Annotated in this window: 52 protein-coding genes, 1 tRNA gene, 1 other RNA gene, 2 pseudogenes and 1 riboswitch; of the genes and pseudogenes, 26 read left to right on the plus strand and 30 right to left on the minus strand. The window is 72.4% G+C overall.

The genetic code is table 11. The features are described from left to right. The 7 genes and pseudogenes from sucC to lpdA form a co-directional block, all read left to right on the plus strand. Positions 1-425, plus strand: a pseudogene (sucC, locus tag V7Q31_RS03655) (succinate--CoA ligase subunit beta); the annotation flags it as partial. Further along, complete coding sequence (sucD, locus tag V7Q31_RS03660) at positions 425-1,309, plus strand: succinate--CoA ligase subunit alpha (RefSeq protein WP_333832319.1); 885 nt, start codon at positions 425-427, stop codon at positions 1,307-1,309. The pseudogene sucC and the gene sucD, both read left to right, overlap by 1 nt. 16 nt (positions 1,310-1,325) lie before the next feature. Then, positions 1,326-1,802 (plus strand): DUF805 domain-containing protein, encoded by a 477-nt coding sequence (locus V7Q31_RS03665; RefSeq protein ID WP_333832320.1) that lies wholly within the window; start codon positions 1,326-1,328, stop codon positions 1,800-1,802. A gap of 151 nt (positions 1,803-1,953) precedes the next feature. Next, entirely contained in the window at positions 1,954-4,902 is a 2,949-nt protein-coding gene (locus V7Q31_RS03670) for a 2-oxoglutarate dehydrogenase E1 component (protein ID WP_333832321.1), read from the plus strand. 24 nt (positions 4,903-4,926) lie between these two features. Further along, positions 4,927-6,153, plus strand: a complete 1,227-nt coding sequence (gene odhB / locus V7Q31_RS03675; RefSeq protein WP_333832322.1) for a 2-oxoglutarate dehydrogenase complex dihydrolipoyllysine-residue succinyltransferase — start codon at positions 4,927-4,929, stop codon at positions 6,151-6,153. Beyond that, complete coding sequence (locus V7Q31_RS03680) at positions 6,154-6,543, plus strand: MAPEG family protein (protein ID WP_333832323.1); 390 nt, start codon at positions 6,154-6,156, stop codon at positions 6,541-6,543. Between the two features lie 16 nt (positions 6,544-6,559). Continuing rightward, the gene (gene lpdA, locus V7Q31_RS03685) at positions 6,560-7,957 is read left to right on the plus strand and encodes a dihydrolipoyl dehydrogenase (RefSeq protein WP_333832324.1); all 1,398 of its coding nucleotides are present in this window, start codon (positions 6,560-6,562) and stop codon (positions 7,955-7,957) included. Between the two features lie 359 nt (positions 7,958-8,316). Here the strand turns inward: lpdA and rpsI are convergent, their stop codons facing one another. Then, positions 8,317-8,802, minus strand: a complete 486-nt coding sequence (gene rpsI, locus V7Q31_RS03690; RefSeq protein WP_333832325.1) for a 30S ribosomal protein S9 — start codon at positions 8,800-8,802, stop codon at positions 8,317-8,319. Positions 8,803-8,804: 2 nt separating this feature from the next. Next, entirely contained in the window at positions 8,805-9,269 is a 465-nt protein-coding gene (gene rplM / locus V7Q31_RS03695; RefSeq protein WP_333832326.1) for a 50S ribosomal protein L13, read from the minus strand. A gap of 258 nt (positions 9,270-9,527) precedes the next feature. Between rplM and V7Q31_RS03700 the strand changes: the two genes are divergently transcribed. Then, positions 9,528-10,007, plus strand: a complete 480-nt coding sequence (locus V7Q31_RS03700) for a hypothetical protein (RefSeq protein WP_333832327.1) — start codon at positions 9,528-9,530, stop codon at positions 10,005-10,007. Between the two features lie 23 nt (positions 10,008-10,030). Here V7Q31_RS03700 and V7Q31_RS03705 read toward each other — a convergent pair whose 3' ends face one another. After that, the gene (locus V7Q31_RS03705; RefSeq protein WP_333832328.1) at positions 10,031-10,426 is read right to left on the minus strand and encodes a DUF3775 domain-containing protein; all 396 of its coding nucleotides are present in this window, start codon (positions 10,424-10,426) and stop codon (positions 10,031-10,033) included. A 188-nt stretch (positions 10,427-10,614) separates the two neighbouring features. On the opposite strand from V7Q31_RS03705, the gene V7Q31_RS03710 reads away from it, so the two are divergent. Continuing rightward, complete coding sequence (locus V7Q31_RS03710) at positions 10,615-11,436, plus strand: methyltransferase domain-containing protein (protein ID WP_333832329.1); 822 nt, start codon at positions 10,615-10,617, stop codon at positions 11,434-11,436. 4 nt (positions 11,437-11,440) lie between these two features. Here the strand turns inward: V7Q31_RS03710 and ccoS are convergent, their stop codons facing one another. The 11 genes and pseudogenes from ccoS to V7Q31_RS03765 form a co-directional block, all read right to left on the minus strand. Next, positions 11,441-11,599, minus strand: a complete 159-nt coding sequence (ccoS, locus tag V7Q31_RS03715; RefSeq protein ID WP_333832330.1) for a cbb3-type cytochrome oxidase assembly protein CcoS — start codon at positions 11,597-11,599, stop codon at positions 11,441-11,443. After that, positions 11,596-13,890, minus strand: a complete 2,295-nt coding sequence (locus tag V7Q31_RS03720) for a heavy metal translocating P-type ATPase (RefSeq protein ID WP_333832331.1) — start codon at positions 13,888-13,890, stop codon at positions 11,596-11,598. The genes ccoS and V7Q31_RS03720 overlap by 4 nt, the downstream gene beginning before the upstream one ends. A 1-nt stretch (position 13,891) precedes the next feature. After that, positions 13,892-14,398 carry a FixH family protein gene (locus tag V7Q31_RS03725; protein WP_333832332.1) on the minus strand — a complete coding sequence of 169 codons (507 nt, stop codon included), beginning with the start codon at positions 14,396-14,398 and terminating at the stop codon, positions 13,892-13,894. Positions 14,399-14,415: 17 nt separating this feature from the next. Continuing rightward, positions 14,416-15,906, minus strand: a complete 1,491-nt coding sequence (ccoG, locus tag V7Q31_RS03730) for a cytochrome c oxidase accessory protein CcoG (protein WP_333832333.1) — start codon at positions 15,904-15,906, stop codon at positions 14,416-14,418. 170 nt (positions 15,907-16,076) lie between these two features. Next, complete coding sequence (locus V7Q31_RS03735; protein ID WP_333832334.1) at positions 16,077-16,913, minus strand: SDR family NAD(P)-dependent oxidoreductase; 837 nt, start codon at positions 16,911-16,913, stop codon at positions 16,077-16,079. A 78-nt stretch (positions 16,914-16,991) separates the two neighbouring features. Further along, positions 16,992-17,924 (minus strand): alpha/beta hydrolase family protein, encoded by a 933-nt coding sequence (locus V7Q31_RS03740; RefSeq protein ID WP_333832335.1) that lies wholly within the window; start codon positions 17,922-17,924, stop codon positions 16,992-16,994. A gap of 47 nt (positions 17,925-17,971) precedes the next feature. Beyond that, the gene (locus V7Q31_RS03745; protein WP_333832336.1) at positions 17,972-18,118 is read right to left on the minus strand and encodes a hypothetical protein; all 147 of its coding nucleotides are present in this window, start codon (positions 18,116-18,118) and stop codon (positions 17,972-17,974) included. An 18-nt stretch (positions 18,119-18,136) separates the two neighbouring features. Continuing rightward, a pseudogene (locus V7Q31_RS03750) lies at positions 18,137-19,042 on the minus strand (MBOAT family O-acyltransferase); the annotation flags it as partial. 134 nt (positions 19,043-19,176) lie between these two features. Further along, the gene (locus tag V7Q31_RS03755; RefSeq protein ID WP_333832337.1) at positions 19,177-19,395 is read right to left on the minus strand and encodes a hypothetical protein; all 219 of its coding nucleotides are present in this window, start codon (positions 19,393-19,395) and stop codon (positions 19,177-19,179) included. A gap of 172 nt (positions 19,396-19,567) precedes the next feature. Then, positions 19,568-20,020 (minus strand): arsenate-mycothiol transferase ArsC, encoded by a 453-nt coding sequence (locus tag V7Q31_RS03760; protein ID WP_333832338.1) that lies wholly within the window; start codon positions 20,018-20,020, stop codon positions 19,568-19,570. Positions 20,021-20,024: 4 nt separating this feature from the next. Continuing rightward, the gene (locus tag V7Q31_RS03765) at positions 20,025-20,531 is read right to left on the minus strand and encodes a UPF0262 family protein (protein ID WP_333832339.1); all 507 of its coding nucleotides are present in this window, start codon (positions 20,529-20,531) and stop codon (positions 20,025-20,027) included. Positions 20,532-20,669: 138 nt separating this feature from the next. On the opposite strand from V7Q31_RS03765, the gene V7Q31_RS03770 reads away from it, so the two are divergent. After that, complete coding sequence (locus tag V7Q31_RS03770) at positions 20,670-21,698, plus strand: DUF808 domain-containing protein (protein ID WP_333832340.1); 1,029 nt, start codon at positions 20,670-20,672, stop codon at positions 21,696-21,698. Between the two features lie 10 nt (positions 21,699-21,708). Here V7Q31_RS03770 and V7Q31_RS03775 read toward each other — a convergent pair whose 3' ends face one another. Genes V7Q31_RS03775 through thiB form a run of 3 tightly spaced genes read right to left on the minus strand, consistent with a single transcriptional unit; the run spans position 21,709 to position 25,012 of the window. Beyond that, the gene (locus V7Q31_RS03775; RefSeq protein ID WP_333832341.1) at positions 21,709-22,431 is read right to left on the minus strand and encodes a thiamine ABC transporter ATP-binding protein; all 723 of its coding nucleotides are present in this window, start codon (positions 22,429-22,431) and stop codon (positions 21,709-21,711) included. Further along, positions 22,428-24,029, minus strand: a complete 1,602-nt coding sequence (locus V7Q31_RS03780) for a thiamine/thiamine pyrophosphate ABC transporter permease ThiP (RefSeq protein ID WP_333832342.1) — start codon at positions 24,027-24,029, stop codon at positions 22,428-22,430. The genes V7Q31_RS03775 and V7Q31_RS03780 overlap by 4 nt, the downstream gene beginning before the upstream one ends. Then, positions 24,005-25,012 carry a thiamine ABC transporter substrate binding subunit gene (gene thiB / locus V7Q31_RS03785; RefSeq protein ID WP_333832343.1) on the minus strand — a complete coding sequence of 336 codons (1,008 nt, stop codon included), beginning with the start codon at positions 25,010-25,012 and terminating at the stop codon, positions 24,005-24,007. Before thiB ends, V7Q31_RS03780 begins: the two co-directional genes overlap by 25 nt. 47 nt (positions 25,013-25,059) lie before the next feature. Further along, positions 25,060-25,160, minus strand: a riboswitch (TPP riboswitch). A 68-nt stretch (positions 25,161-25,228) separates the two neighbouring features. Here thiB and V7Q31_RS03790 point away from each other — a divergent pair. The 4 genes from V7Q31_RS03790 (at position 25,229) to mutS (ending at position 30,482) form a co-directional block, all read left to right on the plus strand. After that, positions 25,229-25,837, plus strand: coding sequence for an alpha-ketoglutarate-dependent dioxygenase AlkB family protein (locus V7Q31_RS03790; RefSeq protein ID WP_333832344.1), 609 nt, complete (start codon positions 25,229-25,231; stop codon positions 25,835-25,837). Further along, positions 25,838-26,188, plus strand: a transfer-messenger RNA (tmRNA) gene (ssrA, locus tag V7Q31_RS03795). It begins immediately after the preceding gene. 321 nt (positions 26,189-26,509) lie between these two features. After that, positions 26,510-27,706: an ROK family transcriptional regulator gene (locus tag V7Q31_RS03800; protein WP_333832345.1), complete on the plus strand. Its 1,197-nt coding sequence runs from the start codon at positions 26,510-26,512 to the stop codon at positions 27,704-27,706. Between the two features lie 118 nt (positions 27,707-27,824). Continuing rightward, entirely contained in the window at positions 27,825-30,482 is a 2,658-nt protein-coding gene (gene mutS / locus V7Q31_RS03805; RefSeq protein ID WP_333832346.1) for a DNA mismatch repair protein MutS, read from the plus strand. Here the strand turns inward: mutS and V7Q31_RS03810 are convergent. Beyond that, positions 30,457-30,804: a hypothetical protein gene (locus V7Q31_RS03810; RefSeq protein ID WP_333832347.1), complete on the minus strand. Its 348-nt coding sequence runs from the start codon at positions 30,802-30,804 to the stop codon at positions 30,457-30,459. The two genes, mutS and V7Q31_RS03810, sit on opposite strands and share 26 nt — an antisense overlap. 179 nt (positions 30,805-30,983) lie before the next feature. Between V7Q31_RS03810 and mnmA the strand changes: the two genes are divergently transcribed. Beyond that, a complete protein-coding gene (mnmA, locus tag V7Q31_RS03815) occupies positions 30,984-32,123 on the plus strand; it encodes a tRNA 2-thiouridine(34) synthase MnmA (protein ID WP_333832348.1) in 1,140 nt (379 codons plus the stop codon). A 21-nt stretch (positions 32,124-32,144) separates the two neighbouring features. On the opposite strand, the gene V7Q31_RS03820 is transcribed toward mnmA, so the two are convergent. Continuing rightward, positions 32,145-32,218: transfer RNA gene (locus V7Q31_RS03820), tRNA-Gly, on the minus strand. A 139-nt stretch (positions 32,219-32,357) separates the two neighbouring features. Between V7Q31_RS03820 and V7Q31_RS03825 the strand changes: the two genes are divergently transcribed. From V7Q31_RS03825 to V7Q31_RS03840, 4 genes are all read left to right on the plus strand, one after another. After that, complete coding sequence (locus tag V7Q31_RS03825; RefSeq protein WP_333832349.1) at positions 32,358-32,678, plus strand: 2Fe-2S iron-sulfur cluster-binding protein; 321 nt, start codon at positions 32,358-32,360, stop codon at positions 32,676-32,678. Further along, the gene (locus V7Q31_RS03830) at positions 32,675-33,397 is read left to right on the plus strand and encodes an FG-GAP repeat domain-containing protein (protein WP_333832350.1); all 723 of its coding nucleotides are present in this window, start codon (positions 32,675-32,677) and stop codon (positions 33,395-33,397) included. The genes V7Q31_RS03825 and V7Q31_RS03830 overlap by 4 nt, the downstream gene beginning before the upstream one ends. 7 nt (positions 33,398-33,404) lie before the next feature. Beyond that, complete coding sequence (locus tag V7Q31_RS03835; protein WP_333832351.1) at positions 33,405-34,175, plus strand: gamma-glutamyl-gamma-aminobutyrate hydrolase family protein; 771 nt, start codon at positions 33,405-33,407, stop codon at positions 34,173-34,175. A 115-nt stretch (positions 34,176-34,290) separates the two neighbouring features. After that, positions 34,291-35,067: an SGNH/GDSL hydrolase family protein gene (locus V7Q31_RS03840; protein ID WP_333832352.1), complete on the plus strand. Its 777-nt coding sequence runs from the start codon at positions 34,291-34,293 to the stop codon at positions 35,065-35,067. A 33-nt stretch (positions 35,068-35,100) separates the two neighbouring features. Here V7Q31_RS03840 and purD read toward each other — a convergent pair whose 3' ends face one another. Continuing rightward, positions 35,101-36,360 (minus strand): phosphoribosylamine--glycine ligase, encoded by a 1,260-nt coding sequence (gene purD, locus V7Q31_RS03845; protein WP_333832353.1) that lies wholly within the window; start codon positions 36,358-36,360, stop codon positions 35,101-35,103. 115 nt (positions 36,361-36,475) lie between these two features. On the opposite strand from purD, the gene xseA reads away from it, so the two are divergent. Beyond that, the gene (gene xseA / locus V7Q31_RS03850) at positions 36,476-38,065 is read left to right on the plus strand and encodes an exodeoxyribonuclease VII large subunit (RefSeq protein WP_333832354.1); all 1,590 of its coding nucleotides are present in this window, start codon (positions 36,476-36,478) and stop codon (positions 38,063-38,065) included. Positions 38,066-38,071: 6 nt separating this feature from the next. On the opposite strand, the gene V7Q31_RS03855 is transcribed toward xseA, so the two are convergent. Then, positions 38,072-38,458: a hypothetical protein gene (locus V7Q31_RS03855; RefSeq protein ID WP_333832355.1), complete on the minus strand. Its 387-nt coding sequence runs from the start codon at positions 38,456-38,458 to the stop codon at positions 38,072-38,074. A 168-nt stretch (positions 38,459-38,626) separates the two neighbouring features. On the opposite strand from V7Q31_RS03855, the gene V7Q31_RS03860 reads away from it, so the two are divergent. Continuing rightward, positions 38,627-39,490: a DUF2189 domain-containing protein gene (locus tag V7Q31_RS03860; protein ID WP_333832356.1), complete on the plus strand. Its 864-nt coding sequence runs from the start codon at positions 38,627-38,629 to the stop codon at positions 39,488-39,490. Here the strand turns inward: V7Q31_RS03860 and V7Q31_RS03865 are convergent. The 3 genes from V7Q31_RS03865 to V7Q31_RS03875 form a co-directional block, all read right to left on the minus strand. After that, the gene (locus V7Q31_RS03865; RefSeq protein ID WP_333832357.1) at positions 39,482-39,892 is read right to left on the minus strand and encodes a hypothetical protein; all 411 of its coding nucleotides are present in this window, start codon (positions 39,890-39,892) and stop codon (positions 39,482-39,484) included. The two genes, V7Q31_RS03860 and V7Q31_RS03865, sit on opposite strands and share 9 nt — an antisense overlap. A 133-nt stretch (positions 39,893-40,025) precedes the next feature. Next, on the minus strand, positions 40,026-43,511 hold the full coding sequence (locus V7Q31_RS03870) for an AAA family ATPase (protein WP_333832358.1): 3,486 nt from the start codon (positions 43,509-43,511) through the stop codon (positions 40,026-40,028). Then, positions 43,508-44,740 (minus strand): metallophosphoesterase family protein, encoded by a 1,233-nt coding sequence (locus V7Q31_RS03875; RefSeq protein ID WP_333832359.1) that lies wholly within the window; start codon positions 44,738-44,740, stop codon positions 43,508-43,510. Before V7Q31_RS03875 ends, V7Q31_RS03870 begins: the two co-directional genes overlap by 4 nt. Positions 44,741-45,028: 288 nt before the next feature. Between V7Q31_RS03875 and V7Q31_RS03880 the strand changes: the two genes are divergently transcribed. Further along, positions 45,029-45,913, plus strand: a complete 885-nt coding sequence (locus tag V7Q31_RS03880) for a WYL domain-containing protein (RefSeq protein WP_333832360.1) — start codon at positions 45,029-45,031, stop codon at positions 45,911-45,913. A 12-nt stretch (positions 45,914-45,925) separates the two neighbouring features. Here the strand turns inward: V7Q31_RS03880 and V7Q31_RS03885 are convergent, their stop codons facing one another. Further along, positions 45,926-46,276 carry an MliC family protein gene (locus tag V7Q31_RS03885; RefSeq protein WP_333832361.1) on the minus strand — a complete coding sequence of 117 codons (351 nt, stop codon included), beginning with the start codon at positions 46,274-46,276 and terminating at the stop codon, positions 45,926-45,928. An 81-nt stretch (positions 46,277-46,357) separates the two neighbouring features. Then, positions 46,358-46,627 carry a BolA family protein gene (locus V7Q31_RS03890; protein ID WP_333832362.1) on the minus strand — a complete coding sequence of 90 codons (270 nt, stop codon included), beginning with the start codon at positions 46,625-46,627 and terminating at the stop codon, positions 46,358-46,360. A gap of 101 nt (positions 46,628-46,728) precedes the next feature. Between V7Q31_RS03890 and V7Q31_RS03895 the strand changes: the two genes are divergently transcribed. The 4 genes from V7Q31_RS03895 (at position 46,729) to V7Q31_RS03910 (ending at position 50,875) form a co-directional block, all read left to right on the plus strand. After that, entirely contained in the window at positions 46,729-47,382 is a 654-nt protein-coding gene (locus tag V7Q31_RS03895) for a J domain-containing protein (protein WP_333832363.1), read from the plus strand. Positions 47,383-47,462: 80 nt separating this feature from the next. After that, entirely contained in the window at positions 47,463-48,059 is a 597-nt protein-coding gene (locus V7Q31_RS03900; RefSeq protein WP_333832364.1) for a hypothetical protein, read from the plus strand. A 150-nt stretch (positions 48,060-48,209) separates the two neighbouring features. Continuing rightward, entirely contained in the window at positions 48,210-49,820 is a 1,611-nt protein-coding gene (locus V7Q31_RS03905) for a thiamine pyrophosphate-binding protein (RefSeq protein WP_333832365.1), read from the plus strand. 83 nt (positions 49,821-49,903) lie between these two features. Continuing rightward, a complete protein-coding gene (locus V7Q31_RS03910) occupies positions 49,904-50,875 on the plus strand; it encodes a DMT family transporter (protein ID WP_333832366.1) in 972 nt (323 codons plus the stop codon). Here the strand turns inward: V7Q31_RS03910 and V7Q31_RS03915 are convergent. From V7Q31_RS03915 to V7Q31_RS03930, 4 genes are all read right to left on the minus strand, one after another. Continuing rightward, positions 50,842-51,501, minus strand: coding sequence for a thiamine diphosphokinase (locus V7Q31_RS03915; RefSeq protein WP_333832367.1), 660 nt, complete (start codon positions 51,499-51,501; stop codon positions 50,842-50,844). The genes V7Q31_RS03910 and V7Q31_RS03915 overlap by 34 nt on opposite strands. After that, positions 51,498-51,725, minus strand: a complete 228-nt coding sequence (locus tag V7Q31_RS03920; protein ID WP_333832368.1) for a DUF2842 domain-containing protein — start codon at positions 51,723-51,725, stop codon at positions 51,498-51,500. The genes V7Q31_RS03915 and V7Q31_RS03920 overlap by 4 nt, the downstream gene beginning before the upstream one ends. A gap of 39 nt (positions 51,726-51,764) precedes the next feature. Then, positions 51,765-53,057 carry an adenylosuccinate synthase gene (locus V7Q31_RS03925; RefSeq protein ID WP_333832369.1) on the minus strand — a complete coding sequence of 431 codons (1,293 nt, stop codon included), beginning with the start codon at positions 53,055-53,057 and terminating at the stop codon, positions 51,765-51,767. Between the two features lie 70 nt (positions 53,058-53,127). After that, positions 53,128-54,048: a hydrogen peroxide-inducible genes activator gene (locus V7Q31_RS03930; RefSeq protein ID WP_333832370.1), complete on the minus strand. Its 921-nt coding sequence runs from the start codon at positions 54,046-54,048 to the stop codon at positions 53,128-53,130. Positions 54,049-54,150 lie beyond the last annotated feature (102 nt).

The raw sequence follows: 54,150 nt of genomic DNA on the forward strand, positions 1-54,150 counted from the left end.
ACCTGAACTACATCGCGCTCGACGGCGAGATCGGCTGCATGGTCAACGGTGCGGGGCTGGCCATGGCGACGATGGACATCATCAAGCTCTACGGGTCGAGCCCGGCCAATTTCCTCGACGTGGGCGGCGGCGCGACCAAGGAGAAGGTGACGGAGGCCTTCAAGATCATCACCGCCGATCCGAAGGTGAAGGGCATCCTCGTCAACATCTTCGGCGGCATCATGCGCTGCGACGTGATCGCCGAGGGCGTGAACGCCGCGGTGAAGGAAGTCGGTCTGCAGGTGCCGCTGGTCGTGCGCCTCGAAGGCACGAATGTCGAACTCGGCAAGAAGATCCTCAACGAGAGCGGGCTGGCCGTGCTGGCGGCCGACAATCTGGCCGATGCGGCCGAGAAAATCGTCAAAGCCGTGAAGGAAGCCGTGTGATGGCCGTTCTCGTCAACGAAAACACCAAGGTGATCTGCCAGGGCCTGACCGGGGCGCAGGGCACTTTCCACACCGAGCAGGCGATCGCCTATGGCACGAAGATGGTCGGCGGCGTGACCCCTGGAAAGGGCGGCTCGACCCATATCGGCCTGCCGGTCTTCGATACGGTCGCTGACGCGAAGAAGGCCACCGGCTGTCACGCCACGGCGATCTACGTCCCGCCCCCCTTCGCCGCCGACGCGATTCTCGAGGCGATCGACGCCGAGCTCGACCTGATCGTGTGCATCACCGAGGGCATCCCGGTGCTTGACATGATGAAGGTGAAGCGCGCGCTGAGCGGATCGAGCTCGATCCTGATCGGGCCGAACTGCCCCGGCGTGATCACGCCCGACGCGTGCAAGATCGGCATCATGCCGGGCCACATCCACCGGCGCGGCAAGGTGGGGGTGATCTCGCGCTCGGGCACGCTGACCTATGAGGCGGTGAAGCAGACGACCGATGCGGGGCTCGGCCAGTCGACCTGCATCGGCATCGGCGGCGACCCGATCAAGGGGACCGAGCACATCGACGCGCTGGGCTGGCTGCTGGCCGATCCGGAGACCGAGTCGATCATCATGATCGGCGAGATCGGCGGCGACGCTGAGGAGCAGGCGGCGGAGTTCATCGCCTCGGAGCGCAAGGCGGGCCGCGGCAAGCCGGTGGCCGGCTTCATCGCCGGCCGCACGGCCCCTCCGGGCCGGCGCATGGGCCATGCGGGCGCGATCATCTCCGGCGGCAAGGGCGGCGCCGAGGACAAGATCGAGGCGATGCGCTCGGCGGGGATCGTCGTCGCGGAAAGCCCGGCGGGGCTCGGCGAGGCGTTGCTGAAGGCGATGGCGGGCTGAGCGGCGGGGGCGGGGAATGGGCTTCGTCGACGCCGTCCGCACCTGCTTCGCCAAGTATGTCACCTTTTCGGGCCGCGCACGGCGGCCCGAATTCTGGTGGTTCGTCCTGTTCACAGTTCTCGCCGCGGTCGTGGCGGCGCTGCTCGACATGGCGCTCGGATTCGGCGCCGGCGACAGCGGTCCGGTCAGTCTGATCGTCTCGCTCGCGCTGACCTTGCCGGGGATCGCGGCCGCCTGGCGGCGGCTGCACGATGTCGGGCGCCCGGGGTGGTTCGCGCTCGCGCCGAACGTGGCGGGCGCGGCGACGGGGGTCCTCGTGTTCGCGATGGCGGCCTCGATCGACCCGCAGACGGGGGCGCCGCCGCTCGTCTTCCAGACGCTAGCCGCGCTGGGGGGGCTTGCGACGCTGGGGTTGTTCGTCCTGCTCGTCGTCTGGCTGGCCTCGAAGTCGCAGCCCGGCGAGAACAGGTTCGGCCCGGAGCCTGCGGCGTGACCGCGCGGCAGCGGCGATTTCACGCCTCGACATTTTCCGCCGACGCCGCGAAGCGATAACCGGAAGTCCAGCGAAGATTTCACACCGCGCGGGCCGCGCGCGGATCAGCAGCACAGGGAGCGCGGGCGGCGATAACCGCCCCGGGGCGACGATGACCGATCAGAGCCGCAACAAGGCCTTCCACGACACCTCGTTCCTGCAGGGCGGCAACGCGCTCTATGTCGAGCGCATGCAGGCCCGCTACGCCGCCAACCCCAATTCGGTGGATGCGAGCTGGCGGGCCTTTTTCGACGCTCTCGGCGACGAGAACGCCGCGATCCGCGAGGAGGCGCAGGGCGCGCCCTGGGCGCGCGCCGACTGGCCGCCGCAGCAGACGGGCGACTTGCTGGCGGCGCTCGACGGGCAGTGGCCCGAAGCGCCGGTCGCGCAGAAGGCCGCCGAGGCGATCCGGGCGAAGGCCGCCGAGGGCGGCGTGCAGATCACCGAGGCGCAGGTTCGCGCCGCGGCGATCGACTCGATCCGCGCGATCATGTTCATCCGCAGCTTCCGCTCGCGCGGGCATCTCGGCGCCGATCTCGACCCGCTGAAGCTGACCCCGCCCGAGCCGCACCCCGAATTCGACCCGCGCTTCTTCGGCTTCTCCGAGGCCGATCTCGACCGGCCGATCTACATCGACAACGTGCTGGGCCTCGAGACCGCCACGATGCGCGAGATTCACGCGCTGCTGAAGCGGACCTATCAGGGCACATTCGCGCTGCAGTTCATGCATCTGCAGGACCCCGAGCCGAAATCCTGGCTGCAGAGCCGCATCGAGGGCTACGGCAAGGAGATCAGCTTCACCCAGATTGGCCGCCGCGCGATCCTCAACAAGCTGATCGAGGCCGAGGGCTTCGAGAAGTTCCTGCATGTGAAATACAGCGGCACCAAGCGCTTCGGGCTCGACGGCGGCGAGGCGCTGATCCCCGCGCTCGAGCAGATCATCAAGCGCGGCGGCGCGCTCGGGGCGCATGAGATCGTCTTCGGAATGCCGCATCGCGGGCGACTCTCGGTGCTCGCCACGGTGATGCAGAAGCCCTATCGCGCGATCTTCAACGAGTTCCAGGGCGGCAGCTTCAAGCCGGAGCATGTGGACGGCTCGGGCGACGTGAAATACCACCTCGGCGCGTCGTCGGACCGCGAGTTCGACGGCAACAAGGTGCACATCTCGCTGACCGCCAACCCCTCGCATCTGGAAGCGGTGAACCCCGTGGTGCTGGGCAAGGTGCGCGCCAAGCAGGAGCAGGCGGGGCGCGACCGCGCTGCGGTGATCCCCGTGCTGCTGCACGGCGACGCGGCCTTCGCAGGCCAGGGCGTGGTGGCCGAGTGCTTCGGCCTGTCGGGGCTGCGCGGCCACAAGACGGGCGGCACGATCCATGTCGTGGTGAACAACCAGATCGGCTTCACCACCGCGCCGCATTTCTCGCGCTCTTCGCCCTATCCGACCGACATCTCCAAGATCGTGGACGCGCCGATCTTCCATGTGAACGGCGACGACCCCGAGGCGGTGGTGCACGCCGCCAAGGTCGCCACCGAGTTCCGCCAGAAGTTCCAGCGCGACGTGGTCATCGACATCTTCTGCTATCGCCGCTTCGGTCACAACGAAGGCGACGAGCCGATGTTCACGCAGCCGCTGATGTATAAGGCGATCAAGAAGCAGAAGACGACGCTGCAACTCTATGCGGAGCGGCTGGTCGAGGACGGGCTGCTGTCGATGGCGGAGGTCGCCGAGGAGCGCACGCGCTTTCAGGAGTTGATGAACGCCGAGTTCGAGGCGGGCAAGGAGTATCGTCCGAACAAGGCCGACTGGCTCGACGGGCGCTGGTCGCATCTCGCGACCGCCGAGGGCGATTATCAGCCCGGCCAGACAGGCGCGCCGCTGGAGACGCTGAAGGAGGTCGGGCGCGCGATCTCGACGGTTCCCGAGGGGTTCACGGCGCACAAGACCATCGAGCGCCTGATGCAGACCAAGCGCGAGATGATCGACAGCGGCGAAGGGCTCGACTGGGCGACGGCGGAGGCGCTCGCCTTCGGGACGCTGCTGGTCGAGGGCTATCCGGTGCGGCTGTCGGGGCAGGACTGCACGCGCGGCACGTTCAGCCAGCGCCATTCCGGCATCGTCGATCAGGAGACCGAGGAGCGGCTCTATCCGCTCAACCACATCCGCGACGGGCAGGCGCATTTCGAGGTCATCGACTCGATGCTCTCCGAATACGCCGTGCTCGGATACGAATACGGCTATTCGCTGTCGGAACCGAACGCGCTGACCATGTGGGAGGCGCAGTTCGGCGACTTCGCCAACGGCGCGCAGATCATGATCGACCAGTTCATCTGCTCGGGCGAGCGGAAGTGGCTGCGAATGTCGGGGCTCGTGCTGTTGCTGCCGCACGGCTTCGAAGGGCAGGGGCCGGAGCACAGCTCGGCCCGGCTTGAGCGATTCCTCCAGCTGTCCGCGGAGGACAACTGGATCGTCGCCAACTGCACCACGCCGGCCAACTACTTCCACATCCTGCGCCGCCAGCTGCACCGCAGCTTCCGCAAGCCGCTGATCCTGATGACGCCGAAATCGCTGCTGCGCCACAAGCGCTGCGTCAGCAAGCTGTCGGAACTGGCGGAAGGCACGATGTTCCACCGCGTGCTCTGGGACGACGCGGAGACGGGGACGTCGAGCACCGTCCTGAAGCCCGACGCCGAGATCAAGCGGGTCGTGATCTGCTCGGGCAAGGTGTATTTCGACCTGCTGGACGCGCGCGAGGCGCAGGGGATCGACGACGTCTATCTGCTGCGGCTCGAACAGTTCTACCCGTTCCCGGCGATGGCGCTGACCAAGGAGCTCAGCCGCTTCAAGCAGGCCGAGATCGTCTGGTGCCAGGAGGAGCCCAAGAACCAGGGCGGCTGGACTTTCGTCGAGCCCAATCTGGAATGGGTGCTCGGTCGGATCGGGGCGGAGCATGGACGTCCGCGCTATGCGGGCCGCCCGGCCTCGGCCTCGCCGGCGACGGGGCTTGCGGCGAAACACAGGCAGGAACAGAACGATCTCGTCGCGCAGGCGCTGGCCGGCTGACGCGACGCGCAGGGGAGCAGGAAGATGTCGATTGAAGTGCGGGTCCCGACGCTGGGCGAGTCGGTCACCGAGGCCACGGTTGCGACCTGGTTCAAGAAGCCCGGCGAGTCGGTCGCCGCCGACGAGATGCTGTGCGAGCTCGAAACCGACAAGGTGACGGTGGAAGTGCCGGCGCCCGCCGCCGGCACGCTCGGCGCGCTGGTCGCCGGGGAAGGCGACACGGTGGGGGTGAACGCGCTGCTCGCCACGATCGAGGCCGGCGAGGGCGCCGCGCCTGCGCCGAAAGCCGAGGCGAAGCCCGAAGCCGCGAAGGCCGAAGCGCCCAAACCCGCGCCTGCGCCGGAAAAGCCCGCCCGCGCCGATGTCGAGGACGCGCCGTCGGCCAAGAAGGCGATGGCCGAGGCGGGGCTTGCGCGCGAGCAGGTCTCGGGCACGGGCCGAGACGGGCGGGTGATGAAGGAGGACGTGCTGAAGGCCGTTTCCGAAATCGGGACCCCCGCCGAGGCCCCCGCAGCCCCGGTCGCCCGCGCGCCGGTCGCGGTCGAGGACGCGGCGCGCGAGAAGCGCGTGCGCATGACCCGCCTGCGCCAGACCATCGCGCGCCGTCTGAAGGACGCGCAGAACACCGCCGCCATGCTGACCACCTATAACGAGGTGGACATGACCGGCGTGATGGGCCTGCGCAACGAATACAAGGACCTGTTCGAGAAGAAGCACAAGGTGAAGCTCGGCTTCATGGGCTTCTTCGTGAAGGCCTGCACCCATGCGCTGAAGGAGATCCCGGCGGTGAACGCCGAGATCGACGGGACCGACATCGTCTACAAGCACTACTGCCATGTGGGCGTCGCGGTCGGCACGCCGAACGGGCTGGTGGTGCCGGTGATCCGCGACGCCGACGCCATGGGCTTCGCCGCGATCGAGAAGACCATCGCCGACTTCGGCCTGCGCGCCCGCGACGGCAAGCTGACCATGGACGAGATGCAGGGCGGCACCTTCACCATCTCGAATGGCGGCGTCTACGGCTCGCTGATGTCCTCGCCGATCCTGAACCCCCCGCAGTCCGGCATTCTGGGGATGCACAAGATCCAGGACCGGCCGATGGTCGTCGGCGGCCAGATCGTGGCGCGCCCGATGATGTATCTGGCGCTGAGCTACGACCACCGCATCGTGGACGGCAAGGAGGCGGTGACTTTCCTCGTGCGCGTGAAGGAGAGCCTCGAAGACCCGCGCCGGCTGCTGATGGACCTCTGAATGGGCTTTGAACTCACCGTTCTCGGCCTCTCGGCGCTGCTCAGCGTCGCGCAGCTGATCGCGCTCGCCGTCGCCGCCAACCTCCAGCTCGGCTCCGACTATCTGGCGGGGCCGCGCGACGAGGAGCGGCCAATCGCGGGCGTCGCCGGGCGGCTGCGGCGGGCCTTCAACAACCAGATGGAGGGGCTCGTCCTCTATGGAGTTGCGGCGCTGCTCGTGGTGGAGAGCGGGTCCGTCTCGGGCTTCACCCATATCTGCGCCGCCGCTTATCTGGGCGCGCGCATCCTCTACGTGCCCGCCTACGCTTATGGCTGGAACCCCGGCCGCTCGCTGATCTGGGGCGTGGGCTTTCTGGCGACTGTGGCGATGCTGGTCGCCGCGCTGATCTGACCAAACGGAGACCGAGATGGCCGAATACGACGTGATCTTCATCGGCGGCGGCCCCGGCGGCTATGTCGGCGCGATCCGGGCGGCGCAGCTGGGCCTCAAGACCGCCTGCGTCGAAGGGCGCGGCGCGCTCGGGGGCACCTGCCTGAATGTCGGCTGCATCCCGTCCAAGGCGCTGCTGCACGCGTCGGAACTGGTGCATGAGGCGGAGGGCAATTTCGCCGAGATGGGGATCGTGGCGAAGTCGGTCTCGGTCGATCTGGCGAAGATGCACGCCTACAAGGGCGGGGTGATCAATTCGAACGTCACGGGCATCGAGTTTCTCTTCAAGAAGAACAAGGTGGACTGGCTCAAAGGCTGGGGCCGGATCGCCGGGCCTGGCGAGGTGGTCGTGCAGGGCGAGACCGAGGGCGCGCACAAGGCGAAGGCAATCGTGATCGCGACGGGCTCGGAGCCGGCCAGCCTGCCCGGCGTCGAAGTGGACGAGGAACGCGTCGTCACCTCCACCGGTGCGCTCGACCTCGCGAAAGTCCCGAAGAAGCTGGTCGTGATCGGCGCCGGCGTGATCGGGCTGGAGCTCGGCTCGGTGTGGAAGCGGCTCGGCGCCGAGGTGACCGTGGTCGAGTATCTCGACCAGATCACGCCGGGAATGGACCTCGAGATCTGCAAGAAGTTCCAGCAGATCCTGAAGAAGCAGGGTCTCGACTTCGTGATGGGCGCCGCCGTCCAGTCGGTGGAGAAGCTCAAGACCAAGCTCAAGGTGCATTACAAGCTGCGCAAGGACGACAGCGCGCATGAGATCGACGCCGACGTGGTGCTGGTGGCGACGGGGCGGCGGCCCTTCACGGCGGGGCTGGGGCTCGAGGGGGCGGGCGTCGCGCTCGACGAGAAGGGGCGGGTCAAGACCGACGCGCACTGGCGGACCAATATGGACGGCGTCTACGCCATTGGCGACGTGATCGCGGGGCCGATGCTCGCCCACAAGGCCGAGGACGAGGGTTACGCCGTCGCCGAAGTGATCGCGGGCAAGCACGGCCATGTGAATTATGGGGTGATCCCGGGCGTGATCTACACGAGCCCGGAAGTCGCCACGGTCGGGTTGACCGAAGAACAGCTCAAGGAGCAGGGGCGCAAATACAAGGTCGGCAAGTTCCCCTTCATGGCGAACGGTCGCGCCAAGGCGCATTTCGCGACTGAAGGCTTTGCGAAAGTGCTCGCGGATGCGGAGACCGACCGGGTGCTCGGCGTGCATGTCATCGGCCCGATGGCGGGCGACCTGATCCACGAATACTGCGTCGCGATGGAGTTCGGCGCCTCGGCCGAGGACGTGGCCCGCACTTGCCACGCGCACCCGACCTTCTCGGAGGCGATGCGCGAGGCGGCGCTAGCCTGCGGCGACGGGGCGATCCACGCGTGACCCGCGAAACTTGATGCGCGAGCCGGACCTCGCGAGCACGGACCTCAATTGAGTTTCCGATTGGCTCGCGGGGGAAGGGTCGCCTCCGCAGCTTCGGGGTCGCCATTGCGATCCTGCCGGCGCCAGCGTCCCCGTGGCGGTCCCGAGATCCGTCTCGGTTGGCTCGCCAATGGCGCTGCGCGCGCCCTTCGCCGCCGCGTCCGAGGCCGAAGCTGCGCCGATTCTCGAAATCGCCGTGGCCTCGCCTCCGCGCGCGGGCTGCACACCGTACTCGCAACGCAAAACGGGCGCCCGGCATTCCGGGCGCCCGTAGGAAACACGGCCAGCCTCGCGACGTCTCGTCGCGAAGAATGTGACGGTCAGCGCTTGGAGAACTGGAAGCTCCGCCGCGCCTTGCGCTTGCCGTACTTCTTGCGCTCGACGACGCGGGGGTCGCGCGTGAGGAAGCCCGCGGCCTTGAGCGCGGGGCGCAGCTCGGGGTCCCAAAGCGTCAGCGCCTTGGAGATGCCGTGCTTGACCGCGCCGGCCTGGCCCGAGAGCCCGCCGCCCTTCACCGTGCACATCACGTCGAACTGGCCGTCGACATTGGCCACCTTGAAGGCCTGGCCGATCACCATCTGCAAAACGGGACGCGCGAAATAGGCGCTCATCGGCTTGCCGTTGACCGTCACGGCGCCCTTGCCGGGCTTCACCCAGACGCGGGCGACCGCGTCCTTGCGCTTGCCGGTGGCGTAGGAGCGGTTGAGCGCGTCGCGCACCGGGGTCCGGGGAGCGGCGACCGCTTCGGCCTCGGGCAGGCCGGCGGCGTCCTTCAGGTCGTCGAGAGTCTTGATCTGGTCGGCCATGCTCAGGCGCTCCGGGTGTTCTTGGGGTTCATGGCGCGCACGTCGAGGGTCTCTGGCTGCTGCGCCTCGTGCGGATGGGCGCCGCCGGCGTAGATCCGCAGATGGGTGAGCTGCTGGCGGGTGAGGGGGCCGCCGGGCATCATCCGCTGCACCGCCTTCATCAGAACGCGCTCGGGGAACTTGCCTTCGAGCAGCTTGCCCGCGGTGACCGACTTGATGCCGCCCGGATAGCCGGTATGGCGGTAGTAGATCTTGTCCGCGCGCTTGGCGCCGGTGAGCTGGACCTTCTCGGCGTTCACGACGATCACGTTGTCGCCCATGTCCATGTGCGGCGTGAAGGTCGCCTTGTGCTTGCCGCGAAGCCGCATGGCGATGATCGAGGCGAGCCGACCGAGAACGACGCCCTCGGCGTCGATGACGACCCACTTCTTCTCGATCTCGCCGGCCTTGATGCTGAAGGTTTTCATGACCACGCCATTCCTGCGCGACAAGCGCGCCCATCCATCCCGCTGGCGGCCCGAAAACCGCCGGTCGCGCGGCTTCTACACGGCTGGGCGGGCGCGTCAAGAGCGCGAAGGGTCGAAAAACCCCTGTCGCGCCAGACTCCTGCGAAAGAGGTGCTGGAATACCCCAAATTCTCCGCCATCGGCGCGGTGCGTTTGCGCCTTGATTTCGCCGTGGAGCCGTCGCATCAGGTTGGCCCATTCCTCGTTGGAGTTTCCGCGATGCCCCGTCCGCTCGCCGCCCGCGCCCTGCTCGTCATCTGCATGGGTCTGTCCGTCGCCGCCTGCCAGCGCCAGATCAGCGGCGACGTCGTGCAGGGCCGCACCATGGGCTCGGCCGTGCGGACGGAGCGGGGCGTCGTCGAGAGCGCGCGTTACGTCACGGTTCAGGAAAACGACACGCTGCAGGGCAACACAGCGGGCGGGTTGATCGGCGCGTTGGCGGGCGGCGCCGCAGGGTCGCTTATAGGCGGCGGGACGGGGCGCGCCATCGCCATCGGGGCGGGCGCCATCGCCGGCGCCGCCGTTGGCGCGCTCGGCCAGCAGCAGCTCAGCAACCAGAACGCCATCGAATATGTCGTCCGGCTGAACAACGGGCAGCTTTATTCGGTGGTTCAGGGGCTGGACAACCCGGTCGAAGTCGGCACGCCGGTCTTCATCCAGCTCGACGGGCGCGGGCGGGCGCGGCTGTTCCGCGCCTGATCGCCGCCGCTGTCGGGCGCGCCTCAGCGCAGGCCCGACAGCACTTCCGACGTGTCGTGCCCCAGCGCTTCGAGCGCCTCTTCGAGATAGTCGGGCAGCAGCGGCTCGCCGAGCAGATATTTCGACGTCTTGCCGACGCGCGCGCTGCGGGCCTGGGCCACCAGTTCCTCGAAATCCGAGGCGTCGCCGTCGCCGCGGCCCAGCCAGAACAGCGCCACCAGCTCGGCCTGTTCGGTGTCCGTCAGGTCCTCGATCCAGCTGATCAGCTCGTCCTCGGTCGCGTCGTCGTCGCGGTCCTGCAACACGCCCATCGGATCTGAATCGTCGCCGACGCCGTCGGCGGAGTCCTCCTCCTTCACTTCGAATTCGCGCGCCTTGACGATGATCCAGCCGACCGTGTCGAGCGGTATGGTGAGCATCTGTTCCCTCCTTGTCCCGGCCCTTCCGGCTCGCTCTTGTGTTCGGCCAATTCGCCGCCGCGCATCAGGCGGCAAGATGTAGCGGCGCCGCTGTGGTCATGCTGGCGCGCGAGAACCCCAAGCCGCCTTGACCCCGCGCAATTTCGCCGCTCTGGCGCCGATCCCGCGCGCGCGGTAAGCAGCGGCGCATGACCACGCCCGACCTTGAGCCGCTCGCAGCCCTCGAAGCCGCCTATGAGCGCGGCCTCGCCGCCGAGCGCGCCGGCGACCGCGAGACCGCCGCCGCGGCGTTCCGCGAGGTGTTGAGTCTCGACCCCGAGGATCGCGGCGGGGCCTCGGTGCGGCTCGCCTCGCTCGGCTGCGGCCCCGCGCCCGACCGCGCGCCGCCGGCCTATGTCGCGACGCTGTTCGATCAGAACGCCGAGCTGTTCGACCTGATGCTGGTCGAGCGGCTCGGCTATCACGCGCCCTTGCAGCTGCGCGAGATGCTGGAGGCGCGCGGGCGGACCAGGCTCGGCCGGCTGCTCGATCTGGGCTGCGGCACCGGGCTCGCCGGCGAGTCGCTCGAAGACATGGCCGAGCATCTCACGGGGGTCGATCTCTCCGAGGGCATGATAGCGGTGGCGCATGAGAAGGAGGTCTATCACGACCTCTATGTCGGCGACGCGGAGGGGTTTCTGGAGGGCGCGGAGGGCGAGCGCTGGGACGCGATCGTGGCGACCGACGTGCTGCCCTATCTCGGGGAGGTCGCGCCGCTCTTCGCGCTGGCGGGGCGGCGTCTCAACCCCGGCGGGCTGTTCGCCTTCTCGACCGAATCCGCGCCCGAAGCGGCGTTCGGGGATCGAGGCTGGGTCGTCGGCCCGCATCAGCGCTTCGCCCATGCGCCCGGGCCGTTGCAGGCGGCGCTCGAAGCGGCGGGCTTCGGCGGGGTTGAAATGCTCCCCATCGTCGTTCGACATGAGCAAGGCGCGCCGGTTCCCGGGCTGATGGTGCTCGCCGACCGCATCTGAGCGCTCAGCGCTGCTCATCCTCGGCGTCGTCTTCGTGAAGGATGCGTTCGGCGGCGCCGTCGAGGTCCTCGTACTGCCCGCTGCGCAGGCTCCACAGGAACGCCGCAAGCCCGAGCCCGCCCAGAAACAGCGCGATGGGGATGAGGAACAGCAGCCCGGTCATGCGGGCTGCTCCGGCGCAGTCTGGCCGGCGAGGCGCGCCTCCGCGGCGGCGCGGCGGGCGGCGGGCGAGGCGCCGGCCTGCAAGCGCAGCGCATTCGCCACGACGACGATGGAGCTGCTCGACATGGCGATGGCGGCGACCAGCGGGCTGGCGTGCCCCGTCACTGCGATGGGGATGGCGACGCAGTTGTAGCAGGCGGCGATCGCGAAGTTCTGCAGGATCACCGCGCGGGTCCGGCGGGCGAGGCGTCGCGCCTCCGCCACGGCGCGCAGATCGGCCCCGAAGAACACCATGTCCGCCGCCGCCCGCCCGATGTCGGCGGCGCTCGCCGGCGCCATCGAGACCGACGCCGCCGCCAGCGCAGGCGCGTCGTTGACGCCGTCGCCCACCATCAGCGCGCGCCCGCCGCTCTCGGCGATGGCGGCGACATGGGCGATCTTGTCCTGCGGCGAGGCGCTGGCGCGCCAGCGCTCCACGCCGAGCCTCCGCGCGAGCGCGGCGACCGGGCCGGGCCGGTCGCCCGACAGGATTTCGACGCCGAGGCCGTCCTCGGCCAGAGCGCGGATCGTCTCCGCCGCGCCTGGGCGGGGGCGCTCGTCGAACAGGAAGGCGACCGGGTCCGCGTCGCCGACCTTAAGCCAGACGGCGCTCGCCCCCGCCTCGGCGTCGTCTCGCGCGCCGACGAAGGCGGCCCGCCCGAGCTTCGCGGGAACGCCATCCACCAGCCCCTCGACGCCGAAGCCGGGTCGCTCCGCGACATCCGTCGCTGCGGCGTCGAAGCCGCGCCCATGCGCCCAGTCGGCCAGCGCCGCCGAGAGCGGATGCCGGCTCGCCCCGGCGAGCGCCGCGGCGGCGGCGAGCGATGCGCGCGGCGCATCGGTGGCGGGGGGGCGCATGACGGGGCGCCCGTCGGTCAGCGTGCCGGTCTTGTCGAACACCACCCGGTCCACCAGCGCCAGTCGCTCCAGCGCCGCGCCGTCCTTGAGCATCACGCCGCGGCGGAACAGCGTTCCCGCCGCGACCGCCTGCGCCATCGGCGCCGCCAGCCCGAGCGCGCACGGGCAGGTTATGATCAGAAGCGCGATGGCGATGAAGGCCGCCTCGCGCCAGTCCGCGCCAAGCCATATCCAGCCGAGAAACGTCGCCAGCGCAACCAGATGGATCACCGGCGCATAGACCGAGGCCGCGACGTCGGCCAGCCGCGCCACGCGCGACTTGCGCGATTCCGCCTCCGACATCAGCCGCTGCACTTCGCCGAGCGAGGACGCTTCGCCCACGGCGGTCGCCCGCAAGGTCAGCGCGCCCGACAGGTTCAGCGCGCCCGCCCGCGCGAGCCCGCCGGGGCCGAGCGCCTCGGGCGCGGTCTCGCCGGTGACATGGCTCATGTCGACGTCCGAGGCGCCGGCCTCCACCACGCCGTCGACAGCGATCCGCTCGCCGGCGGCGACGCTGATCCGGTCGCCGGGGGAGATTTCCTCCAGAGGCCGCCACGCGGCGCCGTCCGGCCCCAGCACCATCGCCCCGCGTGGTTGCAGCCGCGCGAGATCGGCCGCCGCCGAGCGCGCCTTGGCCCGCATCAGCCGGTCCAGGTAGCGGCCGATCAGCAGCAGAAAGAGCAGCGTGACGGCCGCGTCGAAGAACGCCTCCGGCCCGCCCCGCGCGGTTTCATAAAGCGAGATCGCCAGCGCCCCGATCACCGCGATCGAGATCGGCGCGTCCATGTTGAGCCGCCTCGCCCGCAGCCCCGCCAGCGCCGAGACGTAGAAGGGCCGCCCGGAATAGATCACCACCGGCGCGGCGATCACCGCCGAGATCCAGTGCATGAGGTCGCGCGTCGCGTCCTCGGCGCCCGCCCAGACCGACACCGAGAGCAGCATGATGTTCATCGAGGCGAAGGCGGCGACCCCGAGACGCGTCAGCAGGTCCGCCGTCTCGCGCTTCTCGGCGGCCTGCGCGGCGTCGGCGGCCTCCATCGGATGCGTCTGGAACCCCAGCCGCTCGGCCTCCGCCGCGATCGCCGCCGCGTCCGCGCGGTCGAGGTCGAACTCCACGGCGAGCCGCTTGGCGGTGAGGTTGGCGCGCGCGCTGCGCACGCCGTCGAGCTTGCGCAGACCGCGCTCGAGCGTGGCGACGCAGCCGCCGCAATGCATGCCGGGCGCGATCAGCTGGAGATAGCCGACGCCGGGCGAGACCTCCCGCACGGCGTGGCGCAATTCGCTCGCGCGCAGGCGGTCGGCGGCGCCGCCCGCGCCGGCGGCGTCGCAGGCGGCCTCGGTGGGGCAGCAGCCCATCTCAGCCGTCCCGACTGACGAAGATCGGCCGGCTCGTCGCATAGCGCGGTCCGGCGCCGTCGATCACCAGCTGAAGCGTCCACTGGCCGGGCGCGAGGTCCTGCCCCGCCTCATAGACCCCCGGCGCAGTCTCGCGCAGCGACAGGGTGCGATCCTCGCGCTGGTCGATGTTGCGCATCGCCGTCACGGTGACCGCGAGGCCGGTCAGCGGCGCGCCGTCGGCATCGGCGAGGCGGATGCGGGGCCGTGCGCCCTCGAGCTCCGCCTCCACCGCCCAGCCGCGCGCCTCCTGTTCGGCGAAGCGGGCCAGATCGCGGTTGAAGTCCTGGCTGGCGACGAAGCTGCTCTTCACCACAACGCCCCGGAAGTTGTTGACCGCGAGATAGGCCATCAGCCCGTTGACCGCGATGATCACGCCGAAGAAGCCCAGCATCACCATCAGGAACTTGCGCCCGGTGAAGGGCGCGCCGCCGGGCCGGTAGTCGGTGGAGCTGTCGCGCTTGGCCATTGGGTCTCCTCGAGGGCTCAGGGTCGGGACGGGCCGTGGAACACGCCGCCCACGCGGTCGCTCTCGCCGGCGGCGCCGTCGGCGCGCAGTTCCTCGACATGGAAGTCGAATTCGCGCCGCTCTGGGCCGGCGGGGGCGGTCACATAGACGCGGAGGCTGCGCAGCACGTCCGGTGCGACCTCGTAGGTTACGCTGTCGCCGGGGGCGGCGTCGGAGCCCGCGACGGCCATCACCCCGCCCTCCAGCCCCTCGATGCGCAGGCGGAAACTGCGCGGCTCGCCCATCATGTTGAGCGTCTTGACTTCGTAGCCGTTGCGCACCGCGCCGTCCGACAGCTGCGTGTAGAGCGGGTTGCGGTCGTGCAGCACGTTGAGGTCGAGCCGGGAGCGCGTGGTCAGCGAGGCGAGCATCGCGAAGCCCACCGTGAACCACACCGCCATGTAGATCAGCGTGCGCGGGCGCAGGATGCGCTTCCAGGCGGGCCGGGTCGGCGGCGTCCCGGCGACGGCGAGGTCGTAATCCTTGAAGGTGTTGTAGGAGACGAGGCCGCGCGGCAGCCCGACCTTGTCCATCACCGCGTCGCAGGCGTCGATGCACATGGCGCAGGTGATGCACTCGAGCTGCTGGCCGTTGCGAATGTCGATTCCCATCGGGCAGACCGCGACGCAGGCGTTGCAGTCCACGCAATCTCCGACGCGCTCGCCCAGCGCCACGGCGCGGTCGCGCCGCTTGGTGCCGTGCATCCGCGGCTCGCCGCGCCAGTCGTTGTAGGTGACGGTCAGCGAGTTCTCGTCGAGCATCGCGCCCTGGATGCGCGGCCAGGGGCACATGTAGATGCAGACCTGCTCGCGCATCAGACCTGCGAGCGAGTAGGTCGTGAAGGTGAGCACGGCGATGGTGATGTAGGCGACCGACGCGGCCTCTCCGGTGACGAGTTGCACGGCCAGCGTCGGCGCGTCCTGGAAGTAGAACACCCAGGCGCCGCCGGTCGCCACGGCGATCAGCAGCCAGATCGCGTGCTTCTTGATCCGCTTGACGAGCTTGTCCTGCGTCAGGCCCGTCTTGTGCAGCTTGATCTGGGCGTTGCGGTCGCCGTCGATGCGCCGCTCGACCCACATGAACAGATCGGTCCAGATGGTCTGCGGGCAGCCATAGCCGCACCAGGCCCGCCCGACCGACGAGGTCAGCAGGAACAGCCCGATCCCCGCCATGATCAGGAGCCCCGCGAGATAGTAGAACTCCTGCGGCCAGATCTCGATGAAGAAGAAGAAGAACCGCCGGTTCGCAAGGTCGATCAGCACCGCCTGATCGGGCATCTCGGCGCCGCGATCCCAACGGATCCACGGCGTGACATAATAGACGACAAGGGCGAGGACGAGGATGCGCCATTTCAGCGTGCGGAAGAACCCGTGGTTCTCCTTGGGAAAGATCGGCTCGCGCGCCTTGTAGAGCCGCGGCTCCTCGACCTCGACCTCGGGCGCGAGGCCCTTCGGCGTCTCCACGTTCATCCGGCGCGCTCCTGCGAAAATGCGACTCGTGATTGCGCGTTTTTTGCGGGCGCAGGGTCGCGCGCGCGTTGATCCTGATCAACGCACATACAGTGGAGTTCGGCCCGGTCGATGTCCCGGCGTCGAAGGGTCGCGGGGAGAGACCTAAGGCCCGGTCGGGACCAGCCGTGTCACGGTTCGGGGCGGGCGAGCGGGTCGAGGGCGAGCCGACCGCCGTCGACGGCGAGGATCTGGCCGGTGACGTAGCTGGCGCGGGGCGAGGCGAGGAAAAGCGCGGCCTCCGCGGCTTCCGTCGCCTCGCCGATGCGCCGCAGCGGCGTGCTCTCGGTGATCGCGCCGCGCAATTCCTTGTCGTCGCGGATCGCCGCGCGCAGGGCCGGCGTCGTGACCGCGCCGAGCGCGACGCCGTTGACCCGGATGCCTTCCGCCGCGAGCGACACCGCCATCGAGCGCGTCAGCTGGTCGAGCGCCGCGCAGGACACCGACAGCGGCAGCAGGTCCGCCACCGTGCGCCGCGCGGCGATGGAGGTCAGATTGACGATGGCGCCGGTCTGCAGACCGGGCCCGCCGGGGCTCGGGCGTTGCTCCTCCTCCTGATGCGCCTTGCGATGGGCGATCATCCGCCGGGCCACCGCCTGGCTCAGCAGCATCACGGAACGCAGATTGGCCGACAGCGCCATCTCGAGCGCCTCCTCGGTCGCGTCGAGCGCGCCGCCGCGCGTCACTGCGAGATGGGCGTTGACGAGGATGTCGACATGGCCGAGCGCGTCGGTCGCCGCGGCGACCAGATTGGCCACGCCGAGCCGCGCCATCGGGTCGCAGCACCAGCGGTGCGCGCCGGCCTGCGGGCCGCCGAGCCCTTCGGCCTCATGCGCGAGAGCCTCCTCGTCGCGGTCGGCCATCATCACCTGCGCGCCGGCTTCGACGAAGCGCTGCGCGACCGCGAGCCCAACCCCCGCCGCGGCCCCGGTGACGATCGCGGTTTTTCCCTCGAGCACGCCGCCCATGCCGGTCACTCCCTGTCGACGCGGCGCCGAGCCTAGTCGGATTCGGCGCGGCGGCGAAAGTGGGGCCGCCGACCGCCCTCAGGGTCGGCGCGCATCCGCGAAGAATTCCGCCGTGCAGGCGACGACGGCGTCGAGCAGCGCGAGGTCGGAGACCGCGCCGAGGTCGTGGCCCGCCTCCGGCGCGATCACCGTGGTCCGCCCGGCGCGCGCGGCGGCGAGCCGGGTCGCCAGCGCCGGCCCGTCGCGCGCCAGCAGGTCGTCCCGCCCGGCGACGATCAGCATCGGCGCAGTAGTCGCCGCCGCGTCGGCGCGCGGATCGGCGGCGGCGACGTCCGCGAAGAAGGCGGGGCGCAACCCGCTCGCCCCCACGATCCGTCGCTCGCCGGCCGCATGGCGCGCGGCCCCCTCCGCCAGCGTCGGCGCGCCGAGGATCCGGCCATAGGTGTCGGCGGGGTCGAGCACCGGGTTCCAGAGCGCGATCCGGTCGAACGCCGCCCCGCCCGCAGCCGCCTTCAGCGCCACAAGCCCGCCCTGGCTGTAGCCCAGCGCGCCGAGCCGCGCGCCCGCAGGGCCGAACTCCGCGGCCAGCGACTCCAGCGCATGGCCGACGTCGCGCGCCTGACCCTCGAAGGTCGTGTCCGCCCAGTCGCCGTCGCTCTCGCCCGAGCCGAGGAAATCGATCCGCAGCGTGGCGACGCCGCGTTCCGCGAAGGCCCGCGCCGTGCGTGCGAACATGCCTTCTCCGCCCGCGACGGGGATTTCGTCGCGCGCGCCGGTGTAGCCGTGAAGCAGCAGGACCGCGGCCACAGGCCGGCTGTCGCGCGGACCCGCCAGCGCGCCCGCGATCCGCCCCTGCGGCGTGCGGATGAAGATTGCCCGCTCCGGGCCCGCCGCACCGACGACCGGCGCCGGCGGACAGGCGTCGAGCCCTTCGAAGCCCGCCGCGGGCGCGGCGGGGAGGCTGGCCGCCGCGCCGATCAGCACGGCGCCCAGATCGCGAAGGCTGACCATGGCGGACCTCCCGCATCGCGTCGCCGCAGCCCGATCATCGCAAGGGCTCAGCCCTCGCGCAACTGCGCGACGGCCTCCCTGACCCAACGGCCCGGCGCATCCAGCCCCGCCGCGCCGGGGTCGAGCGCCAAAGCCGCCATCGCCGAAAGCGCCAACGCGAGAGCGGTGTGGCGCAGCGAGAGGGTTTTGGCCATGGGGATGGCGCGGCGCTCTCAGAACTGGAAGTAGATGAAGGGCGTGAGTTCGTCGGGCGCGAGATAGCCGATCAGCGCGATCCCCGCCCCGGTCACAGCGCCGAGCGCAGGCCAGGGCAGCGCCCCGAGCGCGGCGGCGGCGCGCTCGGTTGCTTGCGGCGACGTGAAATGCATCGCCAGCCCGAAGGCGGCGAGCGCGAGGACGAATGGCGTCGCAAGCTCCGCCGGCTCATCCCAGCGCGCGAAGCCTGCGAGATAGTCCCGGAGCAGCGGGAGCGACTCGCTGCGGAAAATCACGAATGTCAGCACGACCAGATGCAGGGTGCTCGCCACGCCGACCGCCCGCCGCGCCGACCCCCTCGGCGCCGCGCGCGCGTCGGTCGCCCGCTCCGCCGCCAAAAGCGCGCCATGCAGCGCGCCCCAGATCAGGAAGGTCCACGCCGCGCCGTGCCACAGGCCGCCGAGCACCATCGTGACGAGGAGATTGCGCATGGTGAACAGCCGCCAAAGTGGAACGTAGAGATAGTCGCGCAGCCAGGTCGACAGCGAGATGTGCCAGCGCCGCCAGAACTCGCGCATCGACGCGGCGCGGAACGGCTGGTCGAAATTCTTCGGCAGCGTGAACCCCAGAAGCGCCGCGAAGCCGATAGCCATGTCCGAATAGCCGCTGAAATCGCAGTAGATCTGGACGCTGTAGGCGTAGGCCGCGAGCGTCAGATCGGCGGCGCCGTAAAGGGCGGGGTCGAAGAACGCCTCGTCGACCAGATCGACGGCGAGATAATTGGCGAGGACGAGCTTCTTGAAAAGTCCAGACAGGATCACCGCCACGGCGAGACCCGCGGCGATCCGCGTCGGCCCTCGCGGCGGCGTCCAGCGGTCGCGGACCTGCGGGAGCAGGTCCGCGGCGCGCACGATGGGGCCTGCGACGAGCTGGGGTCACAGGCTGATGTAGAGCAGCACCTCATCGACGCGCCGCGACGCCGCGATCGCGCCGCGATGCACGTCCATGACATAGGAGACGCCCTGGAAGGTGAAGAAGGAAATCCCGACCGGCAGGATCAGCCCGGCATAGGGAAGCCCCCGGAAAGCCCCAGCGCCATCGCCGCGTCGTTCGCGGTCTCGACGAAGAAGTCGAAATACTTGAAGACGGCGAGAATGCCCAGATTCGCGGCGACCGCGGCCCGGGCCGGGAGCGTCTGCGCCGTGGCGAGGAGCGCGAGGACCAGAGCCGACAGGATGATCGTTCGGAAGCGGTTCGGAGTCTTCGTCGTCGGCATCCGAAATCCTCAGCATCCTTGGCCGACAGCGCAGGCCGTCGAAGTCCGAAGCGCTGGCGCCGATGACCCGCGCCGTGCGCGAGGGTTAATGCTCGAGACCGGTGATTTCATCCGAGTCGCGCGCTCTGGCGACGCCGTTCCCGCCTGAGTCCGGGGGGAGGGCGGCGAACCTCTACAGGATCAATCCGAAGCGCACCATGAGCCGTTCGCGCAGCTGGTCGCGGGTCTGGCGATAGGCGGCGAGCTTCTGCTCGCGCGTCTCGCCGAGATCGGTGGGGTCCAGGGTCGGCCAGTACTCGACTTCGACATGCGAGCCGGCGACCGCTTCCAGCGCGTGGCGCTGCGCGCCGGGCGAGAGCGCGACGATCAGGTCGAACTGGCTGAGATCGTCGCCCCACTCCCGCATCTCGGCCAGCGTGTGGGTCTTGTGGCCCGAGATGTCCACGCCGATCTCGCGGCAGACCTCCACCGCGAAGGGGTCGAGCGGCTCGAGCCCGCGCGCGCCGGCCGACTGCACGAACATCTTCGTGCCGACCAGCCGCTTGGCGATGCCTTCGGCCATCGGCGAGCGCACCGCGTTCCAGTCGCAGGAGAACAGGGCCGCCCCCGGCAGGCCGTCGGGCATGCTTTCAGCCCTTGAAATGGAGGACGCAGATCAGCGTGAACAGCCGCCGCGCCGTCTCCATGTCGGTCTCGACCTTGCCGGCGAGCCGCTCCATCAGAAGGTGCGAGCCTTCGTTGTGCAGGCCGCGTCGGCCCATGTCGATCGCCTCTATCTGCGCGGGCGGCAGCCGCTTCACCGCGTCGAAATAGCTGGCGCAGATCGCGAAATACTCCTTGATGACCTGCCGGAACGGCGACAGAGACAAAAGGAATGCGTGCGCCGGCGCGCCCGCCTCGTCTGCGATCTCGAAGGCGAGCCGGCCGTCGCGCACCGACAGCGACAGCCGATAGGGGCCGGGCGGCGGCGGCGCCTCGCCGCGCGGCGGCAGGCGGAAGCGGTTGTCCTCGAGCAGGTCGAACAGCGCGACGCGGCGCTCCTGCTCGATCTCCGGGGTGGGGGGCGGCAGGCCGCGATCGTCGAGGCTGACATGGATCAGCCGGTCGGCCCGCGCCTCGCCCGTCGTCTCGCTCATCCGCCGCCCTCCGATTGCGCAGGCGATCCTATCGGGGCGGCGCGACGGCTTCAAATCCCCTGAGCGCGCGCCGCTTTCTTGTGTTGGAGGGCGCGCCCCGCGCCCCTATAAGGCCGTCGCGCCACCGGAGAAGCCGCCATGAGCGTCGGACTGATCGCCCTGCTCGACGACGTCGCGGCCATCGCCAAGGCCGCCGCCGCAACCATCGACGACGTCGCGGCCCAGGCGGGCAGGGCCGCGGCCGCCTCGCTCGACGACATGGCCGGCCATGCCGCGAAGGCCGCGACCAAATCGGTGGGCGTGGTGATCGACGACGCCGCCGTCACGCCGCGTTACGTCACCGGCTTCTCGCCGGCGCGCGAACTGCCGATCGTCGGCAAGATCGCGCTCGGCTCGCTGAAGAACAAGCTTCTGATCCTGTTGCCGGCGGCGCTGATCCTGAGCCTCGCCGCGCCTTTCGCGGTGGTGCCGCTGCTGATGCTCGGCGCCGCGTTCCTGTGCTACGAGGGCGCCGAGAAAGTGTACGAGGTGCTGTTCCCGCACGCCGCCCACGCCCATGAGGCGAAGCTCGACGGCGCCGAGACGGCGGAGGCGCTCGAGCGGCGGACTGTCGCCGGCGCGATCCGCACCGACTTCATCCTGTCGGCGGAGATCATGGCGATCACGCTCTCGGCGGTGCCCGACGCCGGTTTCCTGACGCAGGCGCTGGTGCTGGCGGCGGTGGGGACGGGGATCACGGCGCTGGTCTACGGCGCCGTCGCGCTGATCGTGAAGGCCGACGATGTCGGCCTCGCGCTCGCCCGCAACGACGGCCACGGGCTGGCGTCGCAGGCGATCCGGGCGCTCGGGCGGGGGATCGTGCGGGCGATGCCGCATCTGCTGAACGTGCTCAAGGTGGTCGGAACGGCGGCGATGATCTGGGTCGGCGGCGGGATCATGATCCATGGGCTGGCCGTGTTCGGGCTGCCGGGGATCGAGCATGCGCTGGAGCATGCGGGCGAGGCGCTCGCCCATCTGGTCCCGCAGGCGCCGGGGCTGGCGGCCTGGAGCGTCCACGCGCTCGGCTCGGGCGTTCTGGGGCTCGCCGCGGGGCTCGCGCTGATCCCGGTCGTCGGCTGGGCGGCGCCGCTGGTCGGGCGGATCGCCGGGCTGTTTCGGCGCGGCTGAGGCGGCGCGGTCACCGGCCCAGATACGCGGCCATCTCCGCCGGAGGGTCGGCGAAAATCTCGGCGGCCGGGCGCGCGCCGCGGATCTCGCCCCCCGTTGCGGGTCCCTCGCCGGTCCGGCGCTCGGCGCAGAAGGCGACGAGGTCGGCGCGACGGGCCTCCTCGGGCTGGTGGGTGACGAGGATCACCGTGGCGCCGCGGGCGCGCAGGGTGCGGTCCACGAGGTCGAGCATCTGGGCGCGCAGGCCCGGGCCGAGGGCGGCGAAGGGCTCGTCGAGCAGCAGGACGGGCCGGTCGCGCAGCAGCGCGCGGGCAAGCGCGGCGCGCTGGCGCTGGCCGCCCGACAGCTCCGCAGGCATCCGCCGCCCGAGCCCTTCGAGGCCGGTCTCGGCGAGCGCGGCCTCGACGCGCGCGCGCTCGGCGCGGGTGGGCGACAGCGTCGGACGCAGGCCGAGCGCGACATTGGCGGCGAGGTCGAGATCGGGAAAGAGGTTGTTCTCCTGAAAGAGCAGGGTGACGGGCCTGTCGGCGGGGGCGAGGCCCGCCAGATCGCGGCCCTGCACGCGGATGGCGCCCGCTTCGACGGGCGCGAACCCGGCGATGGCGGCGAGGAGCGTCGATTTTCCCGCGCCCGACGGGCCGATCACGGCGACCAGCGCGCCCGCGGGGGCGGCGAGGTCGGCGCGCAGTGCGAAGCCGCCGGCGCGGGCGACGAGGCCCTCGACCGAGATCATGCGCGCCCTCCGATCAGCCGGTCGCAGGCCCAGAACAGCGCGAACGCCAAAGCGATCAGGATCAGACCCGCGGCATGCGCGGCGTCGATCCGCCGGCTCCCGGCGAGTTCGCTCATCAGAAGCGGCAGCGTCGGCGCGTCCGGGGCCGAGAACAGCGCGATCACGCCGAGATCGCCCGCCGCCAGCGCCGCCGCGAGCCCCGCCGCGAAGCCCAAGGGGCGGCGCAGCGCGGGCCAGTAGAGCGCGCGGAGCCGCACGAGGCCTCGCAGCCCGAGCGCGTCCGCGAGCCGCCCGCGCTCGGCCGCCGCCTGCGCGAGCGCGGGGGTCGTCAGCCGCAGGGCGAAGGGCGCGGCCATCGCGGCGTTGACCAGCGCCGTCAGCGGCAGGGCGAGCGCGACGGGGTCGGCGAAGGGCCGTAGCAGGACGAACAGCGCGATCCCCAGCACGAAAGGCGAGGCGGCGAGCGGCGACAGCCCCGCCGCCTCGACGAGCCGAGCCCTGCGGCGCGCGCCCGCGCCTTCCAGCGCCGCCGACAGCGCCGCGAGCGGCAGGGCGAACGCGAGCGCCAGCGTCGCCGAAATCGCCGCCACGATCAGGCTGCGCAGCGCCGCCTCCGCGATCCGCGCCCAGAGCGCGGCGTCGAGCGCCGCCAGCCCCGCAGCGCCGCGCAGCGCGACCGCGAGCAGCGGCGCGCCGAGAAACAGGCAGGCGGCGAGGATCGCCGCCGCGTCGCCCAGCGCGGCGGCGCGCGAGCGCCCGTCCCAGCGATCGGGGGCGGCGAAACCGCCGAAGCCCGAGGCTGCGGGGGCCGCCAGCGCCAGCGCCGCAAGCGCCGCGCCGAGGCTGATCGCCAGTTGCAGCGACGCCAGCCGGGCGGCGCGCGCGAGGTCGAACTCGAAGACCGCCGCCTGCCAGATCGCAAGCTCCAGCGTCGTGGCGCGCGGGCCGCCGCCGAGCATCAGGGCGGCGGTGAAGCTCGCGGCGCAGACGCCGAAGATCACCGCGAGCGCGCCCGGCGCGGCGCGCCGCAGCGCCGGGCCCTCCAGCAGGCGGAACAGCGTCCAGCCCTCGACGCCGAGCTGCGCCGCCGCCCGCCAGCGCTCGGGCGGGATGTCGGAATAGGCCTGCAGGATCAGCCGCGCAGCCAGCGGCAGGTTGAAGAAGACATGGGCGAGCAGCACGCCCGGCAGGCCGTAGACGTCCGGCCGCGGCAGGCCGAGCGCGGCGAGCCCGTCGCCGAGCCAGCCGTTGCGCCCCCAGACCGCGACGACGCCGAGCGCGGCGACCACAACGGGCAGCAGGAATGGGGCGCCGATCAGCCGGATCAGCGCGGCGCGCCCCGCGAAGCGCCGCCGCGCCAGCGCCCGCGCCAGCGGGATCGCCGCCAGAACCGACAGCGCCGCCGAGAGCGCGGCCTGCGTCACGGTGAACTCGACCGCCGCCCAGTCGGCCCGGCTGAACGCCGCGGCCGCCCCCTCGGCGCGCCATGCGACCACCGCGGCGGCTCCGCCGGTCAGCGAAAGGATTGCGGCGAGCGCGGCGAGCCCCGCCAGCAGAACCGGCGGGCGCAGGGCTAGCGGCTCAGCGCGTCGAGCCATTCCGCCAGCGCCTCCTCGCGCAGGGCCGTCGCCGCCTCGGGATCGGTGAGGATGCTGCGGGCCGGGCGGGGCAGGGCGGCGAAGGCGCCGGGAAGCTCGGCTCCCTCGGCGCGGGCGGGATACATCCAGTTCGTCGTCGGGATCGCCGACTGGAAATCCGGGCTCAGCATGAATCGCAGGAAGTCGCGGGCGAGCTCGGGCTGCGGCGCATTCGCGAGCGCAGCGGCCACTTCGATCTGGAGCGGGTGGCCTTCGGAGAAGAGCGCGGCGCGCTTGGTCGGGTCGTCCTCGGCGATCGCGTGATAGGCGGGCGAGGAGGTGTAGGACAGCGCCATCATCGCCTCGCCGTCGAGAAAGGCGGAATAGGCCTCCCACCAGCCGCGCGTGACGGTGACGATGCGCGGGGCGAGCGCCTCCCAGATCTCGGGCGCGCGGTCGCCATAGGTCTCCTTGATCCAGAGCAGCAGGCCGAGGCCCGGGGTGGAGGTGCGGGGGTCCTGAATGACGATGGTCACGTCCTCGGGCGCGGCGATCAGCGCCTCGAAGCTGTCCGGCGCGTCGGTCAGGCGGGTTTCGTCATAGACGAAGGCGAACCAGCCCCAGTCGAAAGGCAGGAAATGCGGATCGCTCCAGTCCACGGGCAGGTCGAGCGGCGGCGCGTCGATCCCGTGGGGGGCGGTGAGGCCCGCATCCTTCGCCGCCGCGATCAGGTTGAGGTCGAGGCCGAGCACGACGTCGGCGGGGCTGCGTTCGCCTTCGAGGCGCAGCCGGCCGAGCAGCGCGGCGCCGTCGCCGGCCGCCACGAGGTTCAGGTCGCAGCCGCATTGCGCCTCGAAGCGCGCTTCGATCACCGGGCCGGGGCCGTATTCGGAGACGAAGCTGTCATAGGCGTAAACCGTGAGGACCGGCCGCTCCTGCGCCGGCGCGGCGAGGCCGAGCAGGGCGAAAGCGACGGTCGCGGCGGAGAGGGGGGTCGGTTTCATGTGTCCTCCATCGCGACGCAGGGTCCGGCGGAGTCGGCCCCGCCAGGGCGGAGCCTTCGCGCCTTTCCTACGCCGGCATGATCCGGGTCAGGTTCAACGGGTCCGCTTGGCAGCGTCTCAGCCCTTCCGGGCGCCCCGAGGCGGCGTCGATGGTAACGCGAAGCCGGCGCGGCGCAAGCCCTTGCCGCGACGCGCCGCACGGCGCATTTGCCCGGCATGACCCCGCCGCTCGACCTCAAGGGCGTCCTGATCTTCAGGGGGCTGCTCGATCCCGCCCGGCAGCGCGAGCTCGTCGCCGCCGTGCGCGGCGCGCTGGCCGAGGCGCCGCTGATCCGCCCGGTGACGGCGTGGGGCAAGCCGATGTCGGTGCGGATGAGCTCGGCGGGGCGCGTGGGATGGGTGATCGACCGGGGCCGCTATCGCTACGCCGACCGCCACCCCGACGCCGGCCGTCAATGGCCCGCGATCCCCGAGGCGGCGCTGGCGGTCTGGCGGGAAATCGCCGACTGGCCGGACCCGCCCGATTCGATGCTGATCAACTGGTATGGCGAGGGCGCGCGGATGGGGCTGCATCGCGACGCGGACGAAGGGCGGTTCGACGCTCCCGTGGTCTCGGTCTCGCTCGGCGATCCGGCGCTGTTCCGGGTCGGAGGGCTGGAGCGGTCGGACCCGACCGCGTCGGTCTGGCTGAATTCGGGCGACGTCGCGGTGCTGGGGGGCGCGGCGCGGCTGGCCTATCACGGGATCGACCGGCTGCGCTTCGGGGCGGGCGGGCTGTTGCCGGGCGGCGGCAGGATCAACCTCACCTTCCGCGTCGTCGCCTGAGGACTTGCGAAACGGCGCGCGAAACGCCATGTTGGCGTTGTCCCGCAAGGGACTATGGCGATAAACGCGCGCGGAATAAGCGGTTCGGACCCGGGGGCGGTACCCGGCGGCTCCACCAACCACCCGGTCATGGACGGGAGCGGGGGCCGAAACAGGATCGACGGACGTGTAAAGGCGTTATGCTTTCGCTCGGTGGGATTCGCCGTTATCGGATCAAAAAGTACAGTTGCCAATGACAACCGTGCTCCGGTGGCCGTCGCTGCGTAATGCAGCGCCCAAACCGAAACTGAAGTCCTGAGGCTTAGCCGCTTCAGGCGGGGCCGCCGGCGCCTGGCAACAGAAGCCGGCACTACCCCCCCCCGCCGCCCGATCTCGGTCGCGCTCCAGTCATCGCATGCGCGCTCGCGGTGATGAGCGATATGGCTGCGCGCCGCGTTCGACCTCGTCGCGCTCGGCGACATGCAGCGGAACCGGGAAGCGCATCCTGCGGTCGGGCGCGTGGTCGGGGCGCATCGGAGCCTCCGCGACCTGCCCCGGAGCCAGCCGCTCGGGCCGCCACGCCCGGCGCCGCCGCACGCGCCTCGCCGGGCGCAAAGCGCCGCATGGCCGTGAGTTGGCTAAGTGAACTAACTTATGCTATCGAGTCCGAATAATCCCCCAGAGCGGCAGAGGATGCCCGCCCGCCAGATCCCGGAACTGCGCAGCGACAACGAACGGCGCGTGATCGCGGCGATCCGCGCGCGGGGCGCGCTCTCGCGGGCCGAGATCGCCCGGCTTCTGGGCCTGAGCGCGCCCGGCGCCTCGACCATCGTCGGCGGTCTGGCGGATCGGGGATTGCTGCGCGCGCAGGCCAAGCAGCGCGGCCATATCGGCCAGCCGATCACCCCCTTCACGCTCGACCCCGAGGGCGCTTGCGCGATCGGCGTCAAGATCGGGCGGCGCAGCGTCGAGGCGGCGCTGGTCGATCTTCTGGGCGAGGTGGTCGCCGCGCGGGAGGTCCCGCATGACGGCCCCGACCCGAGGCCCGACCCCGCCGCTTCCTTCGTCCTCGCCCGCGAGATGGTGGCGGAACTCATGGCGGAGGCGCCGCAGGGCGCGGCGAGGTTCGTCGGCGTCGGCGTGGCCATCCCCGGCGACATCTCGGGCTGGAGCGCGGCGGCGGGCGAACCCGCTCCGGGCGATCTGTGGCGCGACGTCGACGTCGCGGCGGCGCTGCGGCTGGCGCCTGGGCTGCGGGTCGAGACGATCCCCGACAGCGCGGCGGCGCTGGTCGCGCAGCTGGCGCGCGGACCGTCGATCGGGCACGGGGCGGCGCTGTGCCTCTATCTGGGGACGTTCGTCGGCGGCGGGCTGGCGATCGCCGGGCGGTTGCACGCCGGCGATCACGGCGCCGCCGGCGCGCTCGCCGCAGCGCCGGTTCCCGGACCCGCGCTTTCGGGCGGGGCGCGGCAGTTGCTGCACGACGCCTCGCTGCGGGCGCTCGAGGAGGCTCTGGCGGCGCGCGGCCATCCGGCGATGGCGGTGATCCGCGGGCAGACCGAGGCGCCGGAAGCCGAGGCCCTGTTCGCCGAGTGGCTAGGGACGGCGGCCCCGGCGCTCGCGCATGCGGCGGCGGCGGCGCATGCGGTGGTCGACCTGTCGCATGTCTTCATCGACGGCGTGTTCCGGCCGGAGTGGCGCGCCCGGACCGTTGAGGCGACGCGGGAGGCGCTGGCGCGGATGCGGCTCGCAGGGCTCGCGCCGCCGCTGATCGAGGCCGGCTGCGTCGGCTGGCCGGCCCGGGTGCTGGGGGCGGCGCTGACGCCGCTCGAGCGCGTCTTCGGTCCGATGGCGCGGGGCCATGGCGCGGGGACGCCCGGCGCGGCCTGATCGCGCTGCGGGCGGTCGGGCCGCGCTTCGACCCGGGACGATCTTTCCGGGCGGCCCTTCGCCAATCCGCCCCGCCCATGCTAGCCATGACCCCGACCAGCGCATCCGCCGAGGGGCCATGCCGAAAGACGACGACGCGCCCACGCCGATGATGGCGCAGTATCTGGAGATCAAGGCGCGCGCGGGCGACGCGCTGCTGTTCTACCGGATGGGCGACTTCTACGAGATGTTCTTCGAGGACGCGGTGCGCGCGGCGCAGGCGCTCGACATCGCGTTGACCAAACGCGGCAGGCATCTCGGCGAGGACATCCCGATGTGCGGCGTGCCCGTCGCCACCGCCGAGGCCTATCTGGCGCAGCTGATCCGCAAGGGCTTCCGCGTCGCCGTCTGCGAGCAGATGGAGGACCCGGCGGAGGCGAAGAAGCGCGGCGCGAAATCGGTCGTCGCGCGCGACATCGTGCGCCTCGTCACCCCCGGCACGCTGACCGAGGAGGCGCTGCTGGAGGCGCGCTCGGCCAACCACCTCGCCGCCTACGCCGAAATCCGCGGCGAAAGCGGGCTCGCCTGGTGCGATCTGTCCACTGGCGACGTGCGCGCCGCGCCGCTCGCGCGCGCGGAGCTGCCGGGCTGGCTCGCCCGCGTGGGGCCGCGCGAAGTGCTGGCGCCCGAGGCGCTCTGGCTCGACGCGGGCCTGCGCGGGACCATCGAGGAGGCGGGCGCGGCGGCGACGCCGCTCGGGCCGGCGAGCTTCGACAGCGCCTCCGCCGAGGCGCGGCTGCGCGCGCTCTACAAGGTGGCGGCGCTGGAGGCGTTCGGCGCCTTCTCGCGCCCCGAGATCGCCGCGCTCGGGGCTTTGGCCGACTACGTCGAGATCACCCAGCGGGGCGCCGCGCCGCTGCTGCGCCCCCCGCGGCGCGAGGCGGCGGAGGCTGCGATGCGCATCGACGCCGCGACGCGGCGCAATCTGGAGCTGACGCGGGCGCTCTCGGGCGGGCGCGAGGGCGCGCTGCTCGCCGCCATCGACCGGACGGCGACCGCCGCCGGCGCGCGCCTGCTCGAAGCGCGGCTGTCCGCCCCGCTGACCGACCCGGCGGCGGTTGCGCGCCGGCTCGACGCCGTGGGCTATCTCGTCGCCGATGCGGAGCTGCGCGGCGCGCTGCGGGCGGCCTTGCGCGGCGCCCCCGAGATCGCGCGCGCGCTGTCGCGGCTGGCGCTCGACCGGGGCGCGCCGCGCGATCTGGCGGCGGTCCGCGACGGTCTCGCGCGCGCCGCCGAAATCGCCGCGCGCCTCGGCGCCGCCGACCCGCCGGAGGAGCTTGCGCAGGCCGCGCGCGCGCTGCTCGGCCCTGGCGATCTCTCCGAGACGCTCGCAGGCGTGCTGGTCGAAGGCCCTTCGGCGCCGCTGCGCGAAGGCGGATTCGTCGCCGACGGCGCGGATGCGGCGCTCGACGCGGCGCGTCGGCTGCGGGCGGACGGGCGCGGGGTGGTCGCGCAGCTTCAGGCCGAGTATGCGGCGCTGACTGGCGTCGCCACGCTCAAGATCCGCCACAATGCGGTGCTGGGCTACTTCGTCGAAGTCAGCGCGGCGCAGGCGGGCAAGCTGACCGCGCCGCCGCATGCCGACCTGTTCCGCCATCGCCAGACCATGGCCGGCGCCATGCGGTTCTCGACCGATGAACTGGCGACGCTCGAATCGCGCATCCTGTCGGCGGGGGCGGAGGCGCTCGAGATCGAGCTGCGCATCTTCGCCGAACTGCGCGCGTTGGTCCTGTCGCGCAGCGCCGAGATTTCCGAGGCCGCCGAGGCGCTGGCGGCCGTGGACGTCGCGGCGGGGCTGGCCGAACTCGCCGCCGCCGAGGGCTGGACGCGACCGGAAGTCGAGGCGGGAACCGCCTTCGAGATCGTCGGCGGGCGGCACCCGGTGGTCGAGCAAGCGCTGCGGCGGCGCGGCGAAGGGAGCTTCGTCGCCAATGATTGCGACTTGTCGGGCGGGCGCGCCGGCGCGCGGATCAACCTGCTGACAGGCCCCAACATGGCCGGCAAGTCCACCTGGCTGCGCCAGAACGCGCTGATCGCGGTGCTCGCGCAGAGCGGCGCTTTCGTCCCGGCCGATCGAGCGCGGATCGGCGCAGTGGACCAGCTCTTCAGCCGGGTGGGCGCGGCGGACGACCTGGCGCGGGGGCGCTCGACCTTCATGGTCGAGATGGTCGAAACGGCGGCGATCCTCAATCAGGCCGGCCCCGGCGCGCTGGTGATCCTCGACGAGATCGGCCGGGGCACGGCGACCTATGACGGGCTCTCCATCGCATGGGCCGTGCTCGAGCATCTGCACGAGGTCAATCGCTGCCGGGCGCTGTTCGCCACGCATTACCACGAGCTGACCGCGCTCGCCGACAGGCTGCCCGCCCTGCGCAACGTGACCATGGCGGTGCGGGAATGGGAGGGCGACGTGGTGTTCCTCCACGAAGTCCGCCCTGGCGCCGCCGACCGCTCCTATGGCGTGCAGGTCGCCCGGCTCGCGGGCCTGCCCGCCGCGGCGGTGGCCCGGGCGCGCGAAGTGCTCGAAGCGCTGGAGGAGGGCGAGCGGGCGCGCGGCGCCCGGCCCGCCGCCCTGATCGACGACCTGCCGCTGTTCTCTGCGGCGCGCGCCGCCCCGTCGCCGCCCGCGCACTCGGCGCTGGCGGCGCGGCTGGCGGAGGTCGAGCCCGACGCGCTGAGCCCGCGCGAGGCGCTGGAGCTGGTCTATGGGCTCAAGGCGCTGGCCTCGCAGGGCTGAGCGGGCGCTCGCCCGGGCGGTGCGTCAGCGTCGGCGCCAGCCGGTCGCGGACGCGGGTGAAATGCAGCACCAGCGCGAGGTCGAAGGCGGTGACCATCAGGTTCCAGCCATAGAGCCAGATCAGCGGGCTGAGCTCGCCCGTCGCGCGCCACGCCAGCAGCTTCGCGCTGAGGCCGAACACGTAGCCGGTGCAGATCAGCACGACGAAGAAGGCGCTTTTCCCGACCGCGGTGCGCACTTTCAGCATCCGCGCGATCGACCAGTACCAACTGATCGAAAAACAGATCAGCATGGCGGCTTCGAACAATTCGGCCTGCGTCATCGGATCCTCCGATACTCGGCGTACGGGAGAGGCGCTGAAACCAGCGCTCGCTGCAACTTCGACGCGATGCCGAGCAATGCTACCCGATTCGCGAGTGGGTTATGTGACGCCGGTCACACAGCGGCGCGCCGAGCAGCGCCGCCGTTGAAGCGCCGACGCCGCTCGGCTAGAACCCCTCCATGCCTTTCGACCTCGCCCTCTCCGCGCTCGCCGCGCCGAAGCCGCCCGCGCGCACCCGCGTGGTCGTCGCCATGTCGGGCGGCGTCGACAGCTCCGTGGTCGCGGCGCTGCTCGCGCGCGAGGGCTACGAGGTCGTCGGCGTGACGCTGCAACTCTACGACCACGGCGCGGCGCTCGCCAAAAAGGGCGCCTGCTGCGCCGGGCGCGACATCCGCGACGCCCGCCGCGTCGCCGAGACGATCGGCTTTCCGCATTACGTCCTCGACTATGAAAGTCGCTTCCGCGAGAGCGTCATCGACGATTTCGCCGACCAGTATCTCGCCGGCGCGACGCCCATTCCCTGCGTGCGCTGCAACGAACGCATCAAGTTCCGCGATCTTCTTCAGACGGCGCGCGACCTCGACGCCGACTGCCTCGCCACTGGCCACTACGTCCGCCGCACGGAGGGGCCGCACGGCCCCGAACTCCGCCGCGCCGCCGATCCACGCCGCGATCAGAGCTATTTCCTGTTCGCCACCACCCGCGAGCAACTCGACTTCCTACGCTTCCCCCTCGGCGGTCTGCCCGACAAGGCCGCGACCCGCGCGCTGGCCGCCGAACTCGGGCTGCCCGTCGCCGACAAGCCCGACAGCCAGGACATCTGCTTCGCGCCGACCGGCGACTACGCGTCGGTGATCGCGAAGCTGCGCCCCGGCGCTGTCGAGCCGGGCGAGATCGTCGACGAGGCGGGCCGCGTTCTGGGCCGTCACGCGGGGATCATCCACTACACGGTGGGCCAGCGCCGCGGCCTCGGCCTCTCGGGCGGCGCGCCGCTCTTCGTCGTCCGGCTGGAGGCGGAGGCGCGGCGCGTCGTCGTCGGCCCGCGGGAGGCGCTGCGCACGCGGCGGATCGCGCTGCGCGAGGTCAACTGGCTCGGCGACGGCGATTTCGGAGCCGCGCCGTCCGGGGGCTGGGACGCCGAAGTCCGCGTCCGCTCGACCCGCCCTCCCGCGCCTGCGCGCATCCTGCCCACGGGACCGGCCAGCGCCGAGGTCGTCCTCGCCGACGGCGAGGAGGGCGTGGCGCCGGGCCAGGCCTGCGTGTTCTACGCGCCCGAAGGCGACAGGGTGCTCGGCGGCGGCTGGATCGTCCGCGGCTGAGGGCCCGTCGCGCCGGAGAAGTGGAGCGGGTGAAGGGAATCGAACCCTCGTCTGGAGCTTGGGAAGCTCTCGCTCTGCCATTGAGCTACACCCGCGTCGCCTCTCCGATTACCTCTCCGGCGCGGCGGCTTCAAGGGGGCAACCGCGATCGCGGCGGGCGCCGCGCGCCGCCTCTGGCGCGCTTTCGCCGCAGTTGCTAGTGACGGACGCGAGTTCGCTGTGGAAAGGCCGACGATGCCGAAGATCACTTATATCGAGCATGACGGGACCGAACATGTGGTCGAAGTCGCCGAGGGCCTCTCGGTGATGGAGGGCGCGGTCAAGAACGCGATCCCCGGCATCGACGCCGATTGCGGCGGCGCCTGCGCCTGCTCGACCTGCCATGTCTATGTCGATCCCGCCTGGCTGGAGAAGCTCCAGCCCAAGGAGGCGATGGAGGAGGACATGCTCGATTTCGCCTATCAGCCGCGCGAAAACTCGCGGCTGACCTGCCAGCTCAAGGTGACGCAGGCCCTCGACGGGCTGGTGGTGCGGATGCCGGAGAAGCAGATTTGAGCGCAGCGCTGCTGCTGGCCGCCGCCGTGGCGGGGGGCGGCGCGTTCGATGCTGCGCCGTCGGGATGCGCCGGCCCGAGGACGCGCGCCTACTACATGATGCCGACCGAGCGCTATCCGCATGGCGCGCTCGGCGACACGCTCGAATGGGGCGGGCTCGTCTATGACGGCGAAGTCTACGCCGGCCATGTCCTCACCCGGGAATTCGTCTTCGAAGACACCGAGCCGCGCCTCGCCGATTTCGACGGCGACTGCGCGCCCGAAGTGGTGGTTGTCGAGAGCCACGAGACCGAAGGCGCGCAACTTGCGGTCTACGCCATCGACCGCGGCCGGCTGCTCAAGATCGCGGCGACCCCGCATATTGGCGCGCGCTTCCGCTGGCTGGCGCCGGCGGGGATCGCCGATTTCGACCGCGACGGCGATCTCGACGTCGCTTTCGTGCGCACCCCCCATCTCGGCGGGACGCTGGAGTTCTGGGGCTTCGCCGCGGGCGGCCTGACGCGGCTCGGCGCGGTCGAGGGCGTGACCAACCACCGTTTCGGCGACGCGGCGATCCTCGGCGGCGCGCGCGATTGCGGCGACGGGGCGGAAGTCGTGGTCGCCGATCAGGAATGGGGCCGCACGCTCGCCGCCCGGCTCGAAGATGGCGCGGTCTCGCTGCGCGCGCTGGCCGAGGATGCGCGCCCCGAGACGCTGGCGCGCGCGCTGGCCTGCGGGTGAGCCGGGGATGAGGACGCGCCGCCGCCCCGTGATCGGCGTCACCGGCTCGCATCTGATGGCCGAGGGAACCTATGCGGTTCAGGCTGCGGGGATGCGCAATCTCGAAGCGGTCGCCGAGGCCGCCGACTGCCTGCCGATCATCGTCCCCGGCATGCCCGAGGCGTCGGAGATCGAGGAGCTGATGCAGCTCTGCGACGGCTTCCTGCTGACCGGAGGCCGCGCCAATGTGCACCCCTCCTTCTACGGCGAGCCGCCGACCGAGAAGCACGGCCAGTTCGACGAGGGCCGCGACCGTGTGGTGCTGCCGCTGATCGCCACCGCCATCGCGCGCGGCGCGCCGGTGTTCGGGGTCTGCCGCGGCATCCAGGAAATGAACGTGGCGCTCGGCGGCACGCTGCACCCCGAGGTGCGCGAGCTGCCCGGCAAGATGAACCACCGCATGCCGCCCGGCGAGAAGGACCCCGAAGTCATTTTCCGCAAGCGCCACAAGGTGACGCTGATCGAGGGCGGGGCCTTCGCGCGGCTGCTCGGGACGACGGAGATCGTCACCAATTCCCTGCACGGTCAGGCGGTGATGCAGCCGGGGCCGCGCGTGGTGATCGAGGGCCTCGCCGAGGACGGGGTGGTCGAGGCGATCAGCGTGCGAGACGCTTCGGGCTTCGCGCTCGGCGTCCAGTGGCACGCCGAATACGGCGCGACGAGCGATCCGGTGTCCAAGGCGCTGTTTCAGGCCTTCGGCGACGCCGCGCGGGCGTGGATGGCGGCGAAGGACGGCTGACGCGCGTCAAATGCGGGCGGCGCCCGCGGCAGTTGCGGCGTCCTGCGGGTTCGGCCATCGTCCGGGGAGGAGCCGGGAGCGAACCCGGTCCGCTCTCAGGGGAAGGATCCGCCGGATGAAAGCAATCTCGAAGACCGCCAGATCTGCTTTGATCGCCGTCACATTCGCAGCCGCGTCGCCGGCTGCGGCGCAGGACGCGCCGCCCGCGCCGGCGACTGTGCTGTTCGTCGGCAACAGCTACTCATATTACAACGACAGCCTCCACAACGTGGTGCTCAGGCTGGCCCGCGAGGCGATGGGCGAGGCGGGCAAGGGCTACGCCTATCGCTCGATCACCATCTCGGGCGGCTCGCTGAAGCACCACCCGTTCGCGCATTATCTGGAGCCGGCGAACATCGGCATGAAGAGCGTCGACCTGATGATCCTTCAGGGGTTCAGCGGGGCGGCGCTCGATCCCGAGCGCGCCGAGCAGTTCCGCACTGCGGTCGCCGAGGCCGTCGATCTCGCCGAGGCGCGCGGAACGCGGGTCGCGCTTTACATGACCCATGCGCGCGGCAAGAACCACAAGGACTACGGCCCGGACCAGGCCGGGAAGATCGCCGCGCTCTATCGTGAGACCGCCGAGGCGGAAGGCGCGATCCTGCTGCCGGTGGGCGAGGCCTTCGAGGAGGCGCGGCGGCGGCGGCCGGACCTCTCGCTGGTCGAATTCTTCGACAACCACCATCCCAGCGACGAGGGCACCTATCTCGCCGCCGCGACGATCATGGCGACGCTCTACGGCAAGTCGCCGGTGGGTCTCGAAGAGGACATGCACGACCAGATCGACCCCGAGACGGTCGCCTTCCTCCAGCAGGTCGCGCATGACGTGGTTCTCGGGGCGTCGGGCGGCTGAGCTGCGCCGACGACGACGGGCCGGGGCGCGCGCTCAGCGCCCGAGCGCGCGCCAGCCGATGTCCCGGCGGTGAAAGCCGCCGGGCCAGTCGATGAGGTCGACCACCGCATAAGCGCGCGCCTGCGCTTCGGCGACGTCGCGGCCCGTCGCGCAGACGTTCAGCACGCGCCCGCCCTGCGCGATCCAGCGCCCGCCGGCGCGCCGCGTCCCCGCATGGAAGACGCGCACATGCGGATCGGCGACCGCCGCCTCGTCGAGCCCGCCGATCTCGGAGCCTCTCGCGTAGGCGCCGGGGTAGCCCTTGCTGGCCAGCACAACGCAGAGCGCCGCCTCGTCGGACCAGTCGACGAGCTCCGGAGACACCCGTCCGGCGGCGGCGGCGTGCAGCGCGCTCAGCAGGTCGCCGCGCCAGCGCATCGCCAGAACCTGCGCCTCGGGGTCGCCGAAGCGGGCGTTGAACTCGACGAGGCGGGGCCGGCCCGCCTCGATCATCAGCCCGGCGTAGAGCACGCCGCGATAGGGCGTCTCGCGCCGCGCCATCTCGGCGAGCACGGGGCGCACGATCTCGTCCATCGCGCGCTCCTCGACCTCCGGGGTCATCACCGGGGCGGGGGCGTAGGCGCCCATGCCGCCGGTGTTGGGGCCGCGATCGCCGTCGAAGGCGCGCTTGTGGTCCTGCGCCGAGCCGAAGGCGATCGCGGTCTCGCCGTCGCACAGCGCGAACAGGCTGGCCTCCTCGCCAGTGAGGAAGTCCTCGATCACCGCCGCCGCGCCCGGTTCTGCGAAGATCGCTTCGAGGGCCGCCTCGGCCTCCTCGCGGGAGGCGGCGACGGTGACCCCCTTGCCGGCGGCGAGCCCGTCGGCCTTGACGACGATGGGCGGCGCGCGGCGGGCCGTCTCGCCGCGTGCGGCGTCGAGGCTGTGGAACAGCTTCCATTCGGCGCCGGGCGCCCCTGCGGCGTCGGCGATCTCGCGCGCGAAGGCCTTGGAGGTTTCCAGCCGCGCCGCCGCCGCGCTCGGGCCGAACACGGCGACCCCGGCCGCCTCGACCGCGTCAGACACGCCGGCGGCGAGCGGCGCCTCCGGCCCGATGACCACGAGGTCGATGGCGCGGTCGCGGGCGAACAGCGCGATGGCGGCGGGGTCGAGCGGGTTGAGCGCCACGCACTCGGCGAATTCGGCGATGGCGTCGGAGCCGGGCGCGCACCAAAGCTTGCCGAGGCCGGGCGACTGCGAGAGCCGCCACGCCAGCGCATGCTCGCGCCCCCCGCCGCCCAGCAGAAACACGTTCATCGCCTGATCCCCAGCGCGCCATCGGCCGACTCCCGCCTCGACCGGGCGCGCCATCCCGTCTTAGGGTGCGCGCGCCGCGGCGGGCAAGCGCCGCACCCGGAAAGTTGAAGCGCGCATGTCCGATGTGATCGCCGGTGCCGAGGATACGCCGCGGAGCAATCTGCCGGAACTCACCGTTTCGGAGGTGTCGGGCGCGGTGAAGCGCGCGCTCGAGGATCAGTTCGGGCGGGTGCGGGTGCGCGGCGAGGTGAGCCGGGTGTCGCGCCCGCGCTCGGGCCATGTCTATCTCGACCTCAAGGACGACCGCGCCGTGCTCGCCTCGGTGATCTGGAAGGGGCAGCTCTCCCGGCTGGAGGCCCAGCCCGAGGAAGGCGACGAGGTGATCGCCGAAGGAAAGCTGACGACCTTTCCGGGCCAGTCGAAATATCAGCTGATCATCGACCGCCTCGCCCATGCGGGGGCGGGCGCGTTGCTGGCGAAGCTCGAACGGCTCAAGGCCGCGCTCGCCGCCGAAGGGCTGTTCGCGGCGGAGCGCAAACGCCCGATCCCGTTCCTGCCGCAGGTGATCGGGGTCGTCACCTCGCCGAGCGGGGCGGTGATCCGCGACATCCTGCACCGCATCGGGGACCGCTTCGGTATGCGCGTGCTGGTATGGCCGGTGGCCGTGCAGGGCGCGGGGTGCGCGCCGGAGGTGGCGCGCGCGCTGCGCGGCTTCAACGCGCTGGCGCCGGACGGGGCGATCCCGCGGCCCGACGTGCTGATCGTGGCGCGCGGCGGCGGATCGGTCGAGGATCTGTGGGGGTTCAACGACGAAGCCGTGGTGCGGGCCGTGGCGGCCAGCGCGATCCCCGTGATCTCGGCGGTGGGCCACGAGACCGATTGGACGCTGATCGACCTCGCCGCCGACATCCGCGCGCCGACCCCGACCGCCGCCGCCGAGATGGCCGCGCCGGTCCGCCGGGAACTGGCCGCGAAGCTGGCGGGGCTTCAGGAGCGCCGCCTGCGGGCGATGGCGCGCGCGCTGGCCGAGGGCGCGCGGCGGCTGCGCGACCTTGCGCGCGGACTGCCCGCGCCCGACGCGCTGTTGTCGGGGCCGCGCCAGCGCCTCGACCGCGCCGCCGATCTCGCGCCGCGCGCGCTCGCCGCGCGCGCCGCGGCGCAGCGATTGCGGCTCGCGCGCGGGCGGGCGGGCCGGTTCGGGCCGGCGCTGCTGCGGGGCCGGCTCGCAACGCTCAGGGGCGGGCTGCGCGACCGCGGCGCGCGCCTCGCGCCGGCGCTGGCCCGCGGCGCCGCCGCCGCGCGCCGCCGCGCCGAGGCGCTTGCGGCCCGGGCGACGCCCTCGGCGCCGCGGCGCGCGGCGCGTCAGGGGCGCGAGGCGCTGCGCGCGCTGTCGCGCCGGGCGGCGCGGGCGCGGGCGCAGAGCCTTCAGGCGCTGTCTGCGCGGCTCGACCGCGCCGGGCGCCTGCTCGAAACGCTGAGCCACCGCGCGACGCTCGCGCGCGGCTTCGCGCTGGTCCGCGCGGCGCCGGTCGCCTCGGGCGCGCCGGGGCCGGCTCTGACGCGCGCCGCGCAGATCGCTCCGGGGCAGGCGCTCGAGATCGAATTCTCCGACGGGCGCCGGCGCGCCGTCGCCGCGGGCGCGCCCTCCGCTCCGAAGGCGAAGGGGCGTGGAAAGCGGGGGGACGGGCAGGGGGCGCTGTTCTGAGCGGCCTCAGGCCTGCGGGCCGTCGTCGCACAGGACGGGGCTGCGGTCGCGTCGCACGATTCGCAGGATGAAGTTCGGGTCGTCCTCGGCTTCGGCGAACAGGCCGTCCGCATCGCGGAACATGCGCCAGCAGGCGGCGACGCCGGGATAGAAGAAGCAGATGCGCGGGCCGTCCGCGCCCCAGACGCCGCGCGCGCAGCGCCCGCCCTCGGGTCGCCACACCACCCCGTCGCCGGCGTCGAAGCTCTCGACGCCGAAGGGCGCGCCGTCCTGCTCGAAATGCAGCGTCCAGCCGCGCGCGTAGGCACCGAACTCCGCGCCGGTGACGGCGTCCTGCGCGCTGGACGCAGCCGCGGCGCAGAACAGCATCAGAGCGGCGAGGGAGATGCGCATGAGCCGAGGATAGGCGGCGGGGCCTGCGGCGTCGAGGGCCGCGCGCGAGAATGGCTGCGGCGGATCGCGAACGTGGATTGTGCGAACAGGCTGGAGTAGCATGTGCTTCAAGGAACAACCCGCCGCGCCGGTCGCGGGGCGGAGATTGAACAAGCGGGGAGAGACGGAATGGCTGACACGCCGGCGAATGCGCCCGAAGCTTTGCTCGGATCGCGCGTGGTTGACGAACTTGCGCGCAAGGCGCCGCGCATCCGCGACATCACGGTCGACGACGTGACGGCGGCGCTGCGCGAGGGCGCCGACGATTTCCGCGCCATGCCGGCCTTCGGCATGACGATCGGCGCGTTCTACGCGCTGGGCGGGCTCGCGATCCTGTGGGCGGTCAACAGTTTCGGCGCCGGGCTCGTCGGGATCGAGGGCATGGCGGTCGCCTTCCCGCTGCTTGCGGGCTTCGCGCTGGTCGGGCCGTTCGCTGCGATGGGCCTCTACGAGGCGAGCCGGCGGCGCGATCTGGGCCAGAGCGTCGGCGTCGGAGACATCTTCAACATCCGCCGCGCCACGACCAACCAGAACATCTTCTTCCTCGGCTTCATCCTGCTGTTCGTGCTGTTCGTCTGGCTGCGGGTGGCGGCGCTGATCTACGCGCTGTTCTTCGGCCTCAACCCGCCGCCGCTCGACGAGCTGATCACGCGCGTCTTCACCACCTCCGACGGCTTCATCTTCCTGCTGATCGGCAACGGGGTGGGGGCGGCCTTCGCCTTCGTCGTTTTCTCGATCAGCCTCGTCTCCTTCCCCTACATGCTGGAGAAGGACGTCGATCCGGTGACGGCGGTGGCGCTGTCGGTGTCGGCGGTGGCCAAGAACATCATGCCGCTGCTGGGTTGGGCGCTGTTCGTCGCGGTGGCGGTGACGGTGTCGTGGCTGCCGTTCTTCCTGGGGCTGGTGGTGGTGCTGCCGGTGCTGGGGCATGCGACCTGGCGGCTCTACAAGCGCCTGATCATCCACCCCGAGGACGCAGCCCGCTCAGCTTGAGAGCGGCGGCTCGCAGGAGAGCGGCGCGACTTCGATGCGCCGCACTTCCTGCTCGGCGCCGCCCGAGAGCGGCGCCACGAAGATGCGTCCGTCGCGGCGGATGTGGCGGAAGCACTCCATACCGCGATAGGAGAAGCAGTAGAGCCCTTCGGCGTAGACCCAGGGGGCGGTGACGCAGTCGCCGTCGCGGGTGACGAAGGTCGCGACGTCGCGGTCGGCGTGGTAGTACTCGCGGCCCCAGAATGCGCCGTCGATCTCGTAGGACAGAGTTTTTCCGGCGGTCATCGCGCGCCATTCCTCGAGCGGGATCGGCGCGTCGCCGGCCTCCTGCGCCGGGGCGGCGGCGGCGAAGCTCGCCGCGGCGAAGGCTGCGGCGAGAAGCGCGGCATGGGTGCGCGACACGGTTTGGCTCCGGCGTTTCATCTCCGCCCGATCTTTGCGGCGGCGCTGCGCCGCTGTCCAGCCGCCGCCGCGCCGTTCCCGCGCGTCTAGCGGTCGCTTGGTCTTTGCGAGCGGCGCGATCCGGCGCGGGCGCTCAGGACGCCTCGCCCGGCGCCGAGGCGTCGAGCCGCAGCACCGCGGCCCCCGGCGTCGCGGCGGCCGTTTCGGCGAGCGCTGCGTGGTGGGTGAAGACGAGGCGCTGGGCGCCGGATTCGGGAACCGCCAGCGCGGCCAGCGCCGCGGCCGTTCGGGCGTCGTCGAAACTCGCGAACAGGTCGTCGGCGAGGAGGGGCGGGCATTCCGTCTCGGCGGCCCGGCGGGCGATGGCGGCGAGGCGCAGCGACAGGAACAGCTGGTCCGCCGTCCCCTCGCTGAGGCCCGCGAGCGCGACCTCCGCGCCGTCGGGGCGCACCGCGCGCAGCACCTCGGACTCGTCCTCGCCGAACGCCGCGGCGAGGCCGGCGAAGGCGCCGCAGGTCAGCTGGCCAAACAGCGCAGAGGCGCGGCCCAGCACCGGGTCGCGCTCGGCGTCGGCGTAGCGGCGCGCGGCGGCGGCGAGCAGCAGGCTCGCGGCGCGCAAGGTCAGCCAGTCGCGCGCGCCCTCCTCCATGCGGGCGGCGGCGTCGCGGCGGGCTTGGGCGGCGCGGGCGGCGTCGGCCTCGCCGCGCAGCAGGGCGTCGCGCGCCATGCGCGCCGCATGCGCCGCCGCCGCCGCACTCTCCGCCGCCGCCCGGGCCTGCGACAGCGCCGCCGCCCGCGCCGCGATCCGGGCTTCGAGCGCGGGCGCGTCGGCCCCGGCGAGGTCGGCGCGCAGGGCGGCCTCGGTCTCGCCGCGCGCCTGTTCGGCGAGTTGCGCGCGCGCCGTATCGAGACCGGCCAGGGCCGCGTCTCGCGCGCGCAGCCGTTCGAGCGCCGGCCCGAGCGGCGCGTCGGCGGCGAGACCCGCGCGGTCGCGCGCCATCGCCAGCGCCTCGGCGGCGCGTTCGGCGGCGTCTTCCGCGGCGTCGGCTTCGGCGCTGAGCGCTGCGCTCGCCTCGGCGCGGGCGGCCCGGGCTTCGGCGCGGCGGTCGTCCTCGCGCGCGCGGGCGGCGAGGGCGCGGGCGCAGCGCAGCGCCGCGGCGGCGGCCTCCGCCCCCGTCGCCTCCCAGTTCGAAAGATCCGGCGCCGCCTCAGCCCGCAGGGAAGCGGCGTCGGCGGCGAAGGCGGCGATCCGGGCGAGGGCGGCGTCGATCTGCGCCCGCGCCGCAGCGCGCGCGCGCAGCCTGGCCGGGACCGCGGCCCAGAGGCCGAGCGCCGCTTCGGCGGCCTCCGCCGGCGCGTCCGCCGACAGGCCGAGCCGCGCCGCATGCGCCGCCCAACCGGCGCGCCACGTCGCGCAGGCCCCCTCGCAGGCTGCGAGATCGGCTTCGGCGGCGCGGCGCTGCGCGGCGAGGGCCTCGCGGCTCTGCCGGGCGCGCCAGAGGCGAGCGCGCCCGCCGAGCGCCGCTTCGACCGCGGCGAGCCGCGCGGCGGGGGGCGACCGGTCCTCCGCCGCCGCGCCGGCGCTGCGGGCGAGCGCGTCGAGGTCGCGCAGCGTCGCGGCGGCCCGCTCGGCCTTGCGGTCGGCGGCGCTGCGCGCTGCGTCGGCGGCGTCGGCGGCTTCGAGGGCGCGCCGCCAGTCGGCGATCCAGCCGCGCATCGCGGCCGGCGGGCGCGGCGGCGCGTCGAGGCCGGGCCAGAGCGCCGTCCAGCGCGCCTCCGCCTCGGCGCTCCGCGCAGCCAGCGCCGCCGCTGCGTCCTCCGCCCCGGCCAGCGCGTCCTCCGCCTCGGCCAGACGCGCTTGCGTCGCGGCGATTGCGCCGAGCGCGGCGCGTCCGGTCTCGCGCGCGTCGGCGACGCGGTCGGCGGCGGCGATCAGCGCCTCCACCGCGTCGGGCTCGGGCGCCGGTCCGGCGCCGCCTTCGAGCCGCACCCGCCGCAACGCGCGCCACGCGGCGTCGCGCGCGGCGCGGGCGGCGTCGAGGGCGGCGCGGTCGGGTGGAGCGTCGGGGCCGGCCTGCGCGCGCAAGGCGGCTTCGGCGGCGGTCCGCGCCGCGATCTGCGCGACGCGCCCCGCCTCGAGCGCGGCGGCGTCCCGCGCGCGCGCCGCGAACTCCGCCTCCGCCGCGTCCAGCGCCTCGGGAGAGGGCGGGCGGAAGCCGCGCAGATCGCGCGGCGGCGGAACCAGCGCGCGCAGGGCGGCGTCGGCGCGGCGGGCGGCGGCTTCGGCCTCGGCTGCGGCGTCGCGCGCCTCCGCGATGCGCGCGGGCGCGTCGCGCAGGCGTTCGAGCGCGGCGGCGAGCGGGGCGGGATCGGCGAGATCCGGCGGGTCGGCCTCCTTGGGCGCGGCTTCGCGCAACGCGCGCTCGGCCTCGCTCAGGCGACGATGGGCGGCGGCGCGCGCGGCCAGCGCGTCGCGGCCTTCGGCGAGCGCGGCGCGCGCGGCGGCGATGTCGGGCTCGGTCGGCGCGCGCGCCGCGCAGGCCTCGGGCGCGAGGCCGAGCCGGCGCGCCGCATCCGCGAGCGCCGCCGTCTCGACGGCCTCCGTCTCGCGCAGCGCGGGAAGCGCGTCGCGCGCCGCCTCGACCGCGCCGGCGCGCTCGATCAGAGCTGCGATCGCGTCGCGATGGGAATGGGCGGGCGAGGGCGCGGGGGCTGCGTCGAACTCGGCCCGCGCCGCGTCGGCGCGCATCCGCGCCGCGCGCGCGGCTGCGGCTGCGGCGGTCGCGGCGTCGCTCGCCGCAGCCAGCGCGTCGGCGGCGCCGGGCGGGGCGGTCAGATCGGCGTGCTCGGCCAGCGCGGCCTCCAGCCCGGCGACGCGCGCGAGGATCGGCGCTGCGGCGAGCAGGCGCGCGTCGCGGCGATCCTCCGCATCCAGCCGTTCGAGCCCCGCGCGCGCCTCGGTCTGACGCGCCTCGGCTTCCTCGAGCGCCGCCTCGGCCTCGTCGAGGGCGCGGCGGGTGACGAGCGCCTGCGCCAGCGCCGTCTTCGCCGCGTCATGCGATTCGAGGGCCCGATAGACGGCGCGATCCTTCGACTTGCGCGGCCCGAACAGCCGGTCGGCTTCGGCGTCGAGCGCGCGCCGCAGCCCCGCCGCGTCGCGCAGCGCGGCGCCTGCGGCGAGCAGGCTCTCGCCGAGCCCGCCCGCGCCGCCCGACAGCGCCGCGCCGCCCTCCCGCAGCCGCCGCTGGTCGAGCCCGAACAGCGCCTCGAAGAGCGCCCGGTCGCAGCCGCCGAGAAAGGGCGCGAGCGCGCTTTCGGGCAGAAGGCGCCCGTCGGCGTCGCTGAGCGTGTCGCCGCGGCCCTTGCGGCGGCGGATCTCGATCTCGGCGCCGTCGCGCGCGACCAGCCGGGCCCCGAGCAGGAGCTTCGGACCCGGAAAGCGGAACGTCGCGGGACTTTCATGGGGAAAACCGAAGAGCAGATCGGCGACGGCGGCGAGCGCGCTCGACTTGCCGGCCTCGTTGGGGCCGTGGATCACGACGAGCGGCGCGTCCGGGATGTCGAGGGACACCTCTTCAAACGGCCCGTAGCGGATCAGGTCGAGCCGCGCGATTCTCACGGCGCGCTCTCCCCGCCCGCATCGTCGGCGCGGGCGAGCAGCAGGCGGCGGGCCTCCGCAATCAGCTCCGCGGGGTCTGGCGAGGCAGGGCGGGCTTCGGCGGGCAGACGGTCGAGTTCGGCGATCTCGGCGCGCAGCGCCGCGTGCAGCGCGGGATCGGCGGCGGCCTCGGCCAGCGCCGGCGCGAAGGGGGCGAGCAGCACCGGATCGGCGGCGCGCGGCGGCGAGGTGGCGATCTCGACCCGCTCGACCGCCAGCAGGTCGGACAGGTCGGCGGCGAGCGTCGCGGCCTCCTCGCGCAGCGCCGCCCGGCCCCGCCGCCGCAGCCCCGCATCGAGCGGCGTCGCGCCGAGCAGGCGCAGCCGCACCAGCGCGACGCGCCCCTCCGCGGCGTCGAGCGCCTCGCGCAGCGCGGCGGCGACGGCGCGCCGGCGGGCGGCCTCGCTGTCGATCCCGTCGAGGGCGACGACCGGCGCCGACCAGCGCGCCACGTCGAGCGGCAGGAACGCGACCTCCGCCCGTCCGTCGCGCACGCGCACCCGCAGCGCGCCCTTGGGGCCGGTCTCGCCGACATGGCGGCCCTGCAGGCAGCCCGGATACCAGATCGGCGGGTCCTCGCTCAGCGCCTCGCGGGCGTGGACATGGCCGAGCGCCCAGTAGTCGTGGCCCGAAGCGCGCAGCGCGGCGACGTCGCATGGCGCGTAGACGGCATGGCCGGCCCGCCCGTCGGCGCTCGTGTGCAGCACCGCGACGTTGAACCAGCCGGGGAGGGGCGCGGGGTAGCCGCGCGACAGGTCTTCGGGGATGTGGCGGCGGGCGAAGCTCTGCCCGTGGATCGCCACGCGCAGCGACTCGATGCGGTGCGTCCCGGGCGCGCGGCTCGGGAAGACGTGGACGTTGTCGGGCGGCGGCGCCGCGTCGGCGACCTCGCTCTCGGCGTCGTGATTGCCCTTGACCGCGACGACCGCGATCCCAGCCTCGGCCAGACGGCGGAACTGCTGTCGGGCGAACAGCGCGGTGCGGACGTCGCGCCACCGCCCATCGTAGAGATCGCCAGCCAGCACGACGAAATCCACCGGCTCGGCCAGCGCCGCATCGACCAGATTGACGAAGGCCCGCCGCGTCCCCTGCGCGAGCGCCTCGGCCAGCGCAGGGTCTGCGAGCGCGAGCCCTGCGAAGCCGCTGTCGAGATGGATGTCGGCGGCGTGCAGGAAGGCGAAAGGGCGCATCGGCGGGCTCTCCGGAATTGGCGGGCGACGCGCGCAGGCGCCGCCCGACCGAAGTCTGGGTCTCACGAAACGAGGCCGCACTCAACGCGGTCGCCGACCTGTGGGGGGTGGCGGCTCTGGCCTCACGCACACTTGCAATACGGCACGCATCAATAGAAGTCTAATCAACGATCATTTTGATCGAGTCAATGAGTCGAAATCATCTTGACGAGGTTCCGTTTTGGGACATGATGCGAACACCGCCCGACATCAGGCGGTTGGCGGATTTGTCTGAGGCGGCGACTCATCATGGCGCAGGAGGGGCGAGGCGCAGCGGCGCTCGACGAGGTCGGACAGGCGCAGCGGGAGCGGCTGTTCCACATCGATTTCCGCGCCTGGTTTCTGGGCGCCGTCTCGCGCGGCGACCTGATCCGCCGCTTCGGGGTCCGGGAGGCGGCGGCGACGCGCGACCTCGCCCTCTATCGCCGGCTCGCGCCCGACAATCTGCGCTTCGACGGCGCCGCGCGCCTCTATCGCTGCGCCGAAGCGTTCCGCCCGCTGTTCGAGCATCCGCCGGAGCGCACGCTGACCGCCATCGCCGACGGGCTCGGCGACGACGCCGCCGGCGAGATCGGCCCGCATGTGCGCACCGAGCGGCCCCTGCGCCTCAGCCATCCGCGCATCGAGATCATCGCCGCGGTCAGCCGCGCCATCGCGGAATCGCGCGCGCTGGAAATCGACTATGTCTCGCTCAGTTCGGGGCCGGGGCGGCGCGTCGTCCTTCCCTTCGCGCTGGTCGACACGGGGCTGCGCTGGCACGCGCGCGGCTTCGACCGCAGGCGCGGACGGTTTCTCGACTTCGTGCTGACGCGAATCGCCGAGGCGCGGCTGCGCGACGAGGGCCCCGCCCCCGGCGAGGGGCGCGAGGACGACGCGCAATGGGCGCGCATCGTGGATCTCGAACTCGCGCCGCATCCCGGTCTCGCGCGGCCCGATGCGGTCGCGCGGGATCTGGCGATGGAGGGCGGGGCGCGCATCGTGCGGATGCGCGCGGCCCTCGTGGGTTACGCGCTGCTGCATTGGGGGGTCGACGCGACGCCGGACCATCGGCTGTCGCCCGACCGCCACCAGCTCTGGCTGCGCAACACGCCGACGCTCTACGGCGTGGAGAACCTCGCCATCGCGCCGCAGTGAGGGCGCGCGGCGTCAGCGCGCCGCGACCGCCTTGCAGCCGTCGAGCAGCACTTCCTCGGTCGCGCTGTCGTCGGGTTCGAGATGGGCGAAGAAGCCCTCGTCGCCCTTGCCGCGCCAGCGGAAGCCGCGCTGCTCGTCGAAATCGGCGTAGAACACGCCCGAGGCGCCCGGCACGTTGCGCAGCGCCACCAGTTCGCCGCCCCAGTTCACCACCGCAGCCGACATGTCGCCGAGATTGACGAAGGCCAGCTGCAGCACCTTGCCGCCGTCGCACAGATAGGTGGCGCTGATCGCCTGCTGGACGGGCTGGGCGAGCGCGAGGCCGGGGGCCAAAACCGCCGCCGCGCAGAGAAGTCTGAACATCGAACGATCCTCGCAGGTTTCGGCGCTGCGCGCCCTCGCCGTCTCGTGCGCCGAGAAGGTGGCGCGTTCAAGGCGGGGCGCTCAGACCTCCGAGGCGCCGCGCAGATCGAGGCCCAGCGCGTGGACGCCGCCGTCGAGTTCGGCCTTGAGCGCCGCATGCACGGCGCGGCTGCGCGCCACCCGGCTCATCCCGTCGAAGGCGGGCGAGACGATCCGCACGTGGAAATGCGTCTCGCCGCCCTCGCGCCAGCCGCCATGACCGCGATGCTTCTCGCTGTCGTCGCGCACGTCGAGCTCCACCGGCGCGAAGGCCGCCGCAAGCTTCTCGCGCATCACATCCGCAACAGCCATTCCGCCCTCTCGCTTCCCGCGCCCCGTCCATCGACCCGCGCGCTTGGCCTGACGCGCGCCGGCGCTAGACTGTCGCCGACATCTCCCGGAGACAAGCGTCGATGCCGCCGCGCCCGCCTTTCGACTACGACGTCAGCGTCACCGCCGACAAGGCGCGTCGCGCGCGGCGTCGCGGCATGACGGGCGCCGTCGAGGGCGCGGAGCGGCTCTGCGACCATCCCGGCTGCGACCGCTCGGGTCTCTACCGCGCGCCCTATGCGCCGACGGACCTGAACCGCTATCGCTGGTTCTGCCTCGACCACATTCGCGACTACAACAAGTCGTGGGATTTCTTCGCCGAGCACAGCGTCGAGGAGATCGAGGCCCGCCAGCGCGCCGCCGCGACCTGGGAGCGCCCGACCTGGCGGCTCGGCGAACGCGCGACCAGCCACGCCCATGCCGAGGGCCGGGCCTGGGAGCGCTTCGGCTTCTCCGATCCGGCGGACGTGCTGGGCGAGATGGGCACCCTCAACCCCGGGCGCAGCCGCGATGCGCCGCGTCCGCGCCGCAGCGTGCCCAAGAACGTCCGCAACGCGCTCGAAATCCTCGGCGCCGCCGAGACCGAGACGCGCGACGAGATCCGCCAGCGCTACCGCGTCCTCGTCAAGGATCTGCACCCCGACATGAACGGCGGCGACCGGCGCGAGGAGGGGCGGCTGCGCCGGGTGCTCTGGGCGTGGGAGCAGATCAAGGCGTCGCGGCTCTTCCCGAAATGACGCCGGCGGCTTGACGCGCCGCCGCCGACGCCCGATCTCGCGAAGGGGTGCGGCGCTTGGTCCCGAGGAGACGCCGGAACATGATCAGCCTGCTCGCACGCGCCGCCTGCGCCGCGGCGATATGTCTATGCGCCTTCGCCGCGAATGCGCGCGCGACGCAAGCAGAGCCGCCCCGCAACGCCGTCGCAGCTTTCGGCGCGTGGATGACCGACGAGAACTGGGAAGACCTGTTCCTCGCCCCGCACGACATCGATTTCGAGGATGCGGGGCTCGTGGGCGTCGCGCTGTCGCGGCGCATCGCGGAGCCGGTGGAGGGGCTGTCCTTCGAGATCGAGGGCCAGATCGCGAAGCATTTCGGATCGCAGAGCCACTGGGAGGTCAACGCGCCGATCCTGACCGCCCGCTGGTCGCGATTCCCGTGGGACGAGACCGTGGCGACTTCGGCGGCCTTCGGTCTGGGCCTCTCGGTCGCGAGCGAGACGCCCGAGCTCGAAGTCGCCAATGAGGGCGACAGCTCGCAGACGATGGCCTACTGGATGATCGAACTCGCGCTGGGCCGCCCCGGATCGGACTGGGAGGTGATCGGGCGGGTCCATCACCGCTCCAACGCCTACGGCCTGTTCGGCGACGATGGCGGGTCCAACGCGCTGGCGCTCGGTCTGCGGCGGCGATTCTAGGCGCGCAAACCGACCTGCAGGGATCAATTCACCAGAATTTCCCTTTCAGAACAACGGTCCCATCCTCGTTACCTGCTTCTCTCAGGTCGACTTCCGCTCTAGCCTCCGGCGCGCGGCGGATCGGCGCCGTCTCGCTTCACGGAGCCCCCCATGCCCCGCGCCGTCGATCTCGTCGCCGCCCGCCTCGCCGCCGCGGGCTGCCGTTTCGCCTTCGGGTTGCCCGGGGGCGAAGTGCTGGCGATGCTCGACGCGCTCGACCGCGCCGGGATCGCGTTCCGCCTCGCCCGCCACGAGACCGCGGCGGGCTTCATGGCGGAAGGGGCCTGGCATGCGACCGGCGCGCCCGGCGTGCTGCTCGCGACGCTCGGGCCCGGCCTCGCCAATGCGGTGAATGCGGCGGCGAACGCGCTGCAGGATCAGGTTCCGCTGCTCATCCTGTCGGGTTGCGTCGAGGCGGCCGAGGCCGAGCGCTACACCCATCAGGTGATCGATCAGACAGCCCTCATGCGCCCGGTCTGCAAGGCGAGCTTCCGGCTGACCGACGGCGCGGTCGATCTGATCGCCGACAAGGCGGTGCGGCTGGCGCTCGGCGACCCGCAAGGCCCTGTGCACATCGACATCCCCGTCGGGCTGGCCACGCGCGACCAGCCGCCGCCGCGCCGCGCGCTGCTCGCACCGACGGCCCCTGCTGCGCCCGCGCCGGGGCCGCAGCTGGAGGCGGCGCGCGCGGCGCTGGCGCGGGCGGAGCGGCCGGTGATGCTCGCGGGCGTCGGCGCGGTGGCGCATCGGGCCGGGCCGCTGGCGCGGGAGGTCTGCGCGCGCTTCGGCATGCCGCTGCTGACCACTTACAAGGCCAAGGGGCTGATCGACGAGGCCGACCCGCTCTGCCTCGGCGGGCATGGCCTGTCGCCGAAATCGGACGCCATCGTGCGCCATCTGCTCGACCGCGCCGATCTGGTGCTGACGCTCGGCTACGACCCGGTCGAGATGCGCGCGGGCTGGATCGATCCCTGGTCGCCCGAGCGCTGCGTCGCGCTCGACCATGCGCCGGCGCGCCACGGAGTTCACGGCGCGTCGGTCAGCTTCGTCGGCGACGTGGCGGCGGGGCTGCGCGCGCTGAGCGACGGCGTCGCGCCGGCGCGCCCGACCTGGCCCTGCGGCGCGCCGGCGGCGGCGCGCGCGGCGCTCGACGCGGCCTTCGCGCCGCCGGCGGAATGGGGACCGCACGCGGCCTTCGCCGCGGCGCGCGCGGCGCTTCCGCCCGAGACTGTGGCGACGGTGGACAGCGGGGCGCACCGCATCCTGTTCAGCCAGATGTGGCGCTGCCCGGCCCCGCGGCGGCTGCTGCAAAGCTCGGGCTTCTGCACGATGGGCGCGGCGCTGCCGCTCGCCATCGGCCACGCCGCGGCGGCGCCGGACGTCCCTGTTCTGGCGGTGATGGGCGACGGCGGGGCCGAGATGGTCCTCGGCGAGTTCGCCTCGCTGCGCGACCTGGGCGCGCCGGTGATCGCGTTGGTGCTGGCCGACCGCAGCCTCGCGCTGATCGCGCTGAAGCAGCGCGCTTCGGGCCATCCGGATCGCGGCGTGAGTTTCGGCGGAACCGACTGGCCGGCGCTCGCGCGCGCCATTGGCGGGGAGGGGACGTGGGTGCGCTCCGCCGCCGCGCTGACCGAGGCGATCGGGGCCGCCCGCGCGAGGCGCGACCGCTTCACGCTGCTCGCCTGCGAGATCGACGGCGCGCAGTACGAAGGCGCGTTCTGAGCCGCGCGGGCGGCGTCTGGCCCCGAACGGCGCATCGGGGCATGATCGCGCGCCGCCCGCCTCGGGCGACGCCGGAGCCCGCAATGCCCAAGCCCGCCGCCTCGCAAGGCCCGATCTGGATCCCGGCCCCTGACCGCGTCGGCGCCGGCATGGCGCTGATGACGGCCGCGATGCTCGCGGCGCCGGGCATCGACGCCCTCGCCAAGCTCGCCACCGCCGAGGCGACGCCGCCGCAGATCGGGCTCGCGCGTTTCGTCGTGCAGGCTGTCCTGCTCGCGCCGCTGATGCTGCTCGGCCGTCGCCTCCTGCTCCCCTCCGCCTCCGAACTCGGCCTGCACGCGGCGCGCGGCGCGCTGATGGGCGTGGCGACCGTCCTGTTCTTCACCGCGCTCACCCGCATGGCGGTCGCCGACGCCATCGCGATCTTCTTCGTCGAGCCGATGATCCTGACCTTGCTCTCGGCGCTGATCCTGCGCGAGCAGGTCGGCTGGCGGCGCTATGCGGCTTGCCTTGTCGGCTTCGGCGGCGCGCTGCTGATCATCCAGCCGAAATTCCAGGATTTCGGCTGGCTCGCCGCAGCGCCCGTAGGGGCGGCCTTCTGCTTCGCGCTTTACCTGATCCTCACCCGCCGCGCCGCGCAACGTTCGGACCCGATCAGCATCCAGTTCTGGGCCGGCCTCTTCGGCGCGCTCACCGTCGGGGCCGCCATCGCCGCAGGCGGGCTCGCAGGCTCGGCGACCTTCCGCCTCGCCCCGGTCTCCGACGCGACGCTCCTGCTCCTGTTCGGCGTCGGCGCCTGCGCGACGGTCTCGCATCTGGCGATCGTGGCGGCCTTCGCGCGGGCGCCGGCCTCGGTGCTCGCGCCGTTCCAGTATCTGGAGATCCTGTCGGCGACGGCGCTCGGCTTCCTGATCTTCGGCGATTTTCCGGACGCTTTGACCTGGGTCGGGATCGCGATCATCACCGGCTCGGGGCTGGTGATCGTCCACCGCGAGCGCCTCGCCGAAAAGCGCGCCCGCGCTCAGGCGAGGCTGTCGAGCACCGCGTCGAGATAGCGCCGCTCCACCATCGCCGCGACATGACGGGCGTCGAAGCGCGCCGCCACCTCAGCGGCGTTGGCGCGGTTCGACGTGCCGATCCGGGACCCCGCCGCCAGCGCCAGCCGCTCCAGCGGCCATTCGAGCCCTTCGGAACTGAGCGCCACTGTCGGCGCGAGCGGATAGAACGACACGCGGGCGCCGGGGGCGAGGCGCGCCCGCCAGTCGCACGGGGCGAGGAAGATCGCGTCCTCGTCCCCGATCAGCGCGATGCGCTTCTCGGGAAAACGCATCAGCGCGTGCAGGGCCGCCAGCGTGTGATCGAAGCGACGGCCGAGAAACCCCACGCCGAGCCAGAACGAGGCTTCGGTGACCTCGAGGCATTTCTCAAGATCGGTGCTGTCCTGCTCGGCGATCGGCAACACCTGCGCGCCCGCGCCGCGCCAATGGTCGAGGTCGCGCGCGCTGTCCATGTCGCCGATCACCGCGCGGGGCGTCAGCCCCCAGTCCCGCAACAGGTTCGCGCCGCCATCCGCCGCGACGAGGTCCGGCGCGCGGGCGAGGGCGAGGTCGAGCGTCGCGCGGTCTAGCGCCCCCCCGCCGGCGAGCGTGACGCCGCCGGCGAAGCGCAGCGTCGCGGTCACTTCTCGCCAGCGGGGGGCGCGTCAGGGTCGGGCTTGCCGACGCCGAGGAACAGTCGCTTCAGCGGAAACGCCCAGACGACGCCGAGGCCGACATAGATCGCCAGCTCGACCCAGATCGAGGGCCTTTCGAACAGGCTCACCAGCCACAACGCCGCGCCGATATAGACCGGCAGGCCGACGAGCAGGACGAGGGCGGCGAGTTTCTTGCGCGTGTCATAGGTCATGGAGCGGAGCTAGCCTTCCGGGGCGGGTTCGGCAACGGCTCAGTCGGCGAACGGGTCGGTCACGAGGATGGTGTCGTCGCGCTCGGGGCTGGTGGAGAGCAGCGCCACCGGCGTCTCGATCAGCTCTTCGATGCGTTTGACGTATTTGATCGCTTCGGCCGGCAGGTCGAGCCAGCGCCGCGCGCCGGCGGTGCTTTGAGACCAGCCGGGCAGGGTCTCGTAGATCGGCTGGCAGCGGGCCTGGAGCGCGGCGGCCATCGGCAGATGGTCGAGCGTCTCGCCGTCCACCCGATAGCCGGTGCAGATCTTCAGCGCCTCGAAGCCGTCGAGCACGTCGAGCTTGGTCAGCGCGATGCCCTTGATCCCGCTCACCTTGCAGGTCTGGCGCACCAGCGCCGCGTCGAACCAGCCGCAGCGGCGCTTGCGCCCCGTCACCGTGCCGAACTCATGCCCGCGCTCGCCGAGGCGCTGGCCGACCGCGTCGTGCAGCTCGGTGGGGAAGGGGCCTTCGCCGACCCGCGTCGTGTAGGCCTTGACGATGCCCAGCGTGAAGCCGACCGCGTCCGGCCCCACGCCTGCGCCCACCGCCGCCATCCCCGCCATGGTGTTGGAGGAAGTGACGTAAGGATACGTCCCGAAATCCACGTCGAGCAGCGCGCCCTGCGCCCCTTCGAACAGGATGCGCCGGCCCTCGCGCCGCGCCTCCGCCAGCACGCGCCACACAGGCGCCGCATAGGGCTTCAGCGCCGGAGCGATTTCGGCGAGCGCCGCGCGCAGCGCCGCGCGGTCGATCGGCGCCTCGCCGAGCCCCTTGCGCAGCGGGTCGTGATGGGCGAGCAGCCGGTCGAGCCGCGTCTCCAGCGTCTCGGCGTCGAACAAGTCCGACACGCGGATCGCGCGGCGGCCCACCTTGTCCTCATAGGCCGGGCCGATGCCGCGCCCGGTGGTGCCGATCTTCGCCTTGCCCGCCTGCGCCTCGCGCAGCTGGTCGAGGTCGCGATGCACCGGCAGGATCAGCGGCGCGTTCTCGGCGATCAGGAGATTCTCCGGCCCGATGGCGACGCCCTGCCCGGCGAGCTTCTCGATCTCGGCGACGAGCGCCCAGGGGTCGAGCACGACGCCGTTGCCGATCACGCTCAGCTTGCCGGGCCGCACGATGCCCGAGGGCAGCAGCGACAGCTTGTAGGTGACGTTCCCGATCACCAGCGTGTGCCCGGCGTTGTGCCCGCCCTGAAAGCGCACGATCACGTCGGCGCGCTCGCTGAGCCAGTCGACGATCTTGCCCTTGCCCTCGTCGCCCCACTGGGCGCCGACCACTGCGACATTCGCCATGCAAGCTCTCCCCGGCCCATCTGCCCGCCCGCCATAGCGCAGCGGCGTCGCCCCGAAAAGCCGGGGGCGCTCAGCGCGACGCCGACAGATCCGCGAACGCCTCGCGCGCCAGCTCCGCGAGCAGCCGAAGCGCCGAAACCTCGGTCAGCGAGCGCCGCCACGCCAGCCCGATCCGCCGGTGCAGCGCCCGCCCGCGCAGAGGCAGCGCAACCACGTCGCCGCCCACGCGCAGCTCGCTGCGGCAATAGAGCTCTGGCGCGAAGGCGACGCCCGCGTTCATGCCGGTCATCACCCGCAGCGCGTCGAGGCTCGACCCCTCGTAATCGCGCGACAGCCTCGCGCCGAACGCATCGCAGACGCTCTCGACTTGCTCGCGCAACCGGTAGCGCGGGTCGAGGGTCAGCACCTCCAGCCCCGCGAGCTGCTCCGGGGCCACGGCGCCGACGGCGGCGAGGGGGTGGTCGGCGGCGACGAGCAGCAGCAGCCGCTCGCGAAACAGCTCCTCGCAGGCGAGCGTCGGATCGCGCACCGGCATCTGGGCGAGGATGGCGTCATGCGCCCCCTCGGCCAGTTCGCGTTCGAGATCGGCCGGCGCTCCCTCGCGGACGCCGAGCCGCAGGTTCGGGTGGCGGCGGTGCAGCCGCGCCACGACATGCGGCAGCAGATAGGGGCCGATCGTGGGGCTGACGCCGAGCGTCAACCGGCCCGACAGGGATTTGCGGGCGCCGGCGGCGAAATCTTCGAGCGCGCGCGCGCCCTCGACCACCGCGCGGATGCGCCCCAGCGCCTCGCGTCCGACCGGCGTCAGTTCCGCGCCCTGCGCGCGCCGCTCGACCAGCGCCAGCCCAAGCGCCTCCTCGAGCCCCTTGATCTGGGCGCTGAGCGCCGGCTGGCTTATCCCGAGCCTCGCGGCGGCGGCGCGGAAGGAGCGCGCCTCGGCCAGGGCGATCAGACAGCAGAACTGGCGCAGGCTGACGCGCGGCATGGTCATGCGATAGGAAAATCCTATCGCTCCGCGCCTGTCAACGACGGTTCCCGTATCGCCCCGGCCTCCTATCTTTCCGCCCACAGGGCGGCTTTTGCCGTCCGGCGT

It is taken from the genome of Rubrimonas sp., assembly GCF_036788415.1.
Classification (GTDB): Bacteria; Pseudomonadota; Alphaproteobacteria; order Rhodobacterales; family Rhodobacteraceae; genus Rubrimonas.

Excerpts from the sequence above, each read along its gene's own strand:
- V7Q31_RS03860 (WP_333832356.1), top strand. The coding sequence starts at position 38,627 with ATGGCTGACACGCCGGCGAATGCGCCCGAAGCTTTGCTCGGATCGCGC.
- V7Q31_RS03920 (WP_333832368.1), bottom strand. The coding sequence starts at position 51,725 with ATGACCTATGACACGCGCAAGAAACTCGCCGCCCTCGTCCTGCTCGTC.
- mutS (WP_333832346.1), top strand. The coding sequence starts at position 27,825 with ATGCCGAAAGACGACGACGCGCCCACGCCGATGATGGCGCAGTATCTG.
- V7Q31_RS03910 (WP_333832366.1), top strand. The coding sequence starts at position 49,904 with ATGCCCAAGCCCGCCGCCTCGCAAGGCCCGATCTGGATCCCGGCCCCT.
- V7Q31_RS03700 (WP_333832327.1), top strand. The coding sequence starts at position 9,528 with ATGCCCCGTCCGCTCGCCGCCCGCGCCCTGCTCGTCATCTGCATGGGT.
- V7Q31_RS03760 (WP_333832338.1), bottom strand. The coding sequence starts at position 20,020 with ATGCCCGACGGCCTGCCGGGGGCGGCCCTGTTCTCCTGCGACTGGAAC.
- V7Q31_RS03775 (WP_333832341.1), bottom strand. The coding sequence starts at position 22,431 with ATGATCTCGGTCGAGGGCCTCGTCGCCCGCGCCGGCGGCTTCGCACTG.
- V7Q31_RS03880 (WP_333832360.1), top strand. The coding sequence starts at position 45,029 with ATGGCGCAGGAGGGGCGAGGCGCAGCGGCGCTCGACGAGGTCGGACAG.
- V7Q31_RS03765 (WP_333832339.1), bottom strand. The coding sequence starts at position 20,531 with ATGAGCGAGACGACGGGCGAGGCGCGGGCCGACCGGCTGATCCATGTC.
- V7Q31_RS03710 (WP_333832329.1), top strand. The coding sequence starts at position 10,615 with ATGACCACGCCCGACCTTGAGCCGCTCGCAGCCCTCGAAGCCGCCTAT.
- V7Q31_RS03665 (WP_333832320.1), top strand. The coding sequence starts at position 1,326 with ATGGGCTTCGTCGACGCCGTCCGCACCTGCTTCGCCAAGTATGTCACC.
- purD (WP_333832353.1), bottom strand. The coding sequence starts at position 36,360 with ATGAACGTGTTTCTGCTGGGCGGCGGGGGGCGCGAGCATGCGCTGGCG.
- V7Q31_RS03780 (WP_333832342.1), bottom strand. The coding sequence starts at position 24,029 with ATGGCTCGACGCGCTGAGCCGCTAGCCCTGCGCCCGCCGGTTCTGCTG.
- V7Q31_RS03930 (WP_333832370.1), bottom strand. The coding sequence starts at position 54,048 with ATGACCATGCCGCGCGTCAGCCTGCGCCAGTTCTGCTGTCTGATCGCC.
- V7Q31_RS03670 (WP_333832321.1), top strand. The coding sequence starts at position 1,954 with ATGACCGATCAGAGCCGCAACAAGGCCTTCCACGACACCTCGTTCCTG.
- V7Q31_RS03885 (WP_333832361.1), bottom strand. The coding sequence starts at position 46,276 with ATGTTCAGACTTCTCTGCGCGGCGGCGGTTTTGGCCCCCGGCCTCGCG.
- ccoS (WP_333832330.1), bottom strand. The coding sequence starts at position 11,599 with ATGACCGGGCTGCTGTTCCTCATCCCCATCGCGCTGTTTCTGGGCGGG.
- V7Q31_RS03740 (WP_333832335.1), bottom strand. The coding sequence starts at position 17,924 with ATGGTCAGCCTTCGCGATCTGGGCGCCGTGCTGATCGGCGCGGCGGCC.
- ccoG (WP_333832333.1), bottom strand. The coding sequence starts at position 15,906 with ATGAACGTGGAGACGCCGAAGGGCCTCGCGCCCGAGGTCGAGGTCGAG.
- V7Q31_RS03800 (WP_333832345.1), top strand. The coding sequence starts at position 26,510 with ATGCCCGCCCGCCAGATCCCGGAACTGCGCAGCGACAACGAACGGCGC.
- V7Q31_RS03720 (WP_333832331.1), bottom strand. The coding sequence starts at position 13,890 with ATGGGCTGCTGCCCCACCGAGGCCGCCTGCGACGCCGCCGGCGCGGGC.
- thiB (WP_333832343.1), bottom strand. The coding sequence starts at position 25,012 with ATGAAACCGACCCCCCTCTCCGCCGCGACCGTCGCTTTCGCCCTGCTC.
- V7Q31_RS03925 (WP_333832369.1), bottom strand. The coding sequence starts at position 53,057 with ATGGCGAATGTCGCAGTGGTCGGCGCCCAGTGGGGCGACGAGGGCAAG.
- V7Q31_RS03735 (WP_333832334.1), bottom strand. The coding sequence starts at position 16,913 with ATGGGCGGCGTGCTCGAGGGAAAAACCGCGATCGTCACCGGGGCCGCG.
- V7Q31_RS03680 (WP_333832323.1), top strand. The coding sequence starts at position 6,154 with ATGGGCTTTGAACTCACCGTTCTCGGCCTCTCGGCGCTGCTCAGCGTC.
- V7Q31_RS03705 (WP_333832328.1), bottom strand. The coding sequence starts at position 10,426 with ATGCTCACCATACCGCTCGACACGGTCGGCTGGATCATCGTCAAGGCG.
- V7Q31_RS03875 (WP_333832359.1), bottom strand. The coding sequence starts at position 44,740 with ATGCGCCCTTTCGCCTTCCTGCACGCCGCCGACATCCATCTCGACAGC.
- V7Q31_RS03895 (WP_333832363.1), top strand. The coding sequence starts at position 46,729 with ATGCCGCCGCGCCCGCCTTTCGACTACGACGTCAGCGTCACCGCCGAC.
- V7Q31_RS03725 (WP_333832332.1), bottom strand. The coding sequence starts at position 14,398 with ATGGCCAAGCGCGACAGCTCCACCGACTACCGGCCCGGCGGCGCGCCC.
- V7Q31_RS03855 (WP_333832355.1), bottom strand. The coding sequence starts at position 38,458 with ATGCGCATCTCCCTCGCCGCTCTGATGCTGTTCTGCGCCGCGGCTGCG.
- odhB (WP_333832322.1), top strand. The coding sequence starts at position 4,927 with ATGTCGATTGAAGTGCGGGTCCCGACGCTGGGCGAGTCGGTCACCGAG.
- V7Q31_RS03890 (WP_333832362.1), bottom strand. The coding sequence starts at position 46,627 with ATGGCTGTTGCGGATGTGATGCGCGAGAAGCTTGCGGCGGCCTTCGCG.
- V7Q31_RS03825 (WP_333832349.1), top strand. The coding sequence starts at position 32,358 with ATGCCGAAGATCACTTATATCGAGCATGACGGGACCGAACATGTGGTC.
- V7Q31_RS03835 (WP_333832351.1), top strand. The coding sequence starts at position 33,405 with ATGAGGACGCGCCGCCGCCCCGTGATCGGCGTCACCGGCTCGCATCTG.
- V7Q31_RS03905 (WP_333832365.1), top strand. The coding sequence starts at position 48,210 with ATGCCCCGCGCCGTCGATCTCGTCGCCGCCCGCCTCGCCGCCGCGGGC.
- mnmA (WP_333832348.1), top strand. The coding sequence starts at position 30,984 with ATGCCTTTCGACCTCGCCCTCTCCGCGCTCGCCGCGCCGAAGCCGCCC.
- V7Q31_RS03900 (WP_333832364.1), top strand. The coding sequence starts at position 47,463 with ATGATCAGCCTGCTCGCACGCGCCGCCTGCGCCGCGGCGATATGTCTA.
- xseA (WP_333832354.1), top strand. The coding sequence starts at position 36,476 with ATGTCCGATGTGATCGCCGGTGCCGAGGATACGCCGCGGAGCAATCTG.
- sucD (WP_333832319.1), top strand. The coding sequence starts at position 425 with ATGGCCGTTCTCGTCAACGAAAACACCAAGGTGATCTGCCAGGGCCTG.
- lpdA (WP_333832324.1), top strand. The coding sequence starts at position 6,560 with ATGGCCGAATACGACGTGATCTTCATCGGCGGCGGCCCCGGCGGCTAT.
- V7Q31_RS03755 (WP_333832337.1), bottom strand. The coding sequence starts at position 19,395 with ATGCCGACGACGAAGACTCCGAACCGCTTCCGAACGATCATCCTGTCG.
- rpsI (WP_333832325.1), bottom strand. The coding sequence starts at position 8,802 with ATGGCCGACCAGATCAAGACTCTCGACGACCTGAAGGACGCCGCCGGC.
- rplM (WP_333832326.1), bottom strand. The coding sequence starts at position 9,269 with ATGAAAACCTTCAGCATCAAGGCCGGCGAGATCGAGAAGAAGTGGGTC.
- V7Q31_RS03810 (WP_333832347.1), bottom strand. The coding sequence starts at position 30,804 with ATGACGCAGGCCGAATTGTTCGAAGCCGCCATGCTGATCTGTTTTTCG.
- V7Q31_RS03745 (WP_333832336.1), bottom strand. The coding sequence starts at position 18,118 with ATGGCCAAAACCCTCTCGCTGCGCCACACCGCTCTCGCGTTGGCGCTT.
- V7Q31_RS03790 (WP_333832344.1), top strand. The coding sequence starts at position 25,229 with ATGACCCCGCCGCTCGACCTCAAGGGCGTCCTGATCTTCAGGGGGCTG.
- V7Q31_RS03840 (WP_333832352.1), top strand. The coding sequence starts at position 34,291 with ATGAAAGCAATCTCGAAGACCGCCAGATCTGCTTTGATCGCCGTCACA.
- V7Q31_RS03770 (WP_333832340.1), top strand. The coding sequence starts at position 20,670 with ATGAGCGTCGGACTGATCGCCCTGCTCGACGACGTCGCGGCCATCGCC.